The sequence below is a fragment of the uncultured Bradyrhizobium sp. genome, assembly GCF_936928535.1.
Taxonomy (GTDB): Bacteria; Pseudomonadota; Alphaproteobacteria; order Rhizobiales; family Xanthobacteraceae; genus Bradyrhizobium.
In genome coordinates, this window is the sequence record NZ_CAKZHY010000118.1 from 1 (window position 1) to 56,537 (window position 56,537).

Annotated in this window: 50 protein-coding genes and 1 pseudogene (1 of these 51 running past the window's edge); 25 read left to right on the forward strand and 26 right to left on the reverse strand. The window is 64.7% G+C overall.

Annotation, left to right across the window (positions count from 1 at the left end):
- Positions 1-178: 178 nt before the first annotated feature.
- Entirely contained in the window at positions 179-625 is a 447-nt protein-coding gene (nikR, locus tag Q0687_RS23625; protein ID WP_298882075.1) for a nickel-responsive transcriptional regulator NikR, read from the forward strand.
- A gap of 188 nt (positions 626-813) precedes the next feature.
- On the opposite strand, the gene Q0687_RS23630 is transcribed toward nikR, so the two are convergent.
- Positions 814-1,383 (reverse strand): flavin reductase family protein, encoded by a 570-nt coding sequence (locus Q0687_RS23630; RefSeq protein WP_298882078.1) that lies wholly within the window; start codon positions 1,381-1,383, stop codon positions 814-816.
- A 57-nt stretch (positions 1,384-1,440) separates the two neighbouring features.
- Positions 1,441-2,538: an LLM class flavin-dependent oxidoreductase gene (locus Q0687_RS23635; protein WP_298882248.1), complete on the reverse strand. Its 1,098-nt coding sequence runs from the start codon at positions 2,536-2,538 to the stop codon at positions 1,441-1,443.
- A gap of 230 nt (positions 2,539-2,768) precedes the next feature.
- Between Q0687_RS23635 and Q0687_RS23640 the strand changes: the two genes are divergently transcribed.
- The 3 genes from Q0687_RS23640 (at position 2,769) to poxB (ending at position 6,146) form a co-directional block, all read left to right on the forward strand.
- Positions 2,769-3,683 carry a 2-dehydro-3-deoxygalactonokinase gene (locus Q0687_RS23640; RefSeq protein WP_298882081.1) on the forward strand — a complete coding sequence of 305 codons (915 nt, stop codon included), beginning with the start codon at positions 2,769-2,771 and terminating at the stop codon, positions 3,681-3,683.
- 13 nt (positions 3,684-3,696) lie between these two features.
- Positions 3,697-4,329, forward strand: a complete 633-nt coding sequence (locus Q0687_RS23645; protein ID WP_298882082.1) for a 2-dehydro-3-deoxy-6-phosphogalactonate aldolase — start codon at positions 3,697-3,699, stop codon at positions 4,327-4,329.
- Positions 4,330-4,409: 80 nt separating this feature from the next.
- A complete protein-coding gene (gene poxB / locus Q0687_RS23650) occupies positions 4,410-6,146 on the forward strand; it encodes a ubiquinone-dependent pyruvate dehydrogenase (protein ID WP_298882084.1) in 1,737 nt (578 codons plus the stop codon).
- Here poxB and Q0687_RS23655 read toward each other — a convergent pair.
- Together Q0687_RS23655 and Q0687_RS23660 are read right to left on the reverse strand one after the other, a co-directional pair.
- Positions 6,143-6,508, reverse strand: coding sequence for a hypothetical protein (locus Q0687_RS23655; RefSeq protein WP_298882087.1), 366 nt, complete (start codon positions 6,506-6,508; stop codon positions 6,143-6,145). The genes poxB and Q0687_RS23655 overlap by 4 nt on opposite strands.
- Before the next feature lie 79 nt (positions 6,509-6,587).
- Positions 6,588-7,496: a hotdog domain-containing protein gene (locus Q0687_RS23660; RefSeq protein WP_298882089.1), complete on the reverse strand. Its 909-nt coding sequence runs from the start codon at positions 7,494-7,496 to the stop codon at positions 6,588-6,590.
- Positions 7,497-7,626: 130 nt separating this feature from the next.
- Here Q0687_RS23660 and Q0687_RS23665 point away from each other — a divergent pair, with 130 nt between their 5' ends.
- Positions 7,627-7,944, forward strand: a complete 318-nt coding sequence (locus Q0687_RS23665; protein ID WP_298882090.1) for a hypothetical protein — start codon at positions 7,627-7,629, stop codon at positions 7,942-7,944.
- Positions 7,945-7,954: 10 nt separating this feature from the next.
- Here Q0687_RS23665 and Q0687_RS23670 read toward each other — a convergent pair whose 3' ends face one another.
- The 4 genes from Q0687_RS23670 to Q0687_RS23685 form a co-directional block, all read right to left on the reverse strand.
- The gene (locus Q0687_RS23670) at positions 7,955-8,647 is read right to left on the reverse strand and encodes a DUF1186 domain-containing protein (RefSeq protein ID WP_363323985.1); all 693 of its coding nucleotides are present in this window, start codon (positions 8,645-8,647) and stop codon (positions 7,955-7,957) included.
- Positions 8,539-8,835 (reverse strand): hypothetical protein, encoded by a 297-nt coding sequence (locus Q0687_RS23675; protein WP_298882095.1) that lies wholly within the window; start codon positions 8,833-8,835, stop codon positions 8,539-8,541. The genes Q0687_RS23670 and Q0687_RS23675 overlap by 109 nt, the downstream gene beginning before the upstream one ends.
- Before the next feature lie 34 nt (positions 8,836-8,869).
- A complete protein-coding gene (locus tag Q0687_RS23680) occupies positions 8,870-10,345 on the reverse strand; it encodes an amidase family protein (protein WP_298882098.1) in 1,476 nt (491 codons plus the stop codon).
- A 110-nt stretch (positions 10,346-10,455) separates the two neighbouring features.
- Positions 10,456-11,574 (reverse strand): ring-opening amidohydrolase, encoded by a 1,119-nt coding sequence (locus Q0687_RS23685; protein ID WP_298882101.1) that lies wholly within the window; start codon positions 11,572-11,574, stop codon positions 10,456-10,458.
- A gap of 197 nt (positions 11,575-11,771) precedes the next feature.
- On the opposite strand from Q0687_RS23685, the gene Q0687_RS23690 reads away from it, so the two are divergent.
- The 8 genes from Q0687_RS23690 to Q0687_RS23725 all read left to right on the forward strand — a co-directional run bounded on the left by Q0687_RS23690 (position 11,772) and on the right by Q0687_RS23725 (position 24,281).
- The gene (locus Q0687_RS23690; protein ID WP_298882104.1) at positions 11,772-14,219 is read left to right on the forward strand and encodes a methyl-accepting chemotaxis protein; all 2,448 of its coding nucleotides are present in this window, start codon (positions 11,772-11,774) and stop codon (positions 14,217-14,219) included.
- A 297-nt stretch (positions 14,220-14,516) separates the two neighbouring features.
- The gene (locus Q0687_RS23695) at positions 14,517-16,853 is read left to right on the forward strand and encodes a Tex family protein (protein WP_298882106.1); all 2,337 of its coding nucleotides are present in this window, start codon (positions 14,517-14,519) and stop codon (positions 16,851-16,853) included.
- Positions 16,854-17,180: 327 nt separating this feature from the next.
- Positions 17,181-17,696 carry a hypothetical protein gene (locus Q0687_RS23700; protein WP_298882108.1) on the forward strand — a complete coding sequence of 172 codons (516 nt, stop codon included), beginning with the start codon at positions 17,181-17,183 and terminating at the stop codon, positions 17,694-17,696.
- A gap of 97 nt (positions 17,697-17,793) precedes the next feature.
- The gene (locus Q0687_RS23705; protein ID WP_298882110.1) at positions 17,794-18,486 is read left to right on the forward strand and encodes a response regulator transcription factor; all 693 of its coding nucleotides are present in this window, start codon (positions 17,794-17,796) and stop codon (positions 18,484-18,486) included.
- Entirely contained in the window at positions 18,473-19,546 is a 1,074-nt protein-coding gene (locus Q0687_RS23710; protein WP_298882113.1) for a HAMP domain-containing sensor histidine kinase, read from the forward strand. The genes Q0687_RS23705 and Q0687_RS23710 overlap by 14 nt, the downstream gene beginning before the upstream one ends.
- A 169-nt stretch (positions 19,547-19,715) precedes the next feature.
- On the forward strand, positions 19,716-20,849 hold the full coding sequence (locus Q0687_RS23715; protein ID WP_298882116.1) for a hypothetical protein: 1,134 nt from the start codon (positions 19,716-19,718) through the stop codon (positions 20,847-20,849).
- Positions 20,850-20,858: 9 nt separating this feature from the next.
- The gene (locus Q0687_RS23720; protein ID WP_298882118.1) at positions 20,859-23,402 is read left to right on the forward strand and encodes a hypothetical protein; all 2,544 of its coding nucleotides are present in this window, start codon (positions 20,859-20,861) and stop codon (positions 23,400-23,402) included.
- A gap of 69 nt (positions 23,403-23,471) precedes the next feature.
- Positions 23,472-24,281 carry a DsbA family protein gene (locus tag Q0687_RS23725; RefSeq protein WP_298882121.1) on the forward strand — a complete coding sequence of 270 codons (810 nt, stop codon included), beginning with the start codon at positions 23,472-23,474 and terminating at the stop codon, positions 24,279-24,281.
- A 22-nt stretch (positions 24,282-24,303) separates the two neighbouring features.
- On the opposite strand, the gene Q0687_RS23730 is transcribed toward Q0687_RS23725, so the two are convergent.
- Together Q0687_RS23730 and Q0687_RS23735 are read right to left on the reverse strand one after the other, a co-directional pair.
- A complete protein-coding gene (locus Q0687_RS23730) occupies positions 24,304-24,675 on the reverse strand; it encodes a helix-turn-helix transcriptional regulator (protein ID WP_298882123.1) in 372 nt (123 codons plus the stop codon).
- Positions 24,672-25,538, reverse strand: coding sequence for a S1C family serine protease (locus Q0687_RS23735; RefSeq protein ID WP_298882126.1), 867 nt, complete (start codon positions 25,536-25,538; stop codon positions 24,672-24,674). The genes Q0687_RS23730 and Q0687_RS23735 overlap by 4 nt, the downstream gene beginning before the upstream one ends.
- A gap of 181 nt (positions 25,539-25,719) precedes the next feature.
- Between Q0687_RS23735 and Q0687_RS23740 the strand changes: the two genes are divergently transcribed.
- Positions 25,720-26,685, forward strand: coding sequence for a VOC family protein (locus Q0687_RS23740; RefSeq protein WP_298882129.1), 966 nt, complete (start codon positions 25,720-25,722; stop codon positions 26,683-26,685).
- A 42-nt stretch (positions 26,686-26,727) separates the two neighbouring features.
- On the opposite strand, the gene Q0687_RS23745 is transcribed toward Q0687_RS23740, so the two are convergent.
- Together Q0687_RS23745 and Q0687_RS23750 are read right to left on the reverse strand one after the other, a co-directional pair.
- On the reverse strand, positions 26,728-27,003 hold the full coding sequence (locus tag Q0687_RS23745; RefSeq protein WP_298882132.1) for a hypothetical protein: 276 nt from the start codon (positions 27,001-27,003) through the stop codon (positions 26,728-26,730).
- A gap of 186 nt (positions 27,004-27,189) precedes the next feature.
- Entirely contained in the window at positions 27,190-28,020 is an 831-nt protein-coding gene (locus tag Q0687_RS23750; protein ID WP_298882135.1) for a transporter, read from the reverse strand.
- Between the two features lie 113 nt (positions 28,021-28,133).
- On the opposite strand from Q0687_RS23750, the gene Q0687_RS23755 reads away from it, so the two are divergent.
- Together Q0687_RS23755 and Q0687_RS23760 are read left to right on the forward strand one after the other, a co-directional pair.
- Positions 28,134-29,009: a dihydrodipicolinate synthase family protein gene (locus Q0687_RS23755; RefSeq protein WP_298882138.1), complete on the forward strand. Its 876-nt coding sequence runs from the start codon at positions 28,134-28,136 to the stop codon at positions 29,007-29,009.
- 231 nt (positions 29,010-29,240) lie between these two features.
- Positions 29,241-31,565, forward strand: coding sequence for a xanthine dehydrogenase family protein molybdopterin-binding subunit (locus Q0687_RS23760; RefSeq protein WP_298882141.1), 2,325 nt, complete (start codon positions 29,241-29,243; stop codon positions 31,563-31,565).
- A 189-nt stretch (positions 31,566-31,754) separates the two neighbouring features.
- On the opposite strand, the gene Q0687_RS23765 is transcribed toward Q0687_RS23760, so the two are convergent.
- The 3 genes from Q0687_RS23765 to Q0687_RS23775 are packed head-to-tail and all read right to left on the reverse strand — an operon-like array spanning position 31,755 to position 34,969.
- On the reverse strand, positions 31,755-32,951 hold the full coding sequence (locus Q0687_RS23765; protein ID WP_298882144.1) for an acyl-CoA dehydrogenase family protein: 1,197 nt from the start codon (positions 32,949-32,951) through the stop codon (positions 31,755-31,757).
- A 12-nt stretch (positions 32,952-32,963) separates the two neighbouring features.
- A complete protein-coding gene (locus tag Q0687_RS23770; protein ID WP_298882147.1) occupies positions 32,964-34,112 on the reverse strand; it encodes an acyl-CoA dehydrogenase in 1,149 nt (382 codons plus the stop codon).
- Positions 34,113-34,117: 5 nt separating this feature from the next.
- Positions 34,118-34,969: an enoyl-CoA hydratase gene (locus Q0687_RS23775; protein ID WP_298882150.1), complete on the reverse strand. Its 852-nt coding sequence runs from the start codon at positions 34,967-34,969 to the stop codon at positions 34,118-34,120.
- A 171-nt stretch (positions 34,970-35,140) separates the two neighbouring features.
- Here Q0687_RS23775 and Q0687_RS23780 point away from each other — a divergent pair, with 171 nt between their 5' ends.
- From Q0687_RS23780 to Q0687_RS23790, 3 genes are all read left to right on the forward strand, one after another.
- Positions 35,141-35,749 carry a LemA family protein gene (locus Q0687_RS23780; RefSeq protein WP_298882153.1) on the forward strand — a complete coding sequence of 203 codons (609 nt, stop codon included), beginning with the start codon at positions 35,141-35,143 and terminating at the stop codon, positions 35,747-35,749.
- 138 nt (positions 35,750-35,887) lie between these two features.
- Complete coding sequence (locus Q0687_RS23785; RefSeq protein ID WP_298882156.1) at positions 35,888-36,769, forward strand: YgcG family protein; 882 nt, start codon at positions 35,888-35,890, stop codon at positions 36,767-36,769.
- 2 nt (positions 36,770-36,771) lie between these two features.
- A complete protein-coding gene (locus tag Q0687_RS23790) occupies positions 36,772-37,269 on the forward strand; it encodes a TPM domain-containing protein (RefSeq protein WP_298882159.1) in 498 nt (165 codons plus the stop codon).
- 195 nt (positions 37,270-37,464) lie between these two features.
- On the opposite strand, the gene Q0687_RS23795 is transcribed toward Q0687_RS23790, so the two are convergent.
- Both Q0687_RS23795 and Q0687_RS23800 read right to left on the reverse strand, forming a co-directional pair.
- Positions 37,465-38,277, reverse strand: a complete 813-nt coding sequence (locus tag Q0687_RS23795) for an MBL fold metallo-hydrolase (RefSeq protein WP_298882162.1) — start codon at positions 38,275-38,277, stop codon at positions 37,465-37,467.
- Complete coding sequence (locus Q0687_RS23800) at positions 38,274-38,645, reverse strand: cyclic nucleotide-binding domain-containing protein (protein WP_298882165.1); 372 nt, start codon at positions 38,643-38,645, stop codon at positions 38,274-38,276. The genes Q0687_RS23795 and Q0687_RS23800 overlap by 4 nt, the downstream gene beginning before the upstream one ends.
- 280 nt (positions 38,646-38,925) lie before the next feature.
- On the opposite strand from Q0687_RS23800, the gene Q0687_RS23805 reads away from it, so the two are divergent.
- The 3 genes and pseudogenes from Q0687_RS23805 to Q0687_RS23815 all read left to right on the forward strand — a co-directional run bounded on the left by Q0687_RS23805 (position 38,926) and on the right by Q0687_RS23815 (position 41,789).
- Positions 38,926-39,918 carry a hypothetical protein gene (locus Q0687_RS23805; protein ID WP_298882168.1) on the forward strand — a complete coding sequence of 331 codons (993 nt, stop codon included), beginning with the start codon at positions 38,926-38,928 and terminating at the stop codon, positions 39,916-39,918.
- 93 nt (positions 39,919-40,011) lie between these two features.
- Positions 40,012-41,575 (forward strand): annotated as a pseudogene (locus Q0687_RS23810) (hypothetical protein).
- Positions 41,576-41,624: 49 nt separating this feature from the next.
- Complete coding sequence (locus Q0687_RS23815; protein ID WP_298882170.1) at positions 41,625-41,789, forward strand: hypothetical protein; 165 nt, start codon at positions 41,625-41,627, stop codon at positions 41,787-41,789.
- Positions 41,790-41,945: 156 nt separating this feature from the next.
- Here the strand turns inward: Q0687_RS23815 and Q0687_RS23820 are convergent, their stop codons facing one another.
- The 3 genes from Q0687_RS23820 to putA form a co-directional block, all read right to left on the reverse strand.
- Positions 41,946-42,593 carry a glutathione S-transferase family protein gene (locus Q0687_RS23820; protein WP_298882172.1) on the reverse strand — a complete coding sequence of 216 codons (648 nt, stop codon included), beginning with the start codon at positions 42,591-42,593 and terminating at the stop codon, positions 41,946-41,948.
- 156 nt (positions 42,594-42,749) lie between these two features.
- Positions 42,750-43,955 carry a CoA transferase gene (locus tag Q0687_RS23825; RefSeq protein ID WP_298882174.1) on the reverse strand — a complete coding sequence of 402 codons (1,206 nt, stop codon included), beginning with the start codon at positions 43,953-43,955 and terminating at the stop codon, positions 42,750-42,752.
- A gap of 110 nt (positions 43,956-44,065) precedes the next feature.
- Positions 44,066-47,065: a bifunctional proline dehydrogenase/L-glutamate gamma-semialdehyde dehydrogenase PutA gene (putA, locus tag Q0687_RS23830; RefSeq protein WP_298882176.1), complete on the reverse strand. Its 3,000-nt coding sequence runs from the start codon at positions 47,063-47,065 to the stop codon at positions 44,066-44,068.
- 114 nt (positions 47,066-47,179) lie between these two features.
- Here putA and Q0687_RS23835 point away from each other — a divergent pair, with 114 nt between their 5' ends.
- Positions 47,180-47,641, forward strand: coding sequence for an Lrp/AsnC ligand binding domain-containing protein (locus Q0687_RS23835; RefSeq protein ID WP_298882177.1), 462 nt, complete (start codon positions 47,180-47,182; stop codon positions 47,639-47,641).
- A 168-nt stretch (positions 47,642-47,809) separates the two neighbouring features.
- Here the strand turns inward: Q0687_RS23835 and Q0687_RS23840 are convergent, their stop codons facing one another.
- The 4 genes from Q0687_RS23840 to Q0687_RS23855 all read right to left on the reverse strand — a co-directional run bounded on the left by Q0687_RS23840 (position 47,810) and on the right by Q0687_RS23855 (position 51,669).
- Positions 47,810-48,010 carry a cold-shock protein gene (locus tag Q0687_RS23840; protein WP_008134691.1) on the reverse strand — a complete coding sequence of 67 codons (201 nt, stop codon included), beginning with the start codon at positions 48,008-48,010 and terminating at the stop codon, positions 47,810-47,812.
- A gap of 196 nt (positions 48,011-48,206) precedes the next feature.
- A complete protein-coding gene (locus Q0687_RS23845) occupies positions 48,207-48,515 on the reverse strand; it encodes a cytochrome c (protein ID WP_298882198.1) in 309 nt (102 codons plus the stop codon).
- A gap of 11 nt (positions 48,516-48,526) precedes the next feature.
- Positions 48,527-49,726 carry a molybdopterin-dependent oxidoreductase gene (locus Q0687_RS23850; protein ID WP_298882201.1) on the reverse strand — a complete coding sequence of 400 codons (1,200 nt, stop codon included), beginning with the start codon at positions 49,724-49,726 and terminating at the stop codon, positions 48,527-48,529.
- 206 nt (positions 49,727-49,932) lie between these two features.
- Entirely contained in the window at positions 49,933-51,669 is a 1,737-nt protein-coding gene (locus Q0687_RS23855; RefSeq protein ID WP_298882204.1) for an adenylate/guanylate cyclase domain-containing protein, read from the reverse strand.
- Between the two features lie 409 nt (positions 51,670-52,078).
- On the opposite strand from Q0687_RS23855, the gene Q0687_RS23860 reads away from it, so the two are divergent.
- On the forward strand, positions 52,079-53,584 hold the full coding sequence (locus Q0687_RS23860; protein WP_298882250.1) for a glycosyltransferase family 39 protein: 1,506 nt from the start codon (positions 52,079-52,081) through the stop codon (positions 53,582-53,584).
- A gap of 186 nt (positions 53,585-53,770) precedes the next feature.
- Here the strand turns inward: Q0687_RS23860 and Q0687_RS23865 are convergent, their stop codons facing one another.
- A complete protein-coding gene (locus tag Q0687_RS23865; protein WP_298882207.1) occupies positions 53,771-54,796 on the reverse strand; it encodes a TIGR01620 family protein in 1,026 nt (341 codons plus the stop codon).
- Positions 54,793-56,262 (reverse strand): YcjX family protein, encoded by a 1,470-nt coding sequence (locus Q0687_RS23870; RefSeq protein ID WP_298882210.1) that lies wholly within the window; start codon positions 56,260-56,262, stop codon positions 54,793-54,795. The genes Q0687_RS23865 and Q0687_RS23870 overlap by 4 nt, the downstream gene beginning before the upstream one ends.
- Before the next feature lie 194 nt (positions 56,263-56,456).
- On the opposite strand from Q0687_RS23870, the gene Q0687_RS23875 reads away from it, so the two are divergent.
- A protein-coding gene (locus Q0687_RS23875; RefSeq protein ID WP_298882213.1) for a hemolysin III family protein crosses the window boundary here: on the forward strand, positions 56,457-56,537 show its 5' portion. It continues 615 nt past the right edge of the window; the window shows 81 of its 696 coding nt (coding positions 1-81); its start codon is at positions 56,457-56,459; its stop codon lies off the right edge, out of view.

Genomic DNA, 56,537 nt, shown 5'->3' on the forward strand with positions numbered 1-56,537 from the left:
TTTCTCTCCTTTCCCTCTCCCCGTTCTTACGGGGAGAGGGTTAGGGTGAGGGGCCGCCTCCACGAATTCATTGCAAGTGTGACTCGCGGAGAGTCCCCCTCACCCGGAATTCAAGCTACGCTCGAATTCCGACCTCTCCCCGCAAGCGGGGCGAGGTAAGACGCGCGGAGAGGACCTGATGCAGCGGATTACGATCACGATCGAGGACGATCTCTTGGCCGAGATCGATGCCGCGGCCGAAGCGCGCGGCTACCAGAACCGCAGCGAGATCATCCGTGACCTCGCACGGGCCGGACTGCAGCAATCGAGCGAGGATAACGCGCAGGGCGGCCCCTGCGTCGCCGGTCTCGTCTATGTCTACGACCACGCCGCGCGCGATCTCTCAAAGCGACTGGTGCAGGAATTCCACGGCCATCACGACCTCGCACTGGCCACCCTGCACGTCCATCTCGATGACAACAATTGCATGGAGATGACGGCGCTGCGCGGCGATGCGGCCGAGGTCAGGCACTTCGCCGACCACATCATCGCGGAGCGCGGCGTGCGCTATGGGCGCGTGGTGATGATTCCGACGGAACAAGGCAAGCAGGCGAAGGCGCGGAAGCACGGGCATCGGCATGAGTAGGCAGATCTAGGAGCACGGCATACTTCCCCTCTCCCCCTGTGGGAGAGGGTGTCTCGCCGCACAGCGGCGAGACGGGTGAGGGGTATCTCTCCGCGAGTCCTGCTCCCACTTGAACGCGCCGATAGATACCCCTCATCCGGCGCGCGCCGCCTTCTCCCACAAGGGGAGAAGGGAAGGGGAGCGCGCCCTTACGAAAAATCCGTCCAGCTCAGATGCCGCGAATCGAGATCGCCGACTGAAACGGTCTCGCGGATTTCCTGCGGCGTGTGGAAACTGCTGCGCAGATACACCAGCGGCGTCGCCGTCGCCGAATGCCTCGCAGCGCGCACCTCGCCGATGAAGATCGAATGCGTTCTGGTCTCGAACTCCTGTGCCAGCACGCAATCGAACGCCGCGACCGCATCCGTCAGCACCGGCGCACCGGTCTCGCCGCGCGTCCATTGCCCGAATGCAAAGCGATCGTCGCCGTTGACGCCCTTCTGGCCGCTGAAGGTCAGCGCCAGCAGCGCGTGATCCTCGTGCAGGAAGTTGATCGCGAAGGCGCCTTCCTCGCGGATGCGCGCATGGGCGCTGGCGTTGCGGTTGACGCAGACGATCAGCGACGGCGGATTGTCCGAGAGCGAGCAGGCGGAGGTTACGGTCAGCCCGGTGCGCTTGCCGTGTTCGGCACCGACAGTGACCAGCGCGACCGCGCCGGCAACATGGCGCATCGCCTGCTTGAAATCCTTTGCATCAAGAGGTTTGGCATCGACGCTCAAGCGGAAATCTCCGAAATGAATGCGGGTGCGGCAGGTTCGCGCCGCACCCGCCAAGCGTCAAGCTGCCTTCTTCGCGGAGCCGAGATGCTTCAGGCGCGGCATCACCTCGTTCTTGAGCAGCGCGAGCGAGCGGTGCCAGGCTTCCGGCTTGTGCTTGTAGTCGAAGCCGAACACGCAGAGCACGCCGAAGCCGCCGACCTCCTCGTAGATCTTCTCGATCTTCTCGGCGACGGTCGAAGGCGAGCCGACGATCCAGTTCCGCTTGGCGCAATATTCGACGGTGACGTCGCTATCGGGCACGTCAGGGGCGTGCTTGAGATAGTCCTTGAAGCCGAAATGGCCGAGCAGGGGCAGGAAGTACTCGCTCATCATCCGGCCCATCATGTCGCCGGTCGAAAGCTTCCAGGCCTCCTCGTCGGTGTCGGCGACGAAGACCTCGCGCACCAGGCGCCAGTCCTGCCGGTTCGGCTTGCGCCCGGTCTTGGCGGCCCCGATCTCGACCGAATCCCAATGACTTGAGACATAGGCCGGGTTGAGGTTGAGGCTCATCGGGATGAAGCCGCGCTCGCCGGCGAGCTTCAGCGTATCCGAGTTCTTCGACAGCCCAGCGACGCCGATCGGCGGATGCGGCGCCTGCAACGGCTTGATGTGCGGCTTGAGGAAGTCGAACATGGTATCCGGCTTGGTCACCGTCCAGAATTTGCCCTTGTAGGTGAAGGGCGCGGGATCGGACCAAAGCTTCAGGATGATCTCCAGCGCCTCGCGCGTCATGTCGCGGTTCTGGCCGCTCATGCCGTCGACGTTGAACATCGCCCAGTCGCTCGGTAGCCCCGAGGCGGCGACGCCGAAATTGAGCCGGCCCTCGGAAAGATGGTCGAGCATCGCGACCCGGTTGGCGAGCTCGGCCGGGTGATGATAGGGCAGCAGGAAGCCGCCCGGCCCGATGCGGATCTTCTTGGTCTGCATCAAGGCCTGCGCGATCAGCAGGTCCGGCGTGGGATTGGGTTCCCAGGGCGCGGTATGGTGCTCGCCGATCCAGGCTTCCTGATAGCCGAGCTCGTCGAGCCAGCGCAGGACTTGCAGGTCCCAGTCATGTCCTTCCTTCAGGCCGCACTCCGGCGGATGCGAAGGCATCGTGAAATAGCCGATCTCCATGGGTTTCCTCATCTGATGTTGACGCGTCTTGCTGCGCGTTCATGGATTTGCACGGCATAGCTTCAGCAAGCGGTGTGCCAGCACTCATTCGTCCGGACCCAGCGAGAAAACGCTGGTTTGCGGCGGCAATTGCCGATATCCCGGGGTGGATTTGCTGAGGCGTCGTCTCATTGTCGCGAGACGGTGTCTTAGGCCTGAGACTTGGCGGTGAGACGAGGACGCGATTCGAAATGACCGAACCCGCTTATGTCGCGGTGGACTGGGGCACCAGCAGTTTTCGCCTGTGGCTGGTCGACCGCGCTGGCAAAGTGCTGGCCGAGCGCCGCAGCGATGAGGGCATGCTGGCGGCAGCCAAAGCCGGCTTCGCCGGCGTGCTGCAATCGCACCTCGCCGCGGTTCAGGCGCCCGCTCATCTGCCGGTCCTGGTCTGCGGCATGGCCGGCGCCAAGACCGGTTGGGTCGAGGCCGGCTATGTCGACACGCCGGCGCCACTCGCGGCGATCCTGAAGCAGGCCGCGCGCGTGCCGGGTGAGACACGCGACATCCGCATCCTGCCCGGCATCGCGCAGCGCGACACAAAGGCGCCGGATGTGATGCGCGGCGAGGAGACGCAATTGCTTGGCGCGCTCGGTCTCGATGCCGCCGGCGAGGCGTTGGTCTGCATGCCCGGCACCCATTCCAAATGGGTGAGGGTCAAGGACGGTACGGTGGCGCACTTTGCCACCTTCATGACCGGCGAACTCTTCAGCGTCATCTCGCGCGAGACGATTCTGTCGCTCGCCGTCGCCGGCGCCGATGCGGCGGAGGATGCCGAAAGCTTCAAGACGGCGGTGAAGGCCGCTTACGAGGCGCCGGCTTTCGCTGCCAATCTCCTGTTCAGCGCGCGGTCGCGGCAGCTCTTGTTCGGCGGCACGCAGGCTGCGGCGCGCGAGACGTTGTCGGGCACGCTGATCGGCGCGGAGCTGGCAGCGGGCCTCTCCGGCAGCGTGCCGACTGCCGGCGTCACGTTGATCGCCTCGGGGCGGCTCGCGGCGCTGTACCGGCAGGCTTTCGATGCGCTTAACGTCAACGTGAACCCGATCGATGCCGACGAAGCCGTGCGCCGCGGCCTGTCGATGGCGGCTGCTGCGATCTGGACGAAGTAGAAGGACTTTTGCAATGAGCGTTCCCTTTCCGCCGATGAAGCGGCCCCTGGTCGCGATCCTGCGCGGGGTCAAGCCGGAAGAGGCCGTAGCCATCGTCGGCGTGCTGATCGAGGCCGGCATGACCGCGATCGAGATTCCACTGAACTCGCCGGATCCGTTCCGCTCGATCGGCGCCGCCGTGAAACTCGCGCCTTCAAACGTTTTGATTGGCGCCGGCACCGTGCTGGCCACCTCAGACGTCGACCGTCTGAACGATGTCGGCGGCAGACTGATGGTCTCGCCGAACGTGGATACGCAGGTCCTCGCGCGTGCGCATCAATACGCCATGATTACGCTGCCCGGTGTGTTCTCGCCGACCGAAGCGCTTCTTGCAGCGCGCTCCGGCGCATCCGGCCTGAAATTCTTTCCGGCGAGCGTGCTCGGCGCCTCCGGCATTGCCGCGATCCGCGCCATCCTGCCCGCAGGCGTGATGATCGCCGCCGTCGGCGGCGTCTCCGATCAGAATTTTGCGGAGTACATCAAGGCCGGCGTGACGGCGTTCGGGCTCGGCTCCAGCCTCTACAAACCAGGCATGTCGGCCGCCGATGTTGCCGCGCGCGCAAAGGCGACGATCGCGGCCTATGATCGGGCGATTGTGAAAGACTGACGCGGCAATAAACAAGCCGTGATGCGGTCACGTTGGGGCGTTGTCCTATCTTGCTGCATTAGCGAGATCAGGAGACCGACATGGCGATCAACAACATAGCCGATCTGTTCGTGGCCACGCTCGAACAGGCCGGCGTCAAGCGCATCTACGGCATTGTCGGCGACAGTCTGAACGGTTTCACCGAGGCGCTGCGTCGCCGCGGCACCATCGACTGGATCCACGTCCGCCATGAAGAGGTCGCGGCTTTCGCGGCCGCCGGCGAGGCCGAGATGACAGGCAGCCTTGCGGTCTGCGCCGGCTCCTGCGGTCCCGGCAATCTGCATCTGATCAACGGCTTGTTCGACGCGCACCGTAGCCGCGTGCCGGTGCTGGCGATCGCTGCGCAAATCCCCTCGGCCGAGATCGGCGGCGGCTATTTCCAGGAAACCCATCCGCAAAACCTATTTCGCGAATGCAGCCATTATTGCGAGCTGATCTCGGATCCGAGCCAGCTGCCCTTCGTGCTGGAGAACGCGATCCGCGCCGCGGTGGGCCTGCGCGGCGTTGCCGTCATTGCCATGCCCGGCGATGTCGCGTTCCGTAGCCCCCCGAAGCGTGCGATATCGACGACGCGTGGGCTCGCGCTCGCCTCGCCCAAGGTCGTGCCTCAAGCCGATGAGCTGAAGGCGCTCGCCGATCTCCTCAACGGTGCCGAGCGTATCACGCTGTTCTGCGGCCGCGGCTGCGCCGGTGCGCACGCGCCGCTGATGCAGCTGGCAGAAAGCCTCAAGAGCCCGATCGTGCACGCGCTGGGCGGCAAGGAGCATGTCGAATATGATAACCCTTACGACGTCGGCATGACCGGCTTCATCGGCTTCTCCTCAGGCTACGCCGCCATGCACGCCTGCGATGCGCTGGTGATGCTGGGAACTGATTTTCCCTATAAGCAGTTCTTCCCGACCGATGCGAAGGTCGTGCAGATCGACATCCGCCCGGAAAATCTCGGCCGTCGCGCCAAGATCGATCTCGGTCTCGTCGGCGATGTCAAGCTGACCATCGAGGCGCTGCTGCCGCTGCTCAAGACCAAGACGCAGCGCAGCCATCTCGACGACGCGGTCGCGCATTACAAGAAGGCGCGCGAAGGCCTCGACTCGCTCGCCAAAGGCACGCCGGGAGCCAAGCCGATCCACCCGCAATATCTGGCAAAGGTGATCAGCGACCACGCCGCGGACGACGCCGTCTTCACCGCCGATGTCGGCACGCCCACGGTGTGGGCCGCGCGCTACCTCACCATGAACGGCCGCCGCCGGTTGATCGGCTCCTTCGTGCACGGCTCGATGGCCAACGCGATGCCGCAGGCGATCGGCGCTCAAGCCTCGCAGCCCGGCCGCCAAGTGGTCTCGCTCTCCGGCGACGGCGGCTTCACCATGCTGATGGGCGACCTGATCACGCTGACGCAGATGAAGCTGCCGGTGAAGGTGGTCGTGTTCAACAACGGCGTGCTCGGTTTCGTCGCGCTGGAGATGAAGGCCGCGGGCTTCGTCGACACCAATGTCGATCTGGAGAATCCCGATTTCGCCGCGATGGCGCGGGCGATGGGCATCTTTGCCAAACGCGTCGAAGATCCCGGCGAGCTGCCGGGCGCGATGAAGGAGATGCTGGCGCACAAAGGCCCGGCGCTGCTAGACGTCGTCACCGCCAAGCAGGAGCTGTCGATGCCGCCGACCATCACTGCCGAGCAGGTCAAGGGCTTCAGCCTGTGGGTGCTCCGCGCGGTGATGAGCGGCCGCGGCGACGAGGTCATCGACCTCGCCAAGACCAATCTGCTGTCGCGCTAGCCGCGCTTCACAGACGGCGCGGGCAGCTGTTCATGACGGCGCTGGAAGCGCTGCCAGTGCAGCACGATGCCGATGATGGCGGCCGGCACGAAGCCGAGCAGCAGAAGCCAGAGCGGCAATTCCTTCGGCGAGATGAAGGCGATGGCGATGTCGGAGATCAGCCAGAGTGCGGCAAACATCACCGCGAAATCCGTGCGTGGGCAGCGCAGATAATAGAACACGGCGGTGATGATCACGGCGGGCGCGATCGCAACGGCGATCATGACCGCCGTCAGCTCCTTCGGCGTCACCGCGTCGAGCACCATCGAGGCGAGCAGCCAGATGGCGGCAAACATGGCGATGATGTCGATCGGATGCCGCAAGCAAATACCTCTCGATGGAACGTGCTATGGTGCAGCCCAAACCTTCGACGTTGAGCCCGTTCCGTCAAGTAAAATACGCCTATTCCTCGTCGTTTCCCGGCGTCGGACGCAGCATGAAATGACCGAAGGCTGAGGCAATCGGCTTGGCCGGACCGTCCTGCCAGGCCCGCGCCTCGAAGGCGACGATGCGCCTTCCCTGTTTCACGATCGAGACGTTGGCAATGGTGTCAAGCGCGCGGCCGGAACGCAAGTAATTGATCGTGAGCCCGATCGGCTTTGGCAGCGCCGCGATCCCGAGCTCGCGCCGCACGCCCAAAATCGCCGTGGTCTCGAGGAAGGCGCCGGTCATGCCGCCATGGATCGCGGGCAGGATCGGGTTGCCGATGATCTTCGGCGAGAACGGCATTGTCAGCGTGGCGTCATCATTGACGCGAATGCCGAGGCAGCGCGCGAACGGACTGCTCGCGAACGGTCCGTCGGGATCCTCAGGCGCCTCCAGTGTCGGAATGCTACGTGTGTCCATCCGGCGGTCCGCCAGCATGTTGGTGCGGTTGGCGCCGATCATGAAGCAGGCGGTGGCGGTCGCCACCGGATCATCTTCGGACTCCTGGTAGGCGGTGGAGCGCACGAAGGCGATCGAGCGCGTGGTGCGGTAGCAGACCGAATGCGCCTTGATGGCAAGCCCGGGCGTCGCCGGCTTCTGGTAGTCGATGCGTAGATCGAGGGTTGCGATCGCGCTGGTGCCGTCGAGCGCCAGCTGCACCGCCATGCCGCAGCTCTCGTCCAGCATCGCGGTGACGACACCGCCATGCAGCACCCCGGTCTCGGTGTCGCCGACGAAGACGGGGCGGTAGGGCAGGCTCGACCAGGCCTCGCCCGGTGCGAATCGGTCGAGCTGGAGCCCGCTGATCTGGCCGTAATCGGAACGGCGGCCCTTGATGGCCTCGGCGAGTTCCTCGAAGGGAAGCGTGGTCGCTGAAATGGACATGGAGATGTTCTAGACCAGTCAGGCGCCGCGCAAAACCCCGCATGCGCCGCCGCACGGCAGGTTTGGCCTCGACACGGCCCGCTTAAGCAACGATGGTGGGCGTCCGTTCCCTGCCCGCGAGGAGTACCCCATGGCCGACCCCGAAACGCCCGCCGCCAAAGAGGGGCCCGTCACCATTTCCAACTCGAGCTCGGAGCGGGCGCCGATCATCTATTTTGACGGCGCGTCCTGCTTCGGCCATCACAATGGTGCGATCCAGATCGAGCTTGCCGCAAATCTCCTGATGCCGATCGGCGCCGCCGTCAGGGTCGACGTGGTCCAGACCGCGCATTTGCGCTGCAGTCCGGCCGCCGCGCTCGCCTTGCGCGAAGCACTCGACAAGGCGCTCGCGATGCTCAAGCTTGGCCAGCAGCAGCCGGAGGAAGCGATCCCGGCGGTGAAGAACTGAAAGCCTGTAGTTAGCCGGCGGTACTCGCGTTCAAGCAGCATCTTTTGAACTTCTTCCCGCTGCCGCAGGGGCACGGATCGTTCCGGCAGACATTACGAAACGGATTGCGTTCGGGGTCATAGAAGGACACCGGCGCAGGTTGCTTCCTTGGGCGAGGCTCTGGATTGAAGGATGCCCATGTGGACAGTTCCTGAATCGTGTCGCCGAATAAGATCAAATCGTTTTCGGCGCGGAACGGCGGGGCATCAGGATTGTCGAGCGTGGATTGCAGATCTCCTACGAAATCCGCGTATGAACACCACGTTTCGTCGATGAACCCTTGTGCAAATGCGCGCTCGACCAATGGCTTCAGGCTGGAGATCCCGAGCCAGGCAATCGATTGCTGCCAACCGGACCAGACATAACAACAATCTTGCGGCCGAATCCGGTCGTAGCATTCGCGCAAGAACTGTTCGGACCAAGCGCGCGAAACGTCTCCACGCGAGGTCAATAATGCGATCGCCTCGATCATGCGTGAACGAACGAATTCTTCGGCATCTTCATCGTGGATGATGTCGCACAATGGCTGCAAATTGCCATCGAAGACGGAGGCTATCACGCGGTGGGTTGTCGCGGTGATTGCATCACCCAAGATCGCATCCACGATGTCGGGGGCTTGCGTAAGAAGCTTGCAAGCACTGGGTAGGCGGCTTTCACGCGCCATTCGCCAAGGAGGTGAAACGCGAAGAACAGCGCTGCATCGTAATCCGTTCGACCAGGCGATCCGACGTCTTCGAAAGCCCGCAAGAAGATGGGTATGACCGAGTCTTTCTCGGCCCTCGCCGCCTGAATCGCTTCGACGGGAAGATCCTTTTTCTTGTTGAGGCTCTCCAGAATCTCTAACGGGTCCAACTCGAGTCCTCCGACGGCTCAGCGCAACGTTACCTCATCCTTTCGTCACATGCACCTTCGGCGTATTCCCGCTGTTCCACTTACCCTCGAGCGCGCGCTCGATCTGGGCAGCGAGCTGCAGCAGCAGGCCGTCATTGGCCTGCTTGGCGATGGCCTGGATGCCGAGCGGCAGGCCGTGATCCTGGCTTGCCATCGGCAGCGAGATCGCCGGCATGCCGCAGAGATTGCCGAGTGGCGTGAAGGCGAAGAAGCGCCAGAGATTGTCGAACCAGTCGAGCACATCTGGATTGTCGGAGAGGGTGAGATATTGCTTGGTGCCGACCTTCGGCGTCGGCACCGCGGTGATCGGCGTCAGGATCACGTCCCATTGCTCGAAGAAGCTGCCGAAGCCGCGCGAGGTCGTGTTGAAAACGGCCTGCATCTTGGCCCGATCGGCAAAGCTGGTATGGAGGCCGGCTTCCCAGATCCGGATGTTCATCGGCTCGATCAAATCTTCCGGCGGCCGCTCCAGCCCGCGCGCGGCCAGCATTTTGGAGATCACCACGGAAAAATTCGAGATGTAGCAGGTGGTCTGCGCCGCAAAGGCGGCGCGGAAATCAAGCTCGGGCAGCGCGTAGTCGACGTGATGGCCGAGGCCTTCGAGGAAGCGGCCGGTCTTCTCCAGCTCGGCCTTGATCTCGGGCGTTGCGGTGTAGTCGCCCCAGGTGTGTGAGAGCGCGATGCGCAGCTTTGACGGATCGCGCTTGATCATCTCGCCATAAGGCTGCGCCGTGGTCCAGAACGGCATGAACTCGCCGGGCGCAGGCCCGCGGGCGTGGTCGACGAAAGCCGCGGTATCGCGCACCGTGCGCGACTGGCAGCCCTGGATCGAGACGAGGCCGGTGAGGTCGGACATGTGCGGCGCCAGCGAGAACACGCCGCGCGAGACTTTCAGGCCGATATTGCCGTTGACGCCGGCGGGAATGCGGATCGAGCCGCCGCCGTCGGTCGCATGGGCGATCGGCACCACGCCGGCCGCGACCATCGCGGCGCTGCCCGCCGACGAGCCACAGGTGGTGTAGTCGGTATTCCAGGGGTTGCGGGTGACGTAGACGGCCGGGTTGTCGGCCGAACTGCACACGCCGAATTCCGGCGTCGTCGTCCGTCCGATCAGGTTCAGGCCTGCCTGGCGGAATTTGCCTGTCAGGAACGTATCGGCCGCAGCGCGGTTGCCGCGCATCAACAGCGAGCCCATTTCCTGCAGCCGGCCCTTCATGGTCGGACCGAGGTCCTTCATCAGGAAAGGCAGGCCGGCGAAGGGACCTGCGAGATTGGCGCTATCCTTGGCGGGATCGGCAATCACGTCATCGAACAGCTCGACCACGCCCGACAGCGTCGGATTGACCTTGGCGACGGCTGCTGCCGCCTGCCGTGCCAGTTCCTTTGCCGTCAGCTCACCCTTGCGGACGCGCGCCGCAAGGCCAACGCCATCGTGCTGCGTCCATTCGTTCCAACTCATCGGCAAAGTCATGAAGTCAAAATCCCCTCGAGGTGCGGCGCCACCTTTTTCGCAAGGGCCCGCCTGAATCAACTGAGCCGGCGCGAAGGGCAGGGTTGCACCAAGCGGAGAGGTCGCACTCCTCAGGATAAGCGCGCGATCACTGCAACCGGGCCGCCGCCGGCGGGTCCCTGGTGCTCGGCGCCGCCGGAGACGTAGACCGCACCGGTAGCGGCAAGGCCGGCGATCAGGCCGCCGACCGCCGCACGGGCGTGGCGTGTCGAACTGATGTCGGTGTCCTCGAGCATGGTGTGGCGCAGGCCCCGCACGGTACCATCAGGTGAAGCCTCCGCCTTGGCGAAAACGTTGACGAGCTCGCGGCCGGCCTTCGCCTGCGCGCCAAGACCCTGCGCACCAAGTCCGACGCTGTTCAGCACCTCGGTCACCGCGACAGCATCGATCGCGTCGCTCATCACGGCGTGCCCGATCTCGAACTCGCTCGCTGAGGATGCGGAGTTGCCGAGCACGATGACGACGTTGTGCATCAGCTCGATCCCCGACGAGGTCGAGGCCACCTTCGAGAACAGATCGTAGCGCCGCAGCACGTCCTCGTCCTTGACGCCGGCGCTGATCTCACCGAGCGCAACGGCAACGCCGAGCGCTGAGGCGCCGCGCGAATAAGCCATCGAGCTGTAGGCGCTGGTCGTCGCGGTCTTGTGGCCGCGCGCGGTGGCCGCCTCGACACGCTCGCTGGTGAGCAGCGGGCATTTGATCTGGACGAAATGGACGTCGGCGGTATCAGTGATGCCGGCATCCGCCATCGCAGCCGTCACCGCCCTGGCGGTCTCGGTGATCTGCGCGGAGCGGCCGAGCTCTTCAGGCAGGAAGTCGCGGGTCTGCGCCATGCCGATGCTCAGCCGCTTGCCGGAGATGCCTGCCGGCCGTTGTTTAACGTCCTGGCGGGTGAACACCGTGATGTGCGGGCAGAGCACGCCTTCGGTGCCGCCCGACATCACGAAAGCGATGCGCTGCTCGACCTCTCCAGCTGTCAGGTCAAGCTTCGGCGCCAGCGCCGTGCAGAGCGCCGCGACGGCATATTCGCGGGTGAAATCATTGACGCCGCCATTGCCCTCGGTCTTGCCGAGGATCGCCAGGATCGCGACGGGATCAATCGCGCCTGACGCGATCAGGCTCATGAGACCGGAAACGTCGCCGGGGCCGCGGGTGGCGATCTTGAAGACGCCGACCGATGGTGTCCGCATACAGTCCTCGCAAAAAGGGCGCACACCTCTGATCGCGGATGAATCGCCTTGATGGCGATTCATCGGGGCATGCATTGATTTGGATCAATTTTGCCGACCGTACTCGTCCGGGTTCCGATCTTCAAGGCGAGTTAAGCACGCGCAGTCGACAGTCGTGCACTGGATTCAAGCCGACTGCTTTCTTTAAGGGCATTGCTATGCGCAAGAACGTTCCCGTTACCGACAAGGAATACGAGATCGCCGACGACGTCATTATCGTGTCGAAGACCGACCTCAAGGGACGCCTGACTTTCTTCAACGAGCAGTTCGTAACTGCATCGGGCTTCACGGAGGAAGAGCTGCGGATGCAGCCGCACAACATCGTGCGTCATCCCGACATGCCACCGGAGGCCTTCGAGGATCTCTGGAAGACTCTCAAGGACGGAAAGCCCTGGGCCGGTGCGGTCAAGAACAGGCGCAAGAACGGCGACTATTACTGGGTCATGGCCAGCGCCACTCCGATCTGGGAGGATGGCAAGATCAGCGGCTACATGTCGATCCGCTCCAGACTTCCCGCCGACCAGCGCCAGGCGGCCGAGCGCATCTATGCACAGTACCGGGCGGGCGAGGCGCAGGCTTATCGCCTTCAGGCCGGCGTCGTTCGCCGCAGGTCGTTGTTCGACTTTCTCGGCGTGTTCGCCGGCACGCTCAGGGCGCGGCTAACCAGCCTGGTTGCGCTGCAATCCGCTTTCCTGCTCGTCATGGCCGCCGTCGGTCTGATGGCCGCCTATGACAGCAACAGCCGGCTGACCACGATCTATGAGGACCGCGCCGTCCCGCTCGCGCAGCTGTTCGAAGTCAACGACCGCATGAAAGAAGCCTCGATCATGCTCTACCAGGCCGCGGTCGACGGTCGCGCCGGCAGGCCGGTGGCCGAGGTCGAGGCGAAAGTCCTGAAGAATTCGGAGGCGATCAACAAGGTGTGGGCCGACTACATGGCCACCTACCTGACGCCGGAGGAGCAGCGCACTGCGGAAGCCTTCGCCGCTCGGCGGAAGGATTACAGCGAGAACGGCATCAACGCCGGCCTGCCGTTGCTCGGCGCCGGAAAGTTCGACGAGTTGGCCAGCCTCCAGGCCGGCAAAGCCAAGGAGCTGTTCGCGCGCGTCAAGACCGAGCTGGACAAGCTCGTCGCGATCCAGATCGATGTCGCAAAGTCGGAATATGAGGCTGCCGCCCGTGGCTATCGCGTGACGCTGGCCGTCGCAATCGGCCTCGCCGTGCTTGCCTTGCTTGCCTGCGCCGCGGTTGGCCTGAAGGCAATGCGGGCGATCACCGGGCCCTTGCAGCAGCTCAACGAGGCGATGGACCTCGTGGCGATGGGGCACTTCAACAACCGCATCGAGGTCGTCCGCGACGACGAACTCGGTGTTGCCCTCCGCAACATTCAGGCGATGCAGGCCAGGCTCGGCTTCGAACTGGAGGAGCGAATCGACCGCGCGCGGCTCGCGGATCTGGAGAAAGTCAGTGCCCTCAACGATATGGCCAGCACCGTCGAGCGCGAGACCTTGGCTGCGGTCGATGCCGTATCGAGCCAGATGGGAAAAATGGCCGAAAGTGCAGTGCTCATGAATGAGAGCGCCGGCACGGTCGGAGCCAACAGCAGCAATGTCGCCGCGGCTGCCGAGCAGTCGCTTGCCAACGCGCAGACCTTGAGCCATGCCGCCAAGCAGTTGAACGGCTCGATCGCCGATATTGCCAGGCAGATCAGCTCGTCGCGCAAGCTGACGACGGACGCGGTCGAGAGCTCGGAGAAGGCCCAGACGCTGGTCGGTGCCTTGTCGGATGCGGCCAACAGGGTCGGCTCCGTCACCAGCCTGATCAGCGAAATCGCGGAGCAGACCAACCTGCTTGCGCTCAACGCCACGATCGAGGCGGCGCGGGCAGGCGAAGCCGGACGAGGCTTCGCTGTCGTCGCCGCGGAAGTGAAGTCGCTCGCCGAGCAGACCACCAAGGCGACCTCCGAGATCGCGCAGCAGATCACGGAAATTCAGAACGTGACGCGCGATTCGGCCGAGTCCATCGCGGCCATCGGCGAGGTCATTCGCGGCGTCGATGCCGTATCCGCCGAGATCTCCCTCTCCATGGACAAGCAGAGCCAAATGACGGCCGAGATATCGCGCACGGTGGCGGAGTCTTCCGAGGCGGCACGCGAGGTCGCGAGCCAGATCGTCGGCGTGTCGAGCGAGGCTGCGGAAACGGGACGCCGAGCCTCGGAGATTTCGCAGGGCTCGCGTGAGATCGCGGGCAAGATGGGCGACCTCAAGGAGACCCTCGTGCGGGTGGTCAGGACCTCGACATCCGAGGTCAACCGCAGAATCTCCGCCCGTGCGCCGGTGGAGCGGAGTGGCACCGTCGAAGCGGGCGGGCATGTGCATCGTGTCCATGTCCGCGATCTCTCGGAGAGTGGGGCCATCCTGGTCGAGGACATCGCCGGCATCGTTCTTCACCAGAATGTGGTCGTTGCTATCGACGGACTTCCTGCGCGGCTCAAGGGTGTCGTCGTCCGCAAGAGCGACCGTGGCACGCTCGTCCGGTTCGAGCTCGACGAGGCCGCCAACGCATTGATCTGCAGCATCATAGGCGGGCAGCGCGCTGCAGCCTGACGCTACGTCATTGCGCAGCAAAGCAATCCCGACGGTCCCAGCGGAGGGATCCTGGATTGCCTCGCGCTGCACTCACCGTGATGACGTAGACGGAGGACACGCCGAACTTCGCTCCTGTGCCCCGGTTGCCCGGCGCCATCCCCACGATTGTGGCGGGATCGCATCGGTTCTATAAAAAATCCTCTGTCGACGGCCGCCCGCCGCACCTTGATGAATCAACCCCGGTTGGTCCATAAGCGGCGTCCCGCGGCCGGATTTCGGTCTGCGTCGCGTGCTTGGATCAAGAGGAAATCTCGCGTGGCAAATATCAACCAGAAGATTGCGCAGGAGCTTGGGGTACGGGCGGAGCAGGTCGAGGCGGCGGTGACGCTGCTTGACGGCGGCGCCACGGTTCCCTTCATCGCGCGCTACCGCAAGGAAGCGACCGGTGCGCTCGACGACGCGCAATTGCGGACCCTCGAGGAACGCCTGGTTTACCTGCGTGAGCTCGAAGACCGCCGCAAGGCCATCCTCGAATCGGTCCGCGAGCAGGGCAAGCTCGATGCCGCACTGGAGGCCTCGATCATGGCCGCCGACAGCAAGGCGCGCCTGGAAGACATCTACCTGCCGTTCAAGCCGAAGCGCCGCACCAAGGCGGAGATCGCCAAGGAAGCCGGCCTCGAGCCGCTCGCCGTCAAGCTGATGGCTGAGCCCGCCAACGATCCGAAGGTCATCGCCGAAGGCTTCGTCAATGCCGAGAAGGGCGTTGCGGACGCCGTGGCTGCGCTCGATGGCGCCCGCGCCATCCTGGTCGAGCGCTTCGACGAGGACGCCGACCTGATCGGCGCGCTGCGCGAGGAGATGTGGACCAATGCGCGCATGGCCTCCAAGGTGCGCGAGGGCAAGAAGACCGAGGGCGAAAAATTCGCCGACTATTTTGACTTCTCCGAGCCACTGACGAAACTGCCCTCGCATCGCATCCTCGCGATGTTCCGCGGCGAGAAGGAAGAGATCCTCGATCTTCAGATCCAGGCCGAGGAAGCGCCGCCCGCCGGCGTTCCCGGCGCCTACGAGCTGAAGATCATGAAGCGGTTCGGCATCGCCGACCTCAAGCGCGCCGGCGACCGCTGGCTGATCGACACCGTGCGCTGGGCCTGGCGCACCAAGATCCAGGTACACCTCAACATCGACCTGCGCATGCGGCTGTGGAATGCGGCCGAGACCGAGGCCGTGCGCGTGTTCGCCTCGAACCTGCGCGATCTCCTGCTGGCGGCGCCCGCCGGCACCCGCGCCACCATGGGCCTCGATCCCGGTTACCGCACCGGCGTCAAGGTCGCCGTGACGGATGCGACCGGCAAGGTGGTCGATACCGCCGTGATCTATCCGCACGAGCCGCAGCGGCAGTGGAACGAGTCGCTGGCGACGCTGGGCCGGCTCGCGATGAAGCACAAAGTCGAGCTGATCGCGATTGGCAACGGCACCGCCTCGCGCGAAACCGACAAGCTCGCAGGCGATCTCGTCAAGGGTCTCGCCGAATTGAAGATGTCCAAGATCGTGGTGTCCGAAGCCGGCGCGTCGGTCTACTCCGCCTCGGCCTTTGCTTCCGAAGAACTGCCCGGCCTCGACGTCACGCTGCGCGGTGCGGTCTCGATCGCCCGTCGTCTGCAGGATCCACTCGCCGAGCTCGTCAAGATCGAGCCCAAGGCGATCGGCGTCGGCCAGTACCAGCACGACCTTGGCCAGGCCAAGCTCGCAAAGTCGCTCGATGCGGTGGTCGAAGACTGCGTGAACGCGGTTGGCGTCGACGTCAATACTGCCTCGGCACCGCTTCTCGCTCGCGTGTCGGGCGTCGGTTCAGGGCTCGCCCAGAGCATCGTCGCGCATCGCGACGCCAATGGCCCGTTCAAGTCGCGCAAGGCGCTGAAGGAAGTGCCGCGCCTGGGTCCGAAAGCGTTCGAGCAGTGCGCGGGCTTCTTGCGTATCCTTGGTGGCGAAGACCCGCTCGATGCCTCCGGCGTGCATCCGGAAGCCTATCCGGTGGTGCGCCGCATCCTCGCGGCCACCAAGAGCGACATCAAGGCGCTGATCGGCTCGAGCGAGATCGTGCGCACGCTGAAGCCGAAAGATTTCGTCGACGAGACCTTTGGTCTGCCGACCGTCACCGACATTCTGAAGGAGTTGGAAAAGCCGGGCCGCGACCCGCGTCCGGCCTTCAAGGCCGCGGTGTTCAAGGAGGGCGTCGAGGAGATCAAGCACCTCCAGAAGGGCATGATCCTGGAGGGCACCGTGACCAACGTCGCCGCCTTCGGCGCCTTCGTCGACATCGGCGTGCATCAGGACGGGCTCGTTCACATTTCGGCGATGTCCAAGAACTTCATCAAGGATCCGCGCGAGGTGGTGAAGCCCGGCGATATCGTCAAAGTGAAGGTGCTGGACTTCGAGGTCGCCCGCAAGCGCATCTCGCTGACCTTGCGTCTCGACGACGAGGTCGGAGCCAAGAAGGATGCGCCGGGCATGCAGCGCGACAACAGCCAGCGCAACCCGGCCCGCATGACCTCGTCGGCTCCGCGCAAGCCGGAATCATCGGGCGGCGGCGGCGCGCTCGCCGAGGCGATGCGGCGCGCGGCGGAGAAGAACAACGGCAAGCGGGCGTGAGCTTTACCTCTCCCCGCCCTTCTGCGGGGAGAGGTCGGAATTCGCGCGTAGCGCGGATTCCGGGTGAGGGGCAGGGCAATTTGTGAGCCGGATCAACTGTCCATCCGACTCCGGTTTGCAGTAGCTTCAAAATCAAGATCGAATTCGCGGAAGCAGCCCCTCACCCCACCCTCTCCCCGTAAGAACGGGGCGAGGAGCGAGAGAGCAGCGCCTCCCTAACATCCGCGTCAGAATCTAGCGCCTTTGTAAGTTGAAGCGGCTTGTCCGTTCCTCTCTGATCCCTCCGGTGCAGCGGGCATATCGCCGCACAGCACGGAGGATGCTTCGATGGACAACAGGCTTCTCAAAGGCCTCGCTGCGGTGGCGATTGCTGCGGCGATGGCGCTGGCTTCACCGGTGCTGGCCCGGGGTGGCGGCGGAGGCGGCGGTCACGGCGGCTTTGGCGGCGGAGGCCACTTCGCCGGCGGCGGCATGCGCGCCGGCGGCTTCGGCGGCATGCATGTCGGCGGCATGGGCGGTGCACATTTCGCCCATATCGGTGGACCAGGCTTCGGCGGCGCCCGCTTCGCCCATGTCGGCGGACCCGGCATCAGTGGACCTGGTTTCGGCGGCGTGCACTTTGCGCATGCTGCGATCGGGCCGCATTTCGCCAGCGCCGGCTGGCATCGCGGGCCTTTCATCGGCCGTCACGCCTTCTTCTTCCGCCACCGTCATTTCCGCCGTTTCGCCGTGTTCGGCGCGCCCTTCTACTATTCCAACTATTACGACGACGGCTGTTGGCGCAGGAACTGGACGCCCCACGGGTGGCAATGGGTCAATGTGTGCGGGGACAATTGGTACTAGCATCGCCGGACCGCACCATTGTCGCGATCGCCACCGGGTGGTTCCGCTCAGCCCCGGAACGGGATAATCTGGTGGCGATCGTCGCGCGGAGTTTGTCATGACCGGAGGCCATCGCCGCATCCTCGTCGTCGAGGACGATCCGGAAACCGCAGGCCAGCTTGTCGAGGAATTGACGACCTCAGGTTATGAGGTCGATCTTGCCGCCACGGGGCGCGAAGCGCTCAGCCACGGCGTCGCGCGCGACTATGCCGTGATTACCATCGACCGCATGCTGCCCGACATCGACGGCATCACCGTGATGCGGCAGATGCGCGACGACGGCGTTGCCGCGCCGTTCCTGATCATCTCCGCGCTCGGCGAGGTCGACGATCGCGTGCGCGGCTTGCGCGCCGGCGGTGACGATTACCTCGTCAAGCCGTTTTCCTTCGTCGAGCTGCTGGCGCGCCTCGAGGCGCTCGGTCGCCGCAGCGAGACCATCGCCAAGGAAACCATCCTGCGCGTCGGCGATCTCGCCGTCGATCTGATCGCGCGCAATGCCAGCCGCCGCGGCCGCAAGATCCCGCTGCTGCCGCGCGAATTTCAGTTGCTCGAATATCTCGTGCGCAACGAAGGCCGCGTCGTCTCCCGCGCGATGCTGCTCCAGCATGTCTGGGATCTGCATTTCGATCCTTCCACCAACATCATCGACGTCTACGTCGGACGCGTCCGCCGCAAGGTCGACGATGCCCAGGCCTATCCATTGATCCACACCATCCGCGGCATCGGATATTGCCTCCGTGCTCCTGCTTGACACGCTTCGGTCCTCGACCTTCCGCCTGGCGTTGATCGCGATTGCGGTCTTCGGCCTGATCGTCGCGGCGATCATGGCCTATGTCTATTTCGGCACGCTGGCTTATGTGCGGAGCCGGGTCGGCGACGTCGGCGACCACTCTGGCTTCGTTGCGATGCTCGAGTTCGCGATGATCGCAGTCGCCGTGCTGCTCGTCGTGCTGTCGGGCGTCGCGGCCGTGCTGGTGACGCGGCGTACGGTCGGGCGGATCGAGGAGATCAACGCCACCAGCCGGGCTATCATGCTCTCGGGCCTTGACCGGCGTATTCCCCTGCGCGGCAGCCATGACGAGTGGGACCGCGTCGCCGAAAACCTCAACCAGATGCTCGACCGCATCGAGACGCTGATGGGCGAGGTCAAGCAGGTCAGCGACAATGTCGCCCACGATCTGCGCACGCCGCTGACGCGGATGCGGGGCCGGCTGGAAAAGGCCTATCATGCGCCGCGCAACGACGAGGCCGATGCCGCCCTGATCGGCGACACCATCGCCGACCTCGATGCCGTGCTCGGCATGTTCGCCTCGATCACGCGGATCTCGGAGATCGAGACCCGCGCCCGCCGCAGCGCGTTTCGCCCGCTCAATCTTGCCGAGATCGCCGGCGAGGTCGTCGAGCTCTACGACGCCGCCGCCGAGCAGGTCGCGACGCGCCTGAGCCTCACTGGTGACCGCGAGGTCGCGGTGACTGGTGACCGCGACCTGCTGTTCGATGCGATCGCCAATCTCGTCGACAACGCCATCAAGCATGGTCGCCCGGGCGGGAAGGTTGCGGTGATCTGCCAAGGCACCGACAGTGGCGCCTCGATCACGATTGCCGACGACGGCGAGGGCATTCCGGCTGACCAGCGCGATCACGTGTTCAAACGCTTTTATCGGCTCGAGCAGAGCCGCTACACCCCGGGTAACGGCCTCGGCCTCAGCCTCGTCGCCGCGGTCGCGCGGCTTCATGGCGCCGACGCTGCGTTGCGCGACAACGCACCAGGACTTGTTGTCGAGCTTCGATTTCCGTCACCCGCGGCGTAGAGGTGCGTGGGTGCCAATCGCGCATTCTCACGTCACGCGCTCATTGAGCCACCTCAATTTGAGCCGGCGAATGTTGTCCTAGGCTGTGAAAATAAAGTCATGGCCCGGGGCGGTGATCATGCGATTTCCAGCAGGCTGGCGGACTCCAAGCGTAGCGGTTCTCGCGGTCATGACGATGCTCGCGTCGCCCGCGCAGGCCGGATGCAGCCTCCACGATCTCGGAAATGGCATCTTCGGAACATTGCAGGCAACATGGGATTGCAAGTCGGTCTGCGACAGCGAGGAGGCCTGTGCCGCGGCGGTCGCGCTGGATGCAGCCCTCGCGGGCGTCGCCTTGGAAGGATCTGATACGGGCAAGGGACAAGCCCTCGTCAATCAGTTCTGCAAGGAGGCACAGGGCGATGCCGACAAGATCGTCGGCTTGCTGAACACCATATTCGGCAATGCGATCGCCAAGGAGGTGCTCGGGGACCTCTCCAGCGAACTCTCGAGTGTCGGTTCTGCGGCCAAGGTCGTGCACTGCTCTTGCGAAACCGAACAGGCCACCAACTCGTTCGGCTTCGACATCGGCCAATGCGCTGAGGAGGTGATGTGCGACTGGTTCGGCCAAGGCTGCAACTGCACGCGACCCGCGCCGCAGACGGCTTCCTGCCCCTCGGTCGACGTCAAGGGCTGCACGGACCCCAACCACCACGGCTATTGGAACGAGGCCTGCTTTCCCAAGGGCTCGATCTCCAACACGAATGGAAACTGGCAGAACGGAGGCGAGTACTACAATACCCGCTCTTCAGTAGCCAAGATCGATTCGCCCCAAGGCACTTTGGCTATCCAGCTGCCTCCGACCGCGGAGGACACAGGCTGCGATCCGATCATATCGTGCTTCTGCCCCAAGCCGATGACACCCGCCTGGCACCAGATTCCCAATCCCGACAGCGATTGGCAGCGCTGGATCTTCTCCTGCGACTGTCCGTATGAGGCGGACAATCCGGATCATCAGACCTATCCCGGTGCGACGCTGCCGAGCGGCATCTCGCAGTGTCTCTGCTACAATTCCAACCAGCCTGCGAACTTCGGCTGGCAGCCGTTCGGCATGTGTCCGCCGCCAAAGTGTCCTGATGGACAGACACGCATGAGCCTGACCGGCGAATGCATCACTCCATGCTCCGATCCAACCCAGGGCATGGCGTTCGATGGCAGCTGCTGCAATCCTTCGCAGATGACGTCCTGCGGGCAATGCTGTCCGGTGGGAACCATACCCGATACCAACAGCGGCACCTGCGTGCCGAAGCAGATCGTGAAGTGAGGCCCACTCATGACGCCTCACCGATACACATCGATCGCAACCAGCTTCCGCGCGCTGCGGCGCATCGTGCTCGCAGCGAGCCTTGCTCTCGTGCTTGGCAACGCAGCCTCGGCCCAGGCGCCGCGTGGCGTCTACGCGCCCGGCCAGGCGGCAGTTACCGGATTTTCCGGCGCTCTCCGCCCGTTCGAGATGGAGCCAGGGCAGGATGCTGACGCGCGAACTTTCATCGATTCCGAGGGGCCGTCGCTGCGCGTCGTCGACTTGAGCCGCATGGGCGGCCCGCCCGAGGCGCAGCTCGTCGGCGCACCGAAGCCGTTCACGGTGAGCGCAAAGTGGATCGGTCAGGTGTTCGGCATCGCGCTGGACGACGGATCGCCCGCCAACATCTATGTCGCGGCGACTTCGGCCTACGGGCTCTCGATCGTCGCGCCAGGAGGCGATGGCAAGTCACAGCATGTCAGAACAGGGACGAACGGTGCGACCTTCATGTCGGCGCAGTGGGGGCCGGCAGGTGGACCAGGCTCCATCTGGAAGATCAGCGGCCTCACAGGCGAAGTCGGACTGTTTGCCAACGTCACAACCGGCGGAAAGGCCAACTCGGGCGCGGCCCTCGGTGCGCTCGCCTACGATCGTGCCACGAAATCGCTGTTCGTCGCTGACCGCGAGACCGGCCTCATCCACCGCTTCGGCGCCAACGGCGCCGATCTTGGCACCTACGATCATGGCGTATCCGGAACCTCCGCCGTTGGACTTGCGCAGGTCGCGCAAACGGCCTCCATCGTAGACATTACGAGCCCGCAATTCGACAGTGCGCGGCCGGAGACTTGGGGGTACGCCGCGCCGGGACGGCGGGTGTTCGGCCTTGCCGTGCGCGACCGCCGCCTCTACTACGCGGTCGCCGAAGGCCTGCGCGTCTGGTCGGTCGGTCTCAAGCCGGACGGCTCGTTCGGCACCGATATCAGGATCGAAATCGTGGTGCCGCCGGCTGCCGGCCCCACGGAGATCTCGGGCATCACTTTCGACGACGAAGGTCGGATCTATCTCGCCGAGCGGGCGGCGCCAACCGGCGCCCAGGATTTCGAGGCACTGACAGTGCCGTCGATCGGCCGCGTGCTGCGCTACACCGTGATCGGTGTGACGGCCGCGAAGCAGCCGATCTGGCAGGCGGCGCCGGATGAATATGCGATTGGTTTCCCCGGAAATTTCCGCAACGACAATGGCGGCGTCGCGATCGGCTACAGCTACGACGAGCGCGGCAACATCAATCCGCGCTCCTGCGGCGGCTTCCTCTGGACCACCGGCGAACAATTGCGCCACGCTACCGACCCCCAGCTCGCCGCGCAGATTGGTCAGCCGGATGCGGTCGCGATCGACGGATTGCAGGGAAATCCGATCTGGCGGATCAAGCGCGACGCCGAGTCGCCGCGGCTCAGCTATTTCATCGACTATGCCGATGCGCCGCCCGATCTGTCCGCGCGCGGACATCTCGGAGACATCGCCATCCTGCGCGCCTGCGGCGTGCAGCCCGCGCAGCTCCCACCCGGCATGCTCCCCGTCGGCGTGCCGCTGCCGCCGCCAAACTTCCGGACCTGTCAAACGCATGTGTGCAATCCACCGGGTACGCAGCTCTGTGCCGTCAATCAGGTATGGAGCAAAGGCGCCTGCGCCTCCGGATGTGCGCAGTCGGAGATACTCGTCAACGGCAAGTGCTGTTCGCCCGTCGATCTCGGACCCGGCGGCGCGTGTTCGAGCGGCGGCGGCTCCTCGATTCCGTCCACCAACATTGCCAAGGTGATGTGCGGAAACACTCAGACCGCGATTGGTCCCAACCACGAATGCTGCGAGAACGACCACATCTATTCCGGATCAGGCGGCACGCAGCTCTGCTGCGCCGACGCTCTGGTCAACGGCATGTGCCAGCCGTTCACGCCAAAGATTCCAAGCAAAATATGTCTCGACTGCTGTTCACCCGGCTATGTGAAAACCGGCGGCAAGTGTTGCCTGAAGAGCCAGGCGACCGCGGGCGGAGTCTGCTGTCCGATCGGCCAGAAGCCGAGCGCAGACGGAACGCACTGCCAGACGACCTTCAAGATTCCCAAAATATCCTTCTGCTGCGCCGCAGGCTATGTCCCGACCGTGGCGGGCAAGTGCTGCGCGGCCGGCAACCTGACGACAACCGGCGAATGTTGTCCGACCGCGGTCAATCCAAACGATCGCCGGCAATGCCTTGCGCAAAGCGAGAAGAAATCATTCCCGCCGCAGATCTGCGCGCCGGGCGAGACGCGTGACGAGAAAGGCGCCTGCGTCGCGCGCAGGCCCACGCCATCGCCGATCACGCCAATTCCGACGCCTACGCCCAAACCGCGTCAGCCATCGACACAGAGACCGTCGGGCGAGCGTGCGCCTGGCCCAATCAACTGCCCGCCGGGAACGGTGCCGGGGCCACTGGGCCAACGCTGCTGGCCGATCGGGCGCGGCCACACCGCCCCGCTTGCGCCGGGCCGGGTGGCGCCGGGCCGGGTGGCGCCAGTTCCGCTGGAAAGAGGGCGCTAGGATGATTGTCTGCGTGGCCCGGAGATCGGGCGCGTTTCGAAGCAAATGAGCTGTGAGGAGAACCGAGCGATGATTGGATTGACTAAGCTGGCGGCCGGCGCGCTCGTCGCGGCTGCAATCGCGATGCCGGCGACGGGGCATGCCCAGATGCAGCGCGCAGATGTGGATGATGCCATCCAGCAATATCTCGCGACACATCCGGAAGCCCTGGGCCCGGCGATCCAGAAGTACCTCGCCGACCATCCGGAGGCGCTGCGCAACGCGCTGCTGGCGCTGGTCGCCAAGCGAAGTGCCGCGGCGCAGGCAACGCAAACGGCAGCTTCTGCCAGTGCCAGGCAGGCGATCACTGACAACGCCAAGGCGCTGTACTCCGCGCCGCTCCAGACGACGGTCGGCGCCGCAGAAGGTGCCCGTACCGTGGTCGAGTTCTTTGACTTCAATTGCGCCTACTGCCGCAAGGCGCTCGGCGATACGCTCGCGCTGATTTCCGACGAGCCCGGTCTGCGCATCGTGCTCAAGGAGCTTCCGATCCTGGGGCCCGATTCCGTCGAAGCTGCAAAGGTCGCCATCGCGCTACAGATGCATCATCCGAGTGCCGCCGAGTCGCTCGAGTTTCATCGTCGCCTCCTGGCGACGCAAGGACGGGTCGATCGTGCCGCGGCGCTCACGGTCGCCGCTGACCTTGGCTTCAACGCAGGCGAACTCGATAAGGATGCGGCGAGCGCCGAGGTGAACGACGCGCTTCAGGAAAACATGCGCCTTGCTTCGGCGCTCGGAATCAACGGCACGCCCGGCTACGTCGTCGGCGACAGCGTTATCCCCGGGGCAGTCGGGGCCGCCGCTCTGAAGGCGCGGATCACGGCCCTGAAGGAGCAGTGATCACACGATCTCCCTCATGATCCTACAGCTCGATCACGCCGCGGCGCGCCGCATGCGCCACCGCGTCGGTGCGGCCAGTTGCATCCAGCTTGTCGAGCAGCGAGCCGACGTGGAATTTCACGGTATGCACGGAGATGTTGAGCTGGCGCGCGATCATCTTGTTGGAGGCGCCTTCGGCCATCAGCGCCAGCACGTCGAGCTCGCGCTGCGTCAGCGCGATGTCCTCGGGCATGCCGCGAGGATCGCGGGCGACGATCGTCGCATTGGCGGCCTCCCCGGACGCAGCAAGGCGAAGCCCCGCGACACTGCCGAGCAGCTTCGCGAGGCGGTCGGCCAGTGCGGGATCGTCGATCTCGAGCGACAGCACGATGTCAGGCGCGTTGTCCTCGCTCACGCCTCGGGCCTCTCGCCGATCGTCACCCTGAAGCTCGCCGGTTCGCCGCCGCGGCGGACCGCGACATCGACCACCCGGCCGACGCTTGCGGGTCCCAGTGTCCGCAACAGCGCGCGCACGCCGGAGAGCTTCTGGTCGTTGACCGCCACGATCACGTCGCCCTGACGGATGCCCGCCGCGGCCGCGGGGCCGGCCTTGTCGACATTCATCACCATTGCGCCGATGCCGTCATCGAGCCGCAGCGGCTGCAGCCCGAGCCCGAGATACCCCCGCGCAATGCGGCCGCGCGTCTCGAGCTGTGCGGCGACGCGTTCGATCGTCGCCGCGGGGATCACGAGTACCCGCCGTGGCCCGAGCACGGCCATGCCGAAAGCCTCGCCCGAAGCATCGACGGCAAGGCCGCCTTCCTGGCGGGGACGCAGGCGAACGTCGAGCTCGATCCGTGCGTCGATCTCGCCACCACGCAGGGAACGCCAGCCCTGGCCCGAGACGGACACCATTCCGAGCGCCGCACTCGGCGCATCGCTGATGGTGGCGACCACGACGGACAGCGCACCGAGAGCAGGCACCGTCGTGGCCAGCTTGACCGGGGCGATGTTGGTATCAGCGCGCAGCAGGGCGATATCGGTCGTATGGTCGCGGCCGACGATCGCGGCGGCGACTGTGCTGCCGTCGGCAAGGGTGATCTGGACATCGCCTTCGTCGGCCAACGGCTCGTCGGCGGTGACGATCAGGCCGGGCTTCCAGACGAAACCGGTCGAGCGCGAGCGATGCGAATGGACGGAGACGACGGACGGCGCGATGCGCGACACGACATCCGCGAGCGCTGATGACAGCAAGGTGAGTGGAGTGAGGTCGGTCATGGAAGGCTCCTTAAGCTGCCCTCAATCTGGTACCTCGCGGGCGATTGTGAAACTGGCCGGGTGGCCAGTCCGCCCCAAGCCACCGCCGACGAACATGTGATTGGGAGCCGCTCACGGGAACGTGTAGCAATCTCACAATTGCACCTGACGGCTTCAGACCATTTTCAGCGAGCCCCGACCAATGACCATCGACCTCACCCGCCGCACTCTGCTTCAACTCGCCGGCGCCGGCTCGCTGGCGATGGCTGCGGTCGGCGCGGCGCGTGCCGAGGGCAATCCGCAAGGCGGTGGGCCGACCTATGCCAGCCGCACGCCGATGCGGATCGGCATAGTGACGTTGCGGGTGAAAAATCTCGACAAGGTGGCCGATTACTACCGCGACGTGATCGGGCTCACCGTGATGGAGCGTTCGAGCACCGCCGCCAGGCTCGGCACGGCAGGTGTCGCGCTGTTGGTGCTGGAAGCTCGTCCCGACGCCGCGATCGAGCCGCGCAACGCCGCCGGGCTCTACCACACGGCCTTCCTGATGCCGACGCGCAAGGACCTCGCGCGCTGGCTGGTCCACGCCGCCTCGCATCGCGTGCCGTTGACGGGCTTTGCCGATCATCTCGTCAGCGAGTCCGTCTATCTCGACGACCCCGAAGGAAACGGCATCGAGGTCTATGCCGACCGCGATCCCTCGCAATGGCAGTGGAGCGAGGGCAGCGTGAAGATGACGACCGACGAGCTGAACGTCGCCGATTTGCTGTCGCTGACCAACACGCGTGTCAGCGACTATGCCAGGGCGCCAGACGGAATGCGCATCGGCCATATGCATTTGCGCGTCGGCGATCTCGCGCAGGCGGAGAGCTTTTACCACGGCGCTGTTGGCCTCGACCCGACCCGCAGTCGCAACGGCGCCGCGTTCCTGTCATCGGGGCGTTATCACCACCATCTCGGCATGAACGTCTGGCAGAGCCAGGGCGCCGGCCAGCGCGACGACGCGATGACGGGGCTCGCCTGGTTTTCGCTGGTGACGGGGAAACAGGACATCCTCGCAGCGCAGGAAGAGCGCTTGCGCAAGGGTGGCGCGCGCGTCGCGCAGCTGCCTGACGGCGTCGAGGCCGTCGATCCCTGGGGCACGCGGGTACGGCTGCTAAAGGTGTGAGCCGCTCGCGCGAACGGCTCACAGCTCATATATGTGGTGCGATCAGCCGCGTGCCACGGGGTTGATCGAGACATCGGCGCCGGCGTGCTTCTGCGCGGCCTGGAAACCGGCGGTGATGCCTTGCTCGACTGATTTCCGGACGTTGTCGTCGACGATCTGTTTCGTCACATTAGACACTGCCGCCAGGATCATCGCATCCTGGAATAGGGCGGGGTAGTTGTGCGGATTGGGGCCGGGCCTGCCCCAATTGACCGGGATCTGATAGATCGGCAGGAAGAAGCAATGCCGTGCGCCACCGAAGTTGATGCAAATTTCCATGGCTTGTCTCCTCGCTAAGAGATCGCTGCGTTCGTGTTGCAGCGTCAGCGACGCTAGACCTGCGAGGCAGAGTCCAGTGTGAAGTCGTTCACATCGCAAGGATGTACAAGGAGGCGTCAAGTATTATTGATTGTCAGCGTAGAGACGTCAGCCTGCCTGACGTTCGAGGCGATCGGTCTGAGACGATCAATGCCGGACCCGCGGTTGCGCCGCCGTGCCGAGGACATCGTCCCACCGGTAGGAATAGCCGATGCCGATGATGTAGTCCGGCGAGTTGCGGTTCAGGCCGAAAGCCAGGTGGAAATCGATCTGCTCGGTCCGGTTCAGGAGATAGCCGCCGCCGACATTGAGCAGCGCCGTGCTCGCGCCGCGCGACGGCGTATCGCTGACATATTCGGCGAACAGCGCCAGCTTCTCGCTGACCTTCCGCTCGATCACGAAGGTCGCCTCGCTCGTCTGGCGATTGGCGAGGTCCGATGGCCGGAAGAAGCTGGTGACCATGCCGCTAATGCCCCAGCCGCCGCCAAGCTCGTAGGACCAGGGGACTTGCAGATAGTGCTGAAGGCCCGCGCCTGTGATCGCGGGAGTGCCGGTCGGCAGGCCGACGCCAGCGACCACCGAGAGGTTCGCCGGCTCAGGCAGTCCGCTGACCTGCCATTTCACGGCGGGGACGATATTGGTGAAGCCGGTGTCGAGCGAGCCGGTCAGTCGCCCGACATAGCTCGGAATATCGACCAGCACCTCGAGGCAGGGCGCGACCCCAAAACGGAGACGGCTGTTGCTGGCGTCAAATCCCTTGGCCGCGCTCTGGCCTGACGTGTTGAGGCCGTTCTCGATCTGGATGCTGCGGTCAGGCACGACCAGGCTTGAATTGGTCACGTCGGGGCGGTCGGTCGCGATCTCGGATTGCGGCGAGGGGCATTCACCGGCTTCGGCCATTTGCGGGCACAGCGCGAGGACGAGGCCGACGCAGCACAACGAGGCCCGCCAACGCTGCAGGACAAATCCCGGAACCACAAATATGCTCTTCGAACGCCGATCGCTTGCTGGCACCAAGACCCCATGCTAGTCCGCGATGGACTGCGCACCACTCCAGAATGGACTTAGCTTCTCCCGGATTTATTCCCGACATGACCGATTTTCGCGGCGTCTTCCCCTATCTGGTCTCGCCCGTCAGCGCTGACGGCACGGTGAGGACGGATGTGCTCGCAAGGCTCTGCGACGATTTGATCGGGGCCGGGGTGCACGGGCTGACGCCGCTTGGGTCGACCGGCGAGTTTGCCTATCTCAATGCCGCGCAGCGCATGGCGGTCGTGCAGACCACGATCGAGGCTGCGAAGGGCCGTGTGCCTGTGGTGGCAGGCGTCGCCTCCACCTCGACAGCCGATGCTGTGGCGCAGGCGCGGGCCTATCAAAAGCTTGGTGCCGACGGCATCCTGGCGATCCTCGAGGCGTATTTTCCGCTCAATGACGCCCAGGTCGAATCCTATTTCCGCAGCATTGCCGATGCCGTGGACATTCCCGTCGTCATCTACACCAATCCGCAATTCCAGCGCTCCGACCTCACGCTCGACGTCATCGCGCGTCTCGCCGAGCATCTGCGCATCGGTTACATCAAGGACGCTTCGACCAACACCGGCCGGCTGCTCTCGATCATGAATCGCTGCGGTGATTCCCTGCGCGTGTTCTCGGCCTCCGCCCATATCCCTGCCGCGGTGATGCTGATCGGCGGGCTCGGCTGGATGGCGGGCCCGGCCTGCATCATCCCGCGCCAGAGCGTCGCCCTCTACGACCTCTGCCAGGCGGGCCGCTGGGACGAGGCCATGGCGCTGCAGCGCCGGCTGTGGCGCATCAACGAGGCCTTCGCCCGCTTCAACCTCGCCGCCTGCATCAAGGCCGGCCTTGCCATCCAGGGCTACGATGTCGGTGATCCGGTCCCGCCGCAGGCCGCGCTGACCGCGGATGCGCGCAAGGTGGTGGAAGCGGCGTTGAGGGAGCTTGAATAGCGAGCGGTCATCCGCGACACGATCAGTCCCGTAGGGTGGGCAAAGCGTAGCGTGCCCACCATTTTGAGTGCGTGGGCACGGCGCAAGAGCGCCTTTGCCCACCCTACGGAATCGCGGATTGCAGGACGGCATGACGAAATCGTAGGTATCCCGCCCGAAACCGCGGCTGGTCTGACCTCAATTGGTCCGCTAAAAGGCGGCCGCACTTTGAGGCTTAGAGGATCCAGCGGAATGAACATTCTTCCCGGCAATTTGCGTTTCGGAGCGGGCCAGCCCGTCAAGCGTTTGGAAGACCAGCGGCTGCTCACCGGGAAGGGACAGTTCATCGACGACAAGCCGGAAGATGGCGCGCTGTGGCTGCATGTGCTGCGCTCGCCGCATGCGCATGCGAAGATCGTCTCGATCGATACCAGCGCTGCAGCATCGATGCCGGCCGTCGCCGCGATCTACACCGGCGCCGATCTGATCAAGGACGACGTCGGCACCATTCCGACGCTGAACATCTTCAAGCGCCCTGACGGCAAGCCGATGACGGTCCCGCCGCGGCGGCTGCTCGCTCATGAAATCGTGCGTTACACCGGCGAAGCCGTGGCGGCTGTGGTGGCTTCGTCGCGTGCGGAAGCCCAGAGCGCAGCCGAAGCAATCGTAGTCGAGTACGACGTGCAGCCCGCCGTGGTCGATCCCCTCGAAGCCGTCAAACCCGGCGCGCCCGTGGTGTGGCCTGAGGCGCCCGACAACATCGTCGGCGCGATGAGCTATGGCGACGCCACGAAGGTGGACGAGGCTTTCGCCAGGGCTGCGCACACGGTCGAGCTCGATCTCGTCAGTCAGCGCCTGGTGCCCTCCGCGATGGAGCCGCGCTCGACCATTGCCGAGATCGACAAGAAGACCGGCCGTCTGTTGCTGCATGTGCAGTCTCAGACCCCGGCCTCGACCCGGGACGTGCTCGCCGAAGCGGTACTGAAGCGTCCGAAGGACAGCGTGCGCGTGCTGGTCGGCGACATCGGCGGCGGCTTTGGCCAGAAGACCAATCTCTATCCGGAAGACGGCATCGTCGCCTATGTCGCGACCAAGCTGAACAAGAAGATCCGCTGGCGCGGCGACCGCACCGATGAATTCGTCGGCGGCACCCATGGCCGCGACCTCACCTCGACCGCGTCCTTCGCGCTGGACGAGAAGGGCAAGGTGCTGGCCTATCGCGTCACCTCGATCGGTTGCACCGGCGCCTATTCCTCGGGCGCTGCCAACATCATCCCGCTGGTGCTCGGGCCGTTCGTGCAGACCGGCGTCTATGACCTGCCGCTGGTGCATTTCGAGGTCAAGTCGGTGATGACCCACACCGCGCCGGTCGGCGCCTATCGCGGCGCAGGTCGCCCGGAGGCTGTCTTCATCGTCGAGCGCCTGTTCGACGCCGCCGCGCGAAAAATCGGCATGGACCCGCGTGCGATCCGCAAGGCGAATTACATCAAGCCGGCGCAACTGCCCTACACCAACGCTGCGGGGCAGGTTTACGATTCCGGCGCCTTCGCGCACATGCTCGATCGCGCCGTGAAGCTTGCGGACTGGGACGGTTTTGCCGCGCGCAAGAAGGCCGCGAAAAAGAAGGGCCTGCTCTACGGCCGTGGCCTCACATCCTACATCGAGTGGACCGGCGGCCGCGCCCATACTGAAAAGGTCACGCTGCAGGCGACCTCGCAGGGCCGTGTCGTGCTGCATTCCGGCACCATGGCGATGGGGCAGGGGCTGCAGACCACCTACACCCAGATGATCTCCGACACGCTCGGGATTGCCATGGACAAGATCGACGTCGTGCAGGGCGATACCGATCTCGCCATGGGTTTTGGCAGCGTCGGCTCGCGCTCGCTGTTCGTCGGCGGCACGGCCGTGGCGGTGTCCTCCAACGATCTGATTCAGAAGGCGCGCGAGAAGGCGGCCAACGTGCTGGAGACCTCGGTCGAGGATATCGAATATCAGGGCGGCATGCTGACCGTGGTCGGCACCGACCGCCGCATCAGCCTGTTTGATATCGCCGAGAAGGAGGCTGGCGCGAAGCTCACCGTCGATTCCGAAGGTGAGGTCGATGGTCCCAGCTGGCCGAATGGCACGCATATCTGTGAGGTCGAGATCGACCCGGAGACCGGCGTGTCCAAGGTCGTGCGCTACACCACGGTCGACGACGTCGGCGTTGCCGTGAACCCGATGCTGGTCACCGGCCAGATTCATGGCGGCGTCGCGCAAGGAATTGGCCAGGCGCTGTACGAAGGCGTCGCCTACGATGCCGACGGTCAGCTCCTCACTGCGAGCTACCAGGACTATTGCATCCCGCGCGCCGACGACGTGCCGCCGATCGTGGTGACGCTGGATGATTCCGCGCCCTGCCGCACCAATCCGCTCGGCGCCAAGGGCTGCGGCGAATCCGGCGCCATCGGCGGTCCGCCCTGCGTCACCAACGGCGTGATGGACGCGCTCGCCGAGCTCGGCATCACCCAGCTGAATACGCCGCTGACGCCGCAGAAGATCTGGAAGGCGATCAAGGACGCGAAGGTGGCGGGATAGGCCCGCATCGTCGCAACAAACACAAGTGTCGTCCCGGCGAAGGCCGGGACCCATAACCACCGAGTCTAGTTTGGCTAAGATCGGTTATGACTATCCCGCGTCACATTCCCGCTGCGGAGTATGGGTCCCGGCCTTCGCCGGGACGACGGCGGAGGGTGGGGCGCACGCATCGCTAAGCCGCCGCCGGCCCTAAATCCCCAACATCATCTTCGCGATGATGTCGCGCTGGATTTCCGACGTGCCGCCGAAGATCGTATAGGCGCGACCGTTGAGATATTCCGGCACGACCGTCAGCATGTCCTCGGGCAGCGCGGGCTCGTGGTTGAGCTTGTAGAGCGGGCGCATCGTCTCGACCGCGAGCGCATCGTGGCCGATCACGTCGACGCCTAGCCGCGTCACGGCCTGCCGGATCTCGCTGTTGCGCAGCTTCAGGATCGAGGACACTGCGCCGGGGTTCTGCCCGGTCTGGAGCGCCGAGAGCACGCGCAGCTCGGTCATTTCAAGCGCGTCGATGTCGACCTCGACCTCGGAGATGCGGGTCGCGATATCGGGGCTGTCGATCGCGCGTCCCGTGAGATCGGACTCCGCAAGCTCGGTGATGGCGCGCAGTCCTTCGCGCAGCTTCGCTGACGCGATGCCGGAGCCGCGCTCGAACTCGAGCAAATATTTGCCGTAGGTCCAGCCCTTGCCTTCGTCGCCGACGCGGTTGGCGACGGGCACGCGCACGTCGTCGAAGAACACCTGGTTGACCTCGTGATCGCCGCCGATGGTCAGAATGGGACGCGTCGTGATCCCAGGCGTCGTCATATCGATCAGGATGAAGCTGATGCCATCCTGCTGCCGCGGCCCGTCGCTGGTGCGCACCAGCGCGAACATGCGGTTGGCGTGGTGCGCATGCGTGGTCCAGATCTTGGTGCCGTTGATGACGTAGTCGTCGCCATCGCGCACCGCGCGCGTCTTCAGCGAGGACAGGTCGGAGCCCGAGCCCGGCTCGGAATAGCCCTGGCACCAATAGTCCTCGCCGGACAGAATTCGCGGCAGATAGAAATTCTTCTGCTCAGGGCTGCCGAAGCCGATGATGACCGGCCCGACCATCTTCACGCCCATCACGTTGACATTGGGCACGCCGGCGCGCGCGCATTCGCTCTCGAAGATCCAGCGCTGCGCCGGTGTCCAGTCGGGTCCGCCATGTTCGACCGGCCAGCCCGGCGCGCCCCAGCCGCGGCTGTGCAGCGCACGCTGCCAGGCCATGCCGATGTCAGGGTCGGAGAATACCGACGGTGTCAGCGCGGTGGCGCGCTTCATCTCCTCGGTGAGATTCTTCGCGATGAAGCCGCGCACCTCGCTCTGGAAGGCGCGCTCTTCGGCATTGAACTGGAGATCCATGAGGCGCTCCTCTCAGGCTGAAACGGTGCTGCGGCCAAGCCGGGCGTGGCGCGCATAGTGGTGCGCGGTGCCGCCGAACAGCGTGTCGAAGGCAACGAGCCGCTTGAAATAGGCGCCGACCTCGAGCTCATCGGTGACGCCCATGCCGCCGTGAAGCTGGATCGACTGCTCGCCGACGAAGCGTGCGCATTTGCCGATCTTCGCTTTGGCCGCCGAAGCCGCGCGGGCCCGCTCGACCGGGGCGCTATCGGCCTTCAGCGCGGCGCGCAGTGCCATCGAGCGCGCCTCGTCGACCTGGATCGCCATGTCGGCGAGGCGATGGCGGATCACCTGGTTGGCGGAGAGCGGCCGGCCGAACTGCTTTCGGATCTTGGTGTACTCCAGCGTGGTGTCGAGCAGCGTCTGCATGATGCCGACGGCCTCCGCGCCGAGCGCAGCCATGGCGCGATCGACGGCCCATTCGATCGCCGGCAGCGCGTCCCTGCCATCGCCGAGCAGCGCGTCCTCCGGCAAATGCAGGTCGGGCAGCTCGATGTTGCAGGCGCGCCCGCCGCCGAGGCGCGGATAGTCGGAGATCGCAAGGCCAGCGGCGGTCGCCGGCACCAGGAACAGACCGATCCGCCCCGAGGGTCCATGATGATCGTGCAGATGCGCGGAGACGATGATCTCGTCGGCCGCATGGCCGTCGAGCACCGCGATCTTGCTGCCCGACAGACGCCAGCCCTGCGCCGTCTTGGTGGCCGATGTCGAGACCTTGGCGAGATCGAACCGCGCCGCGCGCTCGGAATGCGCGAAGGCGAGCTTCATTGAGCCGTCCGCGATCTTGGGCAGGCTCGCCTGCTTCTGCGCCGTGCTGCCGCATCGCTCGATCAGCGCGGCACCAAGCACGACCGTCGCGACATAGGGCTCACACACCAGCCCGCGGCCAAACGCTTCCATCAGGATGCCGATCTCGATCGGGCCGCCGCCGAGGCCGCCAAACTCTTCCGGGATCGGCAGCGCCAGCCAGCCAAGCTCTGCGAACTGCTTCCACACCGCAGGGCTGAAGCCGAGCGGATCGCCGGCCATCTTGCGGCGGTGATCGGCATCGTAGCTCTCGGCCACGAAGCGCTCCGCGCTCTCGCGCAGCAGCCGTTGCTCGTCACTGAGATTGAGATCCATGGCGCTTACTCCGCGGCCGCCGGCTTGTGCACGGAGGGATGCAGGCCCGACGGATCGACCACCATGCCGAACTCCTGAAGATTGTGGGCGTGACAGAGCTGATGCAGGGCGAAGGCCTGGTCGATCGCAGCGGGCTGGCCCATCACGTCGACGGAGCGGTTCACCGCCTCCTTGGTCAGCTTCAGCGCAAAGGACGGCTTTGACGCGATCCGGCGTGCCAGCTCCAGCACGCGTGCCGATAATTCCGCGCGCGGCACGACCTGATTGACCATGCCGAGCTGATGCGCCTCCTGCGCACCCCAGGAGTCGGCGGTGAACAGGAATTCCTTGGCCTTGCGCGGACCGAGCTCCCAGGGATGCACGAACCATTCAACGCCGCAGACGCCCATCGTCACGACCGGGTCACAAAACTGCGCATCGTCGCTGGCAACGATGAGGTCGCAGGCCCAGGCCAGCATCAGGCCGCCGGCGATGCATTTGCCATGCACTTCCGCAATCGTCGGCTTGGCGAGATTGCGCCAGCGCCGCGTGATCTGGAGATATATTTCCTGCTCGCGCGCGAAGCGGCCGTGCGCGTTCGCTTCCGCAAAGCCGCCCCAATTTCCTATCGGCGGAAAATCGACACCTGCGGCATTCTTGGTCGCGGGGCGAAGGTCATGACCCGATGAGAAATGCGGCCCGTTGCCGGCGAGGATGATGACCTTGACCGTATCGTCCTGCACCGCTTCGTCGAAGGCGGCGTTGAGATCGTAGGTCATTTGCAAGTTTTGCGCGTTGCGCGCATCGGGGCGGTTCATCGCGATCCGGGCGATCGCCGGCTCCGGCCGCTCCACGAGGATGGTCTCGAACGAGGACATGGCGCGCCTCCCTGCATTTTTCGTCTTGTTTGCTGCGAGTTGACTATGTCGCGTGGTGATAGGCAAGGGGCTTGCGTCAGCCGGCTGCCTGTTGCGCTGTTTGCCGGGACATCTGGCGTTGTATGCGCTCGATCTGGTAGTTTGCGGGCCGATTCCACCGGGAGAAATTTGATGCGCAAGATCCTGACCGTGCTGGCCGCGCTGGCTTCGCTCAGCCTCACCAATTGCGGCTACAACGCGATCCAGAGCCAGGATGAGCAGATCAAGGCCAACTGGTCCGAGGTGGTGAACCAGTATCAGCGTCGTGCCGATCTCGTGCCCAACCTCGTCAACTCGGTGAAGGGTTTCGCGCAGCAGGAGAAGGACGTGCTGCTCGGCGTCACCAATGCCCGCGCCAAGGTCGGCAGCATCCAGGCAACGCCGGAGGTGCTGAACGATCCCGCCGCCTTCCAGAAATTCCAGGCTGCGCAAGGAGAACTCTCCAGCGCGCTGTCGCGGCTCCTCGTGGTCACGGAAAATTATCCGCAGCTCAAGTCGGACGCCTTGTTCAGAGATCTGATGTCGCAGCTCGAGGGCACCGAGAACCGCATCACGGTGGCGCGCAACCGCTACATCAAGTCGGTGCAGGACTACAACGTCACCATCCGCTCGTTCCCGAGCAATCTCACCGCGATGATGTTCGGCTACAAGGAGAAGGCGAACTTCACGGTCGAGAATGAGAAGGAGATCTCGACGGCGCCGAAGGTCGATTTCAATCCGGCGCCGGCGCCGTCGAAGTAAGCGCGCGTCGTTTTGCGAATGCGCTTCACCCCACCCACCGCTGTCATTCCCCGCGCAGGCGGGGAATCCAGTACGCCGCGGCTTCTCGGTGATCCGCTGGCGTCTCTGGAATACTGGATCGCCCGGTCAAGCCGGGCGATGACAGCGAGATTGTGGCGGGCGCTTGTGGCATTCGCGCTGCTCTTCGTCTTTGCCTTCCCCGCCGCCGCCGACGTCCCGGTCCCTCAGCTTACCGGCCGCGTCGTGGACCGTACCGGCACGCTGTCGAGCAGCGACATCGCCGCGCTGTCGCAGAAGCTCAGCGATTTCGAGGCGCGCAAGGGCAGCCAGATCGCGGTGCTGATCGTGCCGACGACGGATCCGGAGACGATCGAGCAGTTCTCGATCCGCGTCGCCGAGGCCTGGAAGATCGGCCGCAAGAAGGTCGACGACGGCGCGATCCTCGTCGTCGCCAAGAACGACCGGCACTTGCGCATCGAGGTGGGCTACGGTCTCGAGGGCGCGCTCACCGACGTCACCTCGCGGCGGATCATCGATGAAGCCATCACGCCGAAATTCAGGGAGGGTGATTTCGCTGGCGGCATCTCGGCAGGTGCCGAGCGAATGATGCGCGTCGTCGACGGTGAACCGTTGCCCGCGCCCTCGCGCAGTGTGAACTTTGCCAATCTGGACGACATCGGACCTCTCCTCCCGGTCGCGCTGTTTGCCTCGCTCATCGTCGGCGGCTTCTTGCGCGCGCTGCTGGGGCGGTTGCTGGGCTCGGTCGCGACCGGGAGCGTGATCGGTCTTCTGGCCATGCTTATCCTCGGATCCGGCGCGTTGGCCTTGCTGGCCGGAATCATCGGCTTTGTCCTGTCCTTCATCGCCGATCTGTTTCCGGCATCGACAGGGACCTCGCGCGGCGGGTCGTGGTCAGGCGGCTCTTCGTCCGGAGGCTGGAGCAGCGGTTCGTCATCCAGCGGCAGCTTCAGCGGGGGCGGCGGCAGCTTTGGTGGCGGCGGCGCCTCGGGGAGCTGGTAGTCATGGGCATTGGGCGTATCACCAGGCATCTGGTCCAGCACCATTGGCGCGCGAAGCAAGTGTTTCCGCAAGACGTGCTCGACCGGATCGAGCAGGCGATCAGGCAAAGCGAAGCGACGCATTCTGGCCAGATCCGCTTCGTCGTCGAAGGCGCGCTCGACGGCCGGCCGCTGTTCCGCAATCAGCACGCCCGCGAGCGCGCGCTCGATGTGTTCTCGCATTTGCGCATCTGGGACACCGCCCACAACAACGGCGTGCTGATCTACCTGCTGCTCGCCGACCGCGACGTCGAGATCATCGCCGACCGCGGCATCGATGCGAAGGTCGGCGCCGCGGGTTGGGAGAAGATCTGCCGCGCGATGGAAGCCGAATTCGGCGCGAGCCAGTTCGAACGCGGCGTGACCAGTGGCATCGCCGCGGTATCGCGGGAGCTGGCAAAGTATTTCCCGCCATCGGGTGCGCATCCGAATGAGCTGCCGGATAAGCCGGTGGTGATGTAGGGTTGTTCCTTCTCCCCTTGTGGGAGAAGGTGGCGCGAAGCGCCGGATGAGGGGTTCTATCCCAGCACAATAATATGTCTTGCGGAGACAGACCCCTCACCCGAAAGAGTTCGTGTCCGCCAGCGGAGCTGCCCTCTCCCACAAGGAGAAAGGGCGCAACGATTCGCATCGCGCTTTGGCGGCCATGCCACCACCCTAATCATCCAGCTTGTTCAAATCCCGCACCGACTGCATGATCGGCTCGAAGTTCGAGCGCGCGTCTAGCGCGTCGAACAATTGCGCGGTGTCCTCGAGCAATCCGTGCGACCGCGCGATGGCAATGCGCACGTCTTCCTGCGGGGTGTCCGACAGCCGTCCGTGCCCCGACAGCAGGATCTTGGTGTTCAGCCCCTTGATGCGCTCCAGCGACTGGATGTAGTCGGCGATGCTGCCGGAGCCGAACACGCCGCCCATCACGCCGCCTGGCATCAAGGTGTCGGCAGCGAACAACAGGCCCTTGTCCTGCTCGAACAGGGTGATGCAGGCCGAGGTATGGCCCGGCGTATACATCACGTTGAGGCGGAAATTACCGAGGTCGATGAGATTGCCTTCCTCGAGCCAGATGTCGATATTGATCGGCACGTTCGGCTCGTTGAACATCTTGCGCAGCATCGAGAAGTCGTCGCGCAGCATGATCTTGTTGGCGGCGAGCCGGTGGGCGGCGACATAGGTCCGGCGCTCGTTGAAGTGCCAGGCCGCGCCGATGTGATCGAGATGCTCGTGGCTCAGCACCACCATGTCGATCTTTTCCGGCGGGCATCCGGCGAAAGTCAGGCACTCCACCATCGCCGGATAATTCGAGGACAGGCCGACATCGATCAGGATGGTGCGCGCCGAGCCGCGCACCAGATAGGCGTTGGCGGCGCGGTTGGAGAAGCGGATCTGGTAGACGTCGTCGGCCGCCTGGATCAGCGAGCAGACGTCGTTCTTCATCAGGATCGGGAATGCGGTCGGCTTGCGTTCGCTCATGATTGCGCCGCCCGGTAGGTGACCGCGTTGGAGGCGCGCAGACGTTTCGATAGCGCGTCCATCACCATCAGCGCGAATGCCGGCTGCTGACTGACGAGATAGACGAAGCGCGCGTGGTTGATCCGCATGACGCGCGTGTTCGGCGCCGATGCGATCGCGGTTGCCGAGCGCGCCGAGCCGTCGATCACGGCCATCTCGCCGAAGAATTCGCCCTTGCCGAGCTTGATGATGCTGGTCTTGCTGGCGCCGTTCATTTTGGCGATCTCGACCTCGCCGTCGAGCACGACGAACAACTCGCGGCCGGCCGAGCCTTCCTCGAAGATGACGTCATCGACATCAAACGCGTTGATGCACTTTTCGATCGTCATGGTACCCCCAAACGCCTTCTGGCCGACGGGACGACCCATGTTAGCCGGGGAACAATGACTGGCAAACAACGCCTTCGGCTAAGGGGCGGGCCTGCCGCAGAGCAGCATCCGCTGACAATTTGTTGCACGGCGCCACGCCGGTTCCACTTTCCCGACCCAATTCGGCCTCGGACGAGTTCCTAAAATTTCGGTAAGCGGGTCCCGAGGTAAGGAATTCGCAAGCAATGAAAGTTACCAAAAGGTCAACCCAGACTGGAGTATTTGAGCCGTGAGCGAACCAATGTCCGACCTGGCCGGCCAAGAGACTGATGACCGGACGAACGACCGGACTGGCGCCGTTGACGCCGCCGCCGGCTTCGAGGCCCCCTCGATAGCCCCCGACCATGAGACGCTGCCCAAGCCTGATGCGGTTAAGGCGGATGCCCCGAAGGTCGAGCCGCCAAGCATCGTGGTTCCAAAGTTCGAAGCTAAAGCCGAACCGAAGCCCGAGCCCAAAGCAGAGGCAAAGCCCGGCAAGCTCATCGTGATGGCGCCCTCGGCGCGGTCCTGGGACCGCGAAGAATACGCCCCGCATATCAAGGCCGACGAGGTCCGTGACACCGGCAGCAAGCGCCGCCTGTCGGCGATGGCCGCGGTCGTGGCGATCGCGGCTTGCGTCGGCGCCATCAGCGGCGCGCTTGCGACCGCCGGCATGATGCATTTCGCGGCGAGCCCGGCGCCGGCCCAGGTCGCCGATACCAGCGCGCTGGACACCTCCGTCGCCCGGATCGATGCCGACATCGTTGCGCTCAAGGCCAATGTCGAGCACACCTCGAAGACCGGCCTCAACCAGTTCAACCGCGCCAACGATCGTCTCGACAAGCTCGAGAAGGCGCAGGCCGAACCGTTGGCCAGGCTGGCAAAACTGTCTGAGACCGTCGACAAGCTCCGCGCCACGCCGCCGGCCGCTGCTCCCGCGCAGGCCGCCGCAGCAGTGCCCGCGAAGGAGACCACCGGCACGATTGCGCCGGCCCCGACCCAGGTCACGGCGGCCGCTGCTGCGCCGGCCCCGGCGCCGGCCGCGCCCAAAACCGAAGTCGGCCGCCTGCCGACGATCGATGGCTGGAGGCTCCGTGACGTCGCCAATGGCGGTGCGCTGATCGAGGGTCGTGGAGGTCTTTACGAAGTTTATGCCGGCGATCCCATCCCCGGCCTCGGCCGCGTCGATGCGATCCGGCGCCAGGACGGCCGCTGGGTGGTCGTCACGCCCAGGGGCCTGATCGTCGCGCGCTGAGCGTCAAACACACGACTTCAGAACAGGCGCTTCACCACCGTGTGAAGCGCCTTTTTACTTGAATAGACTGTCAGGCGCGGTGTTAGTGGAGGCATGAGCCGCGCGCTGCGAATTCTCCTGGCTGCCATGCTGTTGTTGGGCAGCGTCATGTCGCTCTGGGCAGCGGAGAATGCACCGCTCGCGCGCGGCACCGCGATCACCGATCCTGATCTGCTGCGTAAGCTCGACCGGAGCGATGCGCTGTCAATCTCGCGCCTGTTGCAGCCCGAGCGGAACGACAATGTTCCGCTGACGAGCGACCTGCTGTTCGCATCCTTGCCGCAGCTCAGGGAAATTCCGCCGGCGATCGATGCGGAGTTCGATCGCTACATCGCGCAGCACAAGCAGGCCTCGCCGAGCGAGACCATCGGCGTCGGCGAAGGTTTCGACGTCCAGCTATTCGATCGCGGCAACCTGAAATCCGACAATACACGCTTCGTGCTTGCCGGCATCGTCAACCGTATGGATCGCGCCTATGTGTCGGAAGAAGCTTGCGGTGAGATCCGGCTGATCTACCGCCTGGCGCGGTTCGAGACCAAGCCGGACGGCAGCAGCATCGCGACGCGCTCACGCAGCGTGCCTGCCGATGACGTTCAATCTGATCATCAAGGCGCGCGATCCGCATCAGACCGATGGGAGCGGCAAGCCCGTCAGTTGCGCCGAGGTGGCGCGGCGCTGGCTCGACGTCAGCGACTGGCAGGAGCTGATCGGCAGCCGCACTGCGCCCTACGATGCGATGATCGACCGCATCGAGACCAACATCCAGATCTCGATCGCACCGAAATCGGCGCTGCACGATTTCCGCTCCGACTATCTGCTCAAGGTTTTCAAATACGACCCCGCGACCAGGACGTTCGCGGAATCGACGCTGGAGAACCAGATCGACCGCGACCGCATCCTGGCCGATGACGCGCTCCGGCGCGACTTCAAGGCCTGGCTGCTCACGCCCGCCAATCTGCGCGAGTTCGATCGCGGCACCGTGCTGATCCCGGAGAAGTTTTCGGCAAAGGCCGCCGTGGCACCGACACCTGCGGGCCTGGATGCATCAACGTTGCAACCCGAATTCGGGATGATGCAAGGGGAGGGCAAGGGCGAGGGCAAAAGTGACCCTGTCTTCACCGACGACGATGTCATCGGCGCGCTGAAGCAGGCAGCCGCTCGCGGCATCACCATGGAGAATATCCGCTCGGTCGCGGGCTTCCAGCGCCGCCTCAACGATGTCACCTGCTCGGGCTGTCACCAGACCCGCGGCATCGGCGGTTTTCACTTTCCGGGCGTGGACTGGCTGACGGAGGGGGCATCGAATGCCACCATCGTGCCGGCCTCGCCGCATTTCTTTGGCGACCAGCTCCGCCGCCGCGACATCCTCGCCGCCTTTGCCGCCGGCAAACATCCTGATTTTTCACGCGGATTTGCCAGCCGGCCACAGACGCGCGGCAGTGCCGAGCTTGCCGGCACCGAATATCAGGACGGCTGGGGCGCGCATTGTTCCCTGCAAAATGCGGGATCGGGAACGGCCGACAAGAGTTTTACGTCATGGACCTGTGCTAAAGGTCTCACCTGTCAGGCTGCGGCAGCCTCGAGCCGCATTGGCATGTGCTTCATCAAGACGCGTTAGCGCATGACCTGGAGGTCATGCGTCAGCCAACAAGCGATTTGGATGATTCATGACGGATACCAGCGAAGCCAACAAGGAGCGCAATCGCGAGATCGCGCGCAATGAAGAAGCCAAGCAGGTGACCGGCAGGGTCCGCGTCAGCACTTGGGCGATCGCGGTCGTCGTCATCATCGGCGGCATTCTGTTCACGCTCGGCTGGCTCGCGCTGAGGTGATCTTCCTTACCTCGCCCCGCTTGCGGGGAGAGGTCGGATCGCTCTTGCGATCCGGGTGAGGGGGTACAGGTGCGGCGACGATCTCACGTGTGGAGAGATGCCCCTCACCCCAACCCTCTCCCCGTAAGAACGGGGGAGGGAGAAGAACGCGTACCCTCACTTCGCGTAATTCGTCATCCGTTGCCCGGGAAGTAGCTCATACGCCGGCTTCCAGCCTGGGAGCGCGGCCATGCGGCCGAGCCAGGCATGGATGGCGGGATGGCTCGCCGCGAAATCGAAGCCGTGCTCGTCTTTGGGATAATGCAGATAGGCCATCATCGAGATGTCGGCGACGGTCGGCCTGGCGCCGATCGCAAATGCATTGTGCTGAAGATGGCCGTCGAGAATGCCGAGGAAGTCGTCGAGCCGCCGGCGAAAATGCTTCAGCACCTGCGGATCGTTCTTTTCGGTGAAGGCCCGCATGAAGCGATAGGTCGCCATATAGCCGGTGAGCTTGTGATTGTCCCAGAACAGCCAGCGCAGCAGCTCGAATTTTTCGGCTTCGGTCTCGGCGCCAAAACGGCCGTACTGTTCGGCAAGCCTGAGCAGGAGAGGGGCCGTCTGCGTCATCTTCACGCCGCCGACCTCGAGCACGGGAATCTCGCCCATCTCGTTCACGCTCCGGCGCCATTCCGCCGTGCGCGTGACGCCGCCGCCGAAATCGGTCCAGACAGGCTCGAACGTCTCGCCGCAAAGCGTCAGCATCAGCGCCAGCTTGTAGCTGTTGCCGGATTCGGGGAAGTAATGCAGGCGATAGCGGGGCATGGGACCTCGGGCGGCGGATGCAGGACGTTGTTAGGGAAACTACATCGTTCCGCTTCGTCATTGCGAGCGTAGCAAAGCAATCCAGCAATGCATCCGCGGTGGGATTCTGGATTGTTTCGCTACGCTCGCAATGACGGGGTTAGAGCAGTGCGCTCCTTACCCCACCGCCCCCTTCGATCGCAGCTGCTTGATCGCGGCTTCGTCGTATCCCGCGCCACGCAAAATCTCGTCACTGTGCTCGCCGACGCCGGGCGGCTTGCGTGGCTGCACCTTCTTGGTGCCGTCGATCCAGATCGGCGAGCTGATGGTGAGCATGGTGTCGTTCTCGAACGGCACCAGCACCTCGTTGTCCAGCATCTGCTTGTCATTCGGGATGTCGTCCAGGATGCCGACGATGCCGAAGACGAGCCCGTTGCCATCGAGAATCTTGCGCCATTCGGCGAGATCCCTGGTCGCGAAGGTCTCGTCAAAGATCTTGATGAGCTCGACCGAGCGGGCGTGACGGTCGGGCTTGGTGGCAAAGCGCGGATCGTTGATCAGGTCCTCCCGTCCCAGGCATTTGGCGAGCGTTGGCCACTGCTTCTCCTCGCTGAGCAGCGAGAGGATCAACCAGCGGCCGTCCTTGCACTGGTAGTGGTTGGCGACTGCATTGAGCGCGCGCTCGCGCGGGCGCCGCTCGCTGAACTTGGCGCCGCAGAGTTTTGCCTGCGCCAGCACGCTCGCCGCCCACACGCCGTTGGCCATCAGATTGGAGGCGACATGCGAGCCCTTGCCGGTCTTCTCGCGCTGATAGAGCGCTGTGACGATCGCGCTGTACAGCGCCATGGCGCAGGGATGATCGCCCATGCCGGCGACCGAGCGGGCCGGCGTCGTGTCGGTGTCGGCGCGGACGAGGTCCATCAGGCCGGAGCGTGCCCAATAGGCGTTGCTGTCGAAGCCGGGCTTGTTGGCTTCCTCGCCCTTCTCGCCATAGCCGGTGAAGGAGGCATAGATCAGCCGGTCGTTGAGATGGGCAAGATGGTCGTAGGCGATGCCGAGCTTGTTGCGCACCGGCGGCGGCATGTTGGTGATGAAGACGTCGGCCTCTTCGACCAGCTTGTAGAGCACCGCCTGCGCCTCGGCCTTGGAGAGGTCGAGCGCCAGGCTCTTCTTGTTGCGGGCCTCGAGCAGCCAGGCGAAATTGTGCTCGCCGGTGGGATAGCCGGGCAGGTTGGGCAGATTGCGGTAGGGATCGCCGGCGCCGGGTGGCTCGATCTTGATGACATCGGCGCCGAAATCGGACAGCACGGTGGCGGCCGCCGGTGCCGCGATGAAGCTCGCGCAGTCCAGAACCTTCAGCCCTGCAAAAATGCCTTTTTCCATCGCGGCGTTGCTCCTCGCTCTTGTTGTTTCCCGCCGGCTGGAATTTTCGCGGGCCACTCGCGGAGGCATTAGACTGATGTTTCAGCGGGATGCAACGCTGCTCGCGCGGCTCACTCTTCGCCTGCGAGCAGGGCGGCGTTCCCGCCGGCCGCGGCGGTGTTGATGGTCACGGTCTGCTCGGTGGCGAAGCGCGTCAGATAATGCGGGCCACCGGCCTTGGGGCCGGTTCCGGACAGGCCGTGGCCGCCAAACGGCTGCACGCCGACGACGGCGCCGATCATGTTGCGGTTGACGTAGATATTGCCGACCTGAACGCGGTCGATAATGGCCCCGACGGTGTCGTCGATGCGGGAGTGGATGCCGAGCGTCAGCCCGTAACCGCTGCGCGCGATTGCCTGCAGCACGCGCTCGAGGGTTTCGGCACGGTAGCGCACCACATGCAGGATCGGTCCGAACACCTCCGCGGTGAGCTGGCCTGCGTCCTTGAGCTCGAAGATGTGCGGCGCGACGAAACAGCCCTCCGGTGCGGTGCCGGCAAAGTGCAGCCGCGCCTCGTTCTTCATCCGCGCGATGTGGGCGTCGAGCCGTTGCTTGGCTTCAGCATCGATGACAGGACCGACATGGGTCGCGACGTCAGTAGGATCGCCGATCTTCAATTCGCGCGCGGCACCCGCGATCATCTCGATCATGCGGTCGGCGACGTCCTCCTGCACGAACAAGAGGCGAAGCGCCGAGCAGCGCTGGCCGGCGGAGCGGAACGCCGAGGTGACGACGTCATCAGCGACCTGCTCAGGCAGCGCGGTCGCATCGGCGATCATCGCATTGATGCCGCCGGTCTCGGCGGTCAGCGGCACGATCGGTCCGTCCTTGGCGGCAAGCGTCCGGTTGATGTGGCGCGCGACTTCGGTCGAGCCGGTGAAGACGACGCCCGCGATATCGGGGTGTGCGGTCAACGCTGCGCCGATGCGGCCGTCGCCGGCGACGAGATGCAGTGCGCTTTTGGGGATGCCGGCCTCGTGCAACAGCGCGACAGCCTCGCGCGCGATGCGCGGCGTCTGCTCGGCGGGCTTTGCGACCACGCTGTTGCCGGCCATCAGTGCCGCCGTGACCTGGCCAAGGAAGATCGCGAGCGGAAAATTCCACGGCGAGATCGCGACGAAGACGCCACGGCCCCGCAGGGCGAGCGCGTTGCTCTCGCCGGTCGGGCCCGGCATCTCCGTCTCGCCGCCGAACAGTTTTCGGCCCTGCGCGGCATAATAGCGGCAGAAATCGGCGGCTTCGCGCAGCTCGGAGAGCGCGTCGTCGAGGGTCTTGCCGCCTTCGGCTTGCAACAGCGCGATGAAATGCGCACCGCGGCTTTCCAAGAGATGCGCGGCCTGCTCCAGCGCCGCCGCGCGTGTTGCCGCAGGCGTCCGGCTCCATCCAGCAAAGCCCGCTCCGGCCGCCGCGATCGCGGCGCCCGCCTGGTCGGGCGTTGCATCCGTGACAGGCTTGAGATCTGGCCTCGCGATCTTGACGTCAGCCACTAGCCGGTCGAGCGCGGCGCGTTCGCCGAATTCGATGCCGGCTGAATTATGCCGCTCCGGCGCGAACAGATCGCCCGGCAGCGGAATTTTTGCGTGATGCGCGTGATCGGGACGGACGATGAGATGGACCGGGCGCTTCAGCAGCGCCGGCACCGGCACGCGGTAATCGGCCGCCTGCGCCACGAAGGACGAATTGGCGCCGTTCTCCAGCAGGCGTCGCACGAGATAGGCCAGCAGATCGCGATGGCTGCCGACCGGCGCATAGGTGCGGTAGGCGATCTCAGGATGATCCTTGGCGAGCTGCTCGTAGAGCGCTTCGCCCATGCCATGCAGGCGCTGGAACTCGAAGCCACCGCTGTCGCCGGCGAGCTCCAGCACGGTCGCGACGGTAAGGGCGTTGTGGGTCGCAAATTGCGGGAAGATGCGAGGTCGCAAACTCAAGAGCTTGGATGCGCAGGCGACGTAGTTCAGATCCGTCATCGCCTTCCGCGAAAACACCGGATAGCCGTCGAGCCCGCGCTCCTGGGCGCGCTTGATCTCGGTGTCCCAATAGGCGCCCTTGACCAGCCGCACCATCAGCTTGCGGTCATGCGTCCGCGCCAGCTCGTGGATGTACTCGATCACCGCGCTCGCGCGCTTCTGATAGGCCTGGATCGCGAGCCCAAAACCGTCCCACGCTGCAAGCGAGGGATCGGCGAGCGTGGTCGCGATCACGTCGAGCGACAGCTCCAGCCGGTCGGCCTCCTCGGCATCGACGGTGAAGTTGAGATCATACGTCTTGGCGCGGCGGGCAAGATCCAGCAGTTGCGGCACGAGCTCAGACATCACGCGATCGCGGCTGATCGCCTCGAAGCGGGGATGCAGCGCCGAGAGTTTCACGGAGATGCCGGGGCGATCGGGCAGGGGATGGTGGCCTGCCGCCTTGCCGATGGTTTCGATCGCGCTGGCATAGGCATCGAAATAGCGCTTGGCGTCTTCAGCCGTGCGCGCGCCTTCGCCGAGCATGTCGAAGGAGTAGCGCGGCCGCTCGCCGGAGCGCGGCCTGCCCCGCTCCAGCGCCTGCTCGATGGTCTCGCCCAGCACGAAATGATTGCCCATCAGCCGCATCGCCTGGCGCGTGGCGGTGCGCACAGCGGGCGCGCCGAGCCGTTTCACCAGCCGACCGATGGTGCCGTCGGGCGTCTCGCCGGGCTGGATCACCCGTGCCGACAGGCCGAGCGCCCAGGCCGAGGCATTGACCAGAAACGCGGTGGACTTGGTCTCGTGATGGATGAAGTCGCCTTCGCCGAGCTTGTCCTCGATGAACTGATCGGCGGTGCGGGCATCGGGCACGCGCAGCAGCGCCTCCGCCAGCACCATCAGCGCGAGACCTTCCTTGGTCGACAGCGCGAACTCGCGCAGCATGTCCTCGACGCCACCGAGCCGGTCGTCGCGTTTGCGGATCGCCTCGATCAGCCGCGTCGCGGTGCGGTCGATCCGCGATTCCTGCGGGGGGCTGAGATGCGCAGATCGAAACAGCCCCGCCGCGATGTCGGCATCATCTGGGGCATAGGGGGCGGAGAAGGGCGGCGGGATGTTCGGCATGGCGTGTCCTGTGGCTGAGATTCAGGATAGAGCCCGCATGACCGTAGTTCGATAGACAAGATAGCCATTTTGCCTTAGAAAATGAAGATCATCAGCATAGTGGCCGAACAAAATATGGAACTTGATCGACTTGACCGCAGAATCCTCTCAATTTTGCAGGAAGACGGGCGGATCGCCAATGTCGAGCTCGCCGAGCGCATCGGTCTGTCGCCGACCTCGATCGGCGAGCGGCTGAAGCGGCTGCAGCGCGAGGGCTTCGTCGAAGGCTATGGGGCGCGGCTCAATCCGCATCGGCTTGGCCTGGGTCTGCTCGTGTTCGTCGAGGTGCTGCTCGACAAGACCACGCCCGACAATTTCGAGCGCTTTGCAGGCGCGGTCAAACTCGCGCCTGAAGTGCTGGAGTGTCACATGGTTGCAGGCGGCTTCGACTATCTGGTGAAGGCGCGGCTGGCGGACATGACCGCGTATCGGCGCTTCCTCGGCGAGACCTTGCTGTCGATGCCGGGCGTGCGCGAGACGCGGACCTATGCGGTGATGGAAGAGATCAAGCGCGACGCACCGTTGCCGGTGGGCTGACCACATGCGGTCGCGATTGTCATTGCTGCGGCGTTGATGGGCGATCTCTCCAGGCAAATAGCCTACCGTGTGCAGTCGCAACGCCTGTCGTCGAATGCACGGATCGTCTTCTGAAATTTTCTTGGCCTCACTCCCGGACAGATCCGGGAGGCAGCAAAAGCTGGCGGCTTATACTTTGAGGTTCTCTGCGGAGGTCTTGCCCCGGTTTGCGATCTCTTCGTATTCCACCGTCTGTCCTTCGTTCAGGGACGACAGACCGGCTTTCTGCACTGCCGAGATATGCACGAACACATCCTTGCCGCCCGACGCAGGCTGGATAAATCCATAACCCTTGGTCGGGTTGAACCACTTGACCGTACCTTTAGCCATCACGCTTCTCCGCGGGTCTTCCTCCGAGATCACGAACCGCCAGTCCCCGCCAACCGGCCGGTTCGGTCCTATAGGATACGCGGAATGTGGCGGGCTTGGTAGATCAAACCACATCCGCATTTCGCAGAAATTCGCTCAACTTCGCGGCGGTTTTGCCGGTTTTGCCCGTTTCGCGGTCAGTTGAGCCCTGAGCCTGTCAATAAGTCGCGGCCAGATAGTCCACGATCTTGCCGACGTCGGCATCGTCGATCGGCGCGCCATAGACCTTGATCATCTTGGTCACCTCGGCCTGCCAGAAGCCCTTCTTGTCCTTCATCGGCGGCTGCGTGGCGATGTAGTCGGACGAGTGGCAGGCGGTGCAATTGCCCTGCACCACCTCGAGATTGGGCCCCGGTTTGAAGGCCGCGACCTCATCCGGCGTCTTGTAATTGACCGGCGCGGCAAGGGCCGAACCCACCATTGCGACGACGGCAAGCGTGGCGGCGAGGAGAACGGTGCGCTGCATGATAATTCTCCTCAGGCCACGCGGACGCGGGTGGTTTCGACGACGTTGCGCAAATAACCCGCCGGGTTCCAGCGCGGCGTGTCCGGCTGCGTTTCGCCGGAATTGCTGGTGGCGCGCACCTTGAGCTCGACCTCGCCTGCCGCGAGCTTCACTGGCAGCTTCCATTCGCGGAACGAGTAATTGCCGAGATCCTTGCCGAGCTTGGCCGAGGCCCAGGTCTTGCCGCCATCGGTGGAGACCTGGACGTCCTTGATGCCCTTGCCGCTGTCGAAGGCGATGCCGCGCAGCGTCGTGCGTCCCGCCTTCAGCTTGGCGCCATCGGTCACGCTGGTGATGAAGGAGCGGATGGTGAAGCGGTTGATCGGGATCGTCGCCTTCGGCGTCGTGCCAGGCTCGATCGAATTGTTCGGGGTATCGGGAATGCGATAGGCGCTCTTCATCCAGAAGCCGTCGAAGACGTTGTCGATGACGGTGATCTCGTTGAGGTGCTTGACCCAGTAGGTGCCGTAATAGCCGGGCACCACCAGGCGCAGCGGGAAGCCGTTGAGGAACGGCAGATCGTCGCCGTTCATGCCATAGGCCAGCATCACCTCGCCGTCGGTGGCGTGATCGAGGTCGAGCGCCTTGGCGAAGTCGGGCGTCTTGTCGCTCACCGGACCATCCATGCCGCCGAAAACGACCTGCTTGGCGCCGGCCTGCACGCCGGCCATTTCGAGCACGGTCTTCAGAGGGACGCCGCGCCAGCGCGCGTTGCCCATCGCGCCATTGGCGAGCTGGCCGCCGGCGACGCGCGGCTCCGAGAAGCCGCGGCTGTTGCCGGAGCACTGATTGACGGCGACGATCTCGGTCGCCTTCATCTTGCGGATGTCTTTCAGCGACAGTTTCAGCGGCTTGTCGACCTTGCCCTTGATCTCGAGCGTGAACTTGTCGGGGTCGAGATCGTAGGGCAGGCCGGCGAGGTGATAGCGCACGAAGAACGCGTTGTTCGGCGTGATCGGGCCGTCGTTGAACACCGCGAACGGCGTCTCGAGCTGCGGCGGCCGGCTGGTCAAGCTGATCATCGGCCGCTTCTGCGGATATTTCACCAGCGGCCGCTCGCCATTGCCCATGGGCAGGGTGATGGTGTCGAGTGCCAATGCCCTGGTGGAATTCAGCGTGGCCGTCAGTGCGGCAAGGCCCGCTCCTTTGAGCAGGTCGCGTCGGTCGAACATTCGGGTCTCCTCCCGGAGCTTTTTCGTTGAGTCGCGGTCATCACCGGAACCCGCGCTCATCTGTCGCAACGAACGAGGCGAAGTCAATTCGTGCTTTCGCAGCAAGCCCATGTCGTTGCGCCGCAACAGGCCGGTGTTGCGCGAAGACTCTTTCCTCACCTCCCCCGCTTGCGGGAGAGGGAGTGCACCGCCCGAGCGGCCTAGAATCACGCCGCGACGCGTTCGCCGCCGGCGATGAGCTTGGACAATGTCCTGGTATCCGCAATAACACGCACCATCATCGGCTCGTCGCGACCGCGGATCGCAACCTCCTGCTCCGGCAGCGCAGCTTCGTGAAGACCGGCGGTGCGGCGGACCTCGTCGGAGACGATCGCCTCGCATTGAAGCGTCTTCGTCATGTCCTGGAGCCGGGCGGCAACGTTCACGGCATCGCCGAGCGCGGTGAAGACGATGTGGTCGCGATAGCCGATGTCGCCGATGATGACCTCGCCGCCATGGACGCCGATGCCGAAGCGGATCGGCTGACGCAGATCGTGGCTCAGGAGCTCGTTCAGCTCGTCCACGTGGGTCGCAATGCTGGCGACGGCCCTGAGCGCCTGCCGGCAGGCTTCTTTCGGATCGCAGGTCAGGCCGAACAGCGCCAGCATGCCGTCGCCGACGAACTGGTTCGGTTGGCCGCCATTCTCGATCACGGCCTGCGACACCGCGCTGAGGAAGCGATTGACGATGAAGACGGTGTCGAACGGCAGCCGCTTCTCGGCAAGCTGCGTCGAGCCGCGCATGTCGACGAACAGGCTGACGAGATAGCGCTCCTGGCCGATTCGTGTGGACGAGGATGCATGGGCGTCCGCAGTCAGCATCTGCGGCATGAACAGCTGGAAGAAGGAGAGATCGGAGTTCGGCCGCAGCTGGCAGGCGAGGCGGATCGAGGGATCGGCGGTACCGACCCGGGCCAGCACGAAGGCCTCGCGCTGCGAGGGCTCGGGCAAGGCGCCGTGGTCGCCGATGATGCGGATGCGGCAGGTCGAGCAGCGGGCGCGGCCGCCGCAGACGCTAGCATGCGGCACGTTGTGGCGCAGGCTCGCTTCCAGCACGGAGAAGCCCTTGGGCACGCGCACTGTCTTGCCGTTGCCGTAGGACAGCGCGATCATGCCGCCGCGCCGCTCGCGCCAGCCGCGCACGCCCCGCGAAATCAGCACCAGGCCGAGCAGGCCGAAGTAACCCATCGTCAGTCCGCCGGTGATGCGGTCGAGCGTATCGGCCTGTGCGAACGTGCCGACCTCGCGCTGCGTGTAATTCTGCCGCCGCCAGTCGCTGTCCTCGCTGTCGGCTGCGACACTGCGGCCACCCTGGTAGATGCCGAGCAGCGCCAGCGTCGGGATCAGCACGGCGGCCGCGAGCAGATAGGGTGCCGCGCGCGTGAAGAACGGTTTCATCCGGAGCCAGAAATAGATCCCGATGCAACCGTGGACCCAGGCGACGATCAGCAGGATCGTCATTGTCCAGAGCCGGCCGGGCGCCACCACAAAGAACAGATAAAGCTCCTGCGGATAGAGTTTTTCGTGGTCGTAAAGCACCTGTCCGAGCCGGATGCCGATCACATGCGCCATCACCAGCGCGGGGATGCTCAGGCCCAGCACCAGCTGGAGCGGCTCGATCGTCCGCCAGCGGAACTGGCGTCGCTGGTACAGCGCATAGATGCCGAGACCCATATGGGTGAAAGCCGCGCCATAGAACACGATCGCGACGGGCAAGAACTGCCAGAACGCGGTGTGGTAATACACCCCGACCTGCATGGCATCGACCGAGATGTTGCCGAGCGCATGGTTGAGGAAATGGCTGACCACGTAAGCAAACAGGATGACGCCGCAGACCAGTCGCACCTGCCGTGCGCTGGTCGAACGGACGAGTTCGGGCAATCGTGCAAGTGCGGTGGCGGCCATGATTCGGTTGTACCAGTTCACTGAGGAGAACAGCCAGCGGAGAGTTAAATTCCGCCCGTGAACCGCGCCTCCGATCACATCGGCGGCAAGGTTACCGTAACGGCAAGTTTCCGTAGGACCTCCGGCGTCGTCCCGGACAAGCGCGCCATAAGCGCGCGCCGATCCGGGATCCATAACCACAGGGAGGCGTTTGGCGCGAGATATCAACCACGAGCCGTCGTCAAACGACTTTCTGTGGTTATGGGTCCCGACCTTCGCCGGGACGACGGGCAGAGAGTTTGCCGCCACATTGACTCCCCCTCCCAAGTCGGGGAAAAGCGCGGCCGTGACGCTCGCTCCTGACATCACCGCGAAATCCGACGGCGCATCGCGCCGGCCGCTCGTTGTGGCCGGGCTGGTGATCGCCGCGATGACCGCGCTCCGCATCGTCTATGCCTCGGCCATCGATCTGCGCACCGATGAGGCCTATTACTGGACCTGGTCGAAGGAGGGGGCGCTCAGCTTCCTCGATCATCCGCCCGGCATCGCCTGGCTCATCCGGTTCGGCACCTTCATTTTCGGTGACACGGTGCTGGGCGTCCGCTTCGGCGGCATCGTCGCGATGCTGGTGACGCAGTGCCTGCTCGCCGACATCGTTCGCCGCCTGACCCACGATGCGCGCGCGATCGCGATTGCGGTGCTGATGCCGGAGGCCGCGCTCTATTACGGCCTGTTGATGGCCAAGGTCGCGCCCGACGTCGCCATGATCCCGTTCGCGATGGCGATGACTTGGTCGCTGGTGCGTCTTGCGCAAAGCGACGATGGACACTGGTGGCTCGCGGCCGGCCTTTTCGCCGGCCTGGCGCTGCTGTCGAAATTCACCGTCGTCATGTTTGCACCCGCCGTCGCCGCCTTTCTGCTGGTGCCGGATTGGCGCTGGCGCTGGCTGCGCAGCCCGTATCCGTACCTTGCGCTGCTGATCGCAATCGCCGTGTTCTCGCCGGTGCTGATCTGGAACGCGCAGCATGACTGGGCCTCGTTCCGTTTCCAGGGCGTGCGCGCCACCACCAATTATGGCATCTCGCTGCGTACCCTCGGCGATTATATCGGCCTGCAATTCGGCCTCGTCGGTTTCGTCATGCTGCCGGTGGTGCTGTCGGGCCTGGTGATGACGGCGTGGCGCGGCTATCGCTCGCGCGAGCCGGTGGGGATCCTGCTGTCGACGGCGGTGCTGGTGCCGTTCGTCTATTTCCTGGTCAAGTCATTGACGCTCCGGGTTGGCGATACCTGGCCGATGTTCATGTGGCCGACCGGCTTCGCGGCCGCTGCCGTGAATCTCGTGCTGATGCGGAGAGACGGTTGGTCGGCCCGGATGCTCCGTTCGAGCGTCTTCTGGATGAATACGGCGCTGGTGTCGGGGATCGCCTTCGTCGTGATCGTGTTCCTCTATTACGTCGCCGCGCCCTGGAACTTCTTCGGCAGGTTGGATCCGATCGGCGCCGAAGCCGGCTTCGAGCAGGTGGCGGCGCGCGCACAGGCCGCGCTGGACGAGACCGGCGCGACCTGGATCGCGACCGGCGATTACCGCACCTATGCCATGATGCGCTGGGTGTTTCGTGACCGAGTGCCCGTGGTCGAAATCAATGAACGCGGCCGCTTCCAGGATTTCCGCGATCCCGGCATGGACAGGATCAGGGGGCACGCAGGACTATTCATCGGGCGTCAATCCGATGATCGGACGGCGCTGTGGCAGATGATCCCCGCCAAGCGTGAGCAACTCGGCCTGGTCGAGCGCCGCTGGCGCGGCGTTGTGACCGATACTTACGTCCTGGAAAAGCTCTCCGGATGGACTCCGGAACTCAACCCGCCAAGGGACTCGCCGCTGTTTCAATGGCGGGTGCTGGCGGGGGAGTTTGAAATGCGCGTGTACGGCTGAGCGCGGCAAGCGCGGGCGTCTTTCCTTCTCCCCTTGTGGGAGAAGGTGGCGCGAAGCGCCGGATGAGGGGTTCTTTCCACTCGCAATGCTGTTCGTGAGGACAAATACCCCTCACCCGTCTCGCCGGTTCGCGGCGAGCCACCCTCTCCTGCAAGGGGAGAGGGTGCAGCGAGCGCGCGGAGAGCCCTACTCCTCGTCCTCTTTCTTCCGCAGCAGATCCGTCGCGAGATCCGACAGTTTTGGCGGCGGCAGCGCCGCAAATGGCAGTGGCCTCGTCACATCGATCGCCGCCAATCCCAGCCGCGCCGTCAGCAGTCCGTTCAGCACGCCTTCGCCGAGCCGCTGCGACAGCTTTGCCGCGATGCCGTGACCGAGCATCTGTTGCACCAGGCTGTCGCTCGCGGCCATGCCGCCGGTAATGGCGAGATGGGCGATGACGTGGCGGAGCAGGCGGATCATGCCGAGCGCGCCGGGGCGGCCGCCATAGAGATAAGCGAGCTGGCGGATCAGCCGCACCGCCGCGACGAACACGAACAGCACGTCGATCGCGGCGCGAGGCGAGACCGCCGTGACGATCGAGACTTTTTGCGCCGCTGACGACACCAGCCGCCGTGCCTCGGCATCCAGCGGCGACATCAGCTCGCGCTCCGCAAGCCTGATCATGTCGGCGCCGTCGATGATCTCGCCGGTGTGGCTCTCCAGCGTGGCACGGGCGCGCGCGAGCTGCGGGTTCTGGTGCGCGATCTTGAGCAGATCTCGCACGATGACGCGGCTCTCCTTGCGATCGTCGCTGGCAAGGACTGCGGCGGCGCGCGCATGCAGTTTCTCGATAGTCGCAAGGCGCGCCAGCCCAAGCGCCTCGCGTCCGAGCACGACCGCAAGCGCCAGGGCAGTGACGAAAGCAAAGGCGAGGCCGACGAAGCCGAGCGTTTCGCTACGCGCGAACAGATCTTCGATCAGATGCACCACGCCAAGCCCGGTGCCAAGCAGCGTCAGTCCGCCAAGGCCCGACCAGAACAGCGTGCCCCAGCGGAAGCGCCGCCGCGCAGGCAATACTGCTGCAATCGGCACCGGCAACGCTTGGGGATCATGCTCCGGCGTGATCTGGATCGTGGCGCGGCCGAGCCGGCTGGTCTCGTCGGCTTCGGTGACGACGACGCCGGGATCGTCGAGCCGGAAGGTTGCCGGCCGCCGCTGGGATCGGTCGTTCATGCGAGCTTGTCTCCGATCAGGAACTGCAAGGCACGGTCGAGGCGGATGTGTGGCAGTGCGGGCTCTTCGGTCCCCTCGCGTTCGAGCTTGGGCGGGCGGAAGCGCAGGAAGCGGAAATCGCTCTTTTCGGCGGCTTGCGTCGACAATCCGCGAAACGCATCCGAGCCGTTGAACAGCGGTTCGGGATCCAGCGGCAGGTCTCCGGGAAAGGTCGCGACTTCCGTGTTGCCGTCGAAGAACTCGCCATTCGCACTTTCGCCGGCAGCCGGCGTGCCCACGATCGAGGGCAATCTGTCGCGGCCATGCGCAACCTGCGCCTCGCGGGTGGCGCGGACGGCCGCGAGTGCGACGACGTCGATCTGCGCGCCGGTGTCTTCCGCGCGCGCCGCGGCGCGTGTAACCGCGCGGCGCAGCACGGCCTCGAGACGGTCGTGGCTTGAATGATGCAGGTGATCCGCCTTCGTCGCCGCGAACAGGATGCGGTCGATGCGCGGCCTGAACAGGCTGGAGAGAAAGGTGCTGCGGCCGATGTTGAAGCAATCGAGAATGCCTGATAGCGCCGCCTCAAGATCGTGCAGCGCTTCTGGCCCCGAGTTGAATGCGGCGAGCGCATCGGCCAGCACGATCTGGCGATCGAGCCGGGCGAAATGATCCCGAAAGAACGGGCGCACCACGATGTCCTTGTAGGCTTCAAAGCGCCGCACCATCATTGCCCATAGCGATCCCTCGGGCGCCTGTCCGCCAAGCGGCACGTCGAGCGGGGCGAACGTGAGCGCCGGCGTATCGGCGAGACTGCCGGGCATCAGGAAGCGGCCGGGTGGCAACAGGCTCATCGCAAACCGCTCGTCGCGACAGGCGCGCAGATATTGGGTGAAGAGCTTCGCAGCCGTCAGCGTCGCCTGCTCGTCCTCGCGCGCGTCGCCTTTCAGCGTCGCCAGATGCGCGTGCCAATCGGCAGCAAGATGCGCGCGCGGGGTCTCGCGCGACAGCGCCAGGCTCTCCGACGCCCATTGCTCGTAGCTTTTCTGAAGCAGCGGCAGATCGAGCAGCCATTCACCGGGATAGTCGACGATGTCGAGCGTCAGCGTGCGGTCGGCGCCGTTCTGACGCTGGTAGTCGATGACGAGACGGAGCTCGCTGATGTCGACCGTCGAGCTCGGCCAGCGCCGCTCCTCGATCAGCGCGCGCAGATGGCTCTCGTAGGAAAAGCGCGGCACGGCATCATCAGGCTGCGGCGCCAGATGTGCCCGCGCGATCCGGCCCGATGAGTAAGCCTCGAACACCGGAAACCGCCCGCCGCGCGTCAGCCCATGGATCAGCGCCGTGATGAATACGGTCTTACCGGCGCGCGACAGGCCGGTGACACCGAGCCGCACCGTCGGGTTGAAGAAGTGCTCGCCATAGTCGATCAGTGCCCGGGCCGACAGGCGCGCCTCTTCAACCATATCCTGGAAACTGAATGCCATATTAACTTAAAGCGGGGACATTGAAGGGAGTGATCTCGGGCGGGGAACAGTGAAGCCGTTCACAAAAGTGGCAATTGAGTGGGGAAAATCAAGCTTCATACTTCCACCGCCTTTGTCGGCGATCAGCCGATTGAACGACGCGCGGGTCCCAAAAGACCTATAGAAGAGGGCATTGCCCTACGTTGCGGATTGCCATGACCGTGTTCACGTTGAAACAGCTTGCGTCCACTTCCGTCCACGCCGCGGCCGACGCGATCCGCTGGAATTATGACCGT

Excerpts from the sequence above, each read along its gene's own strand:
- Q0687_RS23825 (WP_298882174.1), bottom strand. The coding sequence starts at position 43,955 with ATGGAAAAAGGCATTTTTGCAGGGCTGAAGGTTCTGGACTGCGCGAGC.
- Q0687_RS23805 (WP_298882168.1), top strand. The coding sequence starts at position 38,926 with ATGTCCGACCTGGCCGGCCAAGAGACTGATGACCGGACGAACGACCGG.
- Q0687_RS23835 (WP_298882177.1), top strand. The coding sequence starts at position 47,180 with ATGGAACTTGATCGACTTGACCGCAGAATCCTCTCAATTTTGCAGGAA.
- Q0687_RS23665 (WP_298882090.1), top strand. The coding sequence starts at position 7,627 with ATGGCCGACCCCGAAACGCCCGCCGCCAAAGAGGGGCCCGTCACCATT.
- Q0687_RS23705 (WP_298882110.1), top strand. The coding sequence starts at position 17,794 with ATGACCGGAGGCCATCGCCGCATCCTCGTCGTCGAGGACGATCCGGAA.
- Q0687_RS23635 (WP_298882248.1), bottom strand. The coding sequence starts at position 2,538 with ATGGAGATCGGCTATTTCACGATGCCTTCGCATCCGCCGGAGTGCGGC.
- Q0687_RS23865 (WP_298882207.1), bottom strand. The coding sequence starts at position 54,796 with ATGAACGACCGATCCCAGCGGCGGCCGGCAACCTTCCGGCTCGACGAT.
- Q0687_RS23855 (WP_298882204.1), bottom strand. The coding sequence starts at position 51,669 with ATGGCCGCCACCGCACTTGCACGATTGCCCGAACTCGTCCGTTCGACC.
- putA (WP_298882176.1), bottom strand. The coding sequence starts at position 47,065 with ATGCCGAACATCCCGCCGCCCTTCTCCGCCCCCTATGCCCCAGATGAT.
- Q0687_RS23680 (WP_298882098.1), bottom strand. The coding sequence starts at position 10,345 with ATGACTTTGCCGATGAGTTGGAACGAATGGACGCAGCACGATGGCGTT.
- Q0687_RS23700 (WP_298882108.1), top strand. The coding sequence starts at position 17,181 with ATGGACAACAGGCTTCTCAAAGGCCTCGCTGCGGTGGCGATTGCTGCG.
- Q0687_RS23815 (WP_298882170.1), top strand. The coding sequence starts at position 41,625 with ATGACGGATACCAGCGAAGCCAACAAGGAGCGCAATCGCGAGATCGCG.
- Q0687_RS23715 (WP_298882116.1), top strand. The coding sequence starts at position 19,716 with ATGACGATGCTCGCGTCGCCCGCGCAGGCCGGATGCAGCCTCCACGAT.
- Q0687_RS23770 (WP_298882147.1), bottom strand. The coding sequence starts at position 34,112 with ATGGATCTCAATCTCAGTGACGAGCAACGGCTGCTGCGCGAGAGCGCG.
- Q0687_RS23645 (WP_298882082.1), top strand. The coding sequence starts at position 3,697 with ATGAGCGTTCCCTTTCCGCCGATGAAGCGGCCCCTGGTCGCGATCCTG.
- Q0687_RS23780 (WP_298882153.1), top strand. The coding sequence starts at position 35,141 with ATGCGCAAGATCCTGACCGTGCTGGCCGCGCTGGCTTCGCTCAGCCTC.
- Q0687_RS23720 (WP_298882118.1), top strand. The coding sequence starts at position 20,859 with ATGACGCCTCACCGATACACATCGATCGCAACCAGCTTCCGCGCGCTG.
- Q0687_RS23845 (WP_298882198.1), bottom strand. The coding sequence starts at position 48,515 with ATGCAGCGCACCGTTCTCCTCGCCGCCACGCTTGCCGTCGTCGCAATG.
- Q0687_RS23870 (WP_298882210.1), bottom strand. The coding sequence starts at position 56,262 with ATGGCATTCAGTTTCCAGGATATGGTTGAAGAGGCGCGCCTGTCGGCC.
- Q0687_RS23775 (WP_298882150.1), bottom strand. The coding sequence starts at position 34,969 with ATGTCCTCGTTCGAGACCATCCTCGTGGAGCGGCCGGAGCCGGCGATC.
- Q0687_RS23765 (WP_298882144.1), bottom strand. The coding sequence starts at position 32,951 with ATGGATCTCCAGTTCAATGCCGAAGAGCGCGCCTTCCAGAGCGAGGTG.
- Q0687_RS23800 (WP_298882165.1), bottom strand. The coding sequence starts at position 38,645 with ATGACGATCGAAAAGTGCATCAACGCGTTTGATGTCGATGACGTCATC.
- Q0687_RS23725 (WP_298882121.1), top strand. The coding sequence starts at position 23,472 with ATGATTGGATTGACTAAGCTGGCGGCCGGCGCGCTCGTCGCGGCTGCA.
- Q0687_RS23690 (WP_298882104.1), top strand. The coding sequence starts at position 11,772 with ATGCGCAAGAACGTTCCCGTTACCGACAAGGAATACGAGATCGCCGAC.
- Q0687_RS23795 (WP_298882162.1), bottom strand. The coding sequence starts at position 38,277 with ATGAGCGAACGCAAGCCGACCGCATTCCCGATCCTGATGAAGAACGAC.
- Q0687_RS23755 (WP_298882138.1), top strand. The coding sequence starts at position 28,134 with ATGACCGATTTTCGCGGCGTCTTCCCCTATCTGGTCTCGCCCGTCAGC.
- Q0687_RS23820 (WP_298882172.1), bottom strand. The coding sequence starts at position 42,593 with ATGCCCCGCTATCGCCTGCATTACTTCCCCGAATCCGGCAACAGCTAC.
- Q0687_RS23670 (WP_363323985.1), bottom strand. The coding sequence starts at position 8,647 with ATGGCGCGTGAAAGCCGCCTACCCAGTGCTTGCAAGCTTCTTACGCAA.
- Q0687_RS23640 (WP_298882081.1), top strand. The coding sequence starts at position 2,769 with ATGACCGAACCCGCTTATGTCGCGGTGGACTGGGGCACCAGCAGTTTT.
- Q0687_RS23850 (WP_298882201.1), bottom strand. The coding sequence starts at position 49,726 with ATGTTCGACCGACGCGACCTGCTCAAAGGAGCGGGCCTTGCCGCACTG.
- poxB (WP_298882084.1), top strand. The coding sequence starts at position 4,410 with ATGGCGATCAACAACATAGCCGATCTGTTCGTGGCCACGCTCGAACAG.
- nikR (WP_298882075.1), top strand. The coding sequence starts at position 179 with ATGCAGCGGATTACGATCACGATCGAGGACGATCTCTTGGCCGAGATC.
- Q0687_RS23745 (WP_298882132.1), bottom strand. The coding sequence starts at position 27,003 with ATGGAAATTTGCATCAACTTCGGTGGCGCACGGCATTGCTTCTTCCTG.
- Q0687_RS23740 (WP_298882129.1), top strand. The coding sequence starts at position 25,720 with ATGACCATCGACCTCACCCGCCGCACTCTGCTTCAACTCGCCGGCGCC.
- Q0687_RS23790 (WP_298882159.1), top strand. The coding sequence starts at position 36,772 with ATGGGCATTGGGCGTATCACCAGGCATCTGGTCCAGCACCATTGGCGC.
- Q0687_RS23735 (WP_298882126.1), bottom strand. The coding sequence starts at position 25,538 with ATGACCGACCTCACTCCACTCACCTTGCTGTCATCAGCGCTCGCGGAT.
- Q0687_RS23840 (WP_008134691.1), bottom strand. The coding sequence starts at position 48,010 with ATGGCTAAAGGTACGGTCAAGTGGTTCAACCCGACCAAGGGTTATGGA.
- Q0687_RS23685 (WP_298882101.1), bottom strand. The coding sequence starts at position 11,574 with ATGCGGACACCATCGGTCGGCGTCTTCAAGATCGCCACCCGCGGCCCC.
- Q0687_RS23660 (WP_298882089.1), bottom strand. The coding sequence starts at position 7,496 with ATGTCCATTTCAGCGACCACGCTTCCCTTCGAGGAACTCGCCGAGGCC.
- Q0687_RS23760 (WP_298882141.1), top strand. The coding sequence starts at position 29,241 with ATGAACATTCTTCCCGGCAATTTGCGTTTCGGAGCGGGCCAGCCCGTC.
- Q0687_RS23860 (WP_298882250.1), top strand. The coding sequence starts at position 52,079 with ATGACCGCGCTCCGCATCGTCTATGCCTCGGCCATCGATCTGCGCACC.
- Q0687_RS23785 (WP_298882156.1), top strand. The coding sequence starts at position 35,888 with ATGACAGCGAGATTGTGGCGGGCGCTTGTGGCATTCGCGCTGCTCTTC.